The sequence below is a fragment of the Nocardioides hankookensis genome (assembly GCF_042658885.1).
GTDB classification, from domain to species: Bacteria; Actinomycetota; Actinomycetes; order Propionibacteriales; family Nocardioidaceae; genus Nocardioides; species Nocardioides hankookensis.
The window spans coordinates 111,967-167,219 of record NZ_JBHSRJ010000008.1; the positions used below are offsets into that span (position 1 = coordinate 111,967).

Consider the following 55,253-nt stretch of genomic DNA (forward strand, 5'->3'; position numbering starts at 1 on the left):
GCCGACCACGACGTTGTCGAACGACACGTAGTAGTCCGCGCCGCCGCCCAGCGTCAGCCGGTCGTAGTCGATGACCGCGATGCCGGCGTTCTTGGCCTTGTCGATGCACGCCTTGCCCGAGTCGGGGTCAAGGTCGGTCTCGATGAGGACGTTGACGCCCTCGGTGATCATCTGGTCGCAGAGCTGACCGAACGTGTCGGGCGAGCCCTCGGCGTTCTGGATGGTCGACTCGAGACCCGCAGCCTTGAAGGCGGCCTCGAGGTTCGGGCGGTCCTGGGTCTCCCAGCGGACCGACGTCTTCGAGTCGGGGAGGATGACCCCGACCTTGCCGGTCGCCGCGGCGCCGCTGCCGCCGTCGCTCCCGCCATCGCTGCCGCCGTCGCTGTCGCTTCCGCAGGCTGCGAGGGCGCCGAATGCCAGCACTCCCACTGCCGCGAGGGACGCGAGACGCGCACCGTTCTTCCTGACCATTTCCTCGACCTCCATGGTTCGGATCAACCGTGGACCGACGTCATGTGATCGCGGTCACGGCTTATGTTGTCCGGCACAACATACTTACCGACCCCAGGCTCGGCAAGCACCGGGCCACCCCGCGTTTTGTTGCACGTTCAAACCAAGTGTTCGCCCGCCTGAGCGTGACCGAATCGTAATCTGGCGGACTGGTCCGGAACGGCCCGGAAACCCGGTCGGCACGACGTCGACATCCCCTCCGACCCTCCAGAGGGCGCGAGAGGCGGACGGCGAGGTCCAGATCGGGGTGCCCTGTGACCACGATCACCGGGTATGTTGTCGGCGGCAACATACCCGGCTGCTTTCGGGCACCCACGGGCTGTTGATCTCGACTTTGTTGGATGACCAAACGAAATCGCGCTGGAGGCCTGACCACCATGACCACATCCACGACCGGATCCACGAACGACAGCTACGCCCCCACTCGTGAGGACAAGTTCTCCTTCGGTCTGTGGACCGTCGGCTGGCAGGGCGTCGACGTCTTCGGCGGCGCCGTGCGCCCCGAGCTCGCGCCGGCCGAGGCGATCCACCGGCTGAGCGACCTGGGTGCGTACGGCGTCACCTTCCACGACAACGACGTCTTCCCCTTCGACGCCTCCCCCGCCGAGAAGGAGAAGCACCTCGCGCCGTTCCGCAAGGCGCTCGAGGAGACCGGCCTGGTCGTCCCGATGGTGACGACCAACCTCTTCTCGCACCCGGTGTTCCGCGACGGCGGCTTCACCAACAACGACCGCGACGTACGCCGGTTCGCGATCCGCAAGGCAGCCGACCAGGTGGACCTGGCCGCCGAGCTGGGCGCCACGCTGTTCGTCGCCTGGGGTGGTCGCGAGGGTGCCGAGTCCGGCGCCGCCAAGGACGTGAAGACCGCGCTGGACCGCTACGCCGAGGCGTTCAACACGCTCGGTGCCTACGTGCTCGAGCAGGGCTACGACATCCGGTTCGCGATCGAGCCCAAGCCCAACGAGCCCCGCGGCGACATCCTGCTGCCGACCATCGGGCACGCGCTGGCCTTCATCAACGAGCTCGACCACCCCGAGCTGGTCGGCCTCAACCCGGAGACCGGCCACGAGGAGATGGCGTCGCTCAACTACGCCCACGGCCTCGCGCAGGCGCTGTGGCACGGCAAGCTCTTCCACATCGACCTCAACGGCCAGACCGGCCCGCGCTACGACCAGGACCTGCGCTTCGGCGCCGGCAACGCGCGCGGCGCGTTCTGGACCGTCGACATCGTCGAGAACGGCGGCTACGAGGGCCCCCGCCACTTCGACTACAAGCCGCCGCGGACCGAGGACATGGACGGTGTCTGGGCCTCGGCCGAGGGCTGCATGCGCAACTACCTGATCCTGCGGGAGAAGGTGCGCGCCTTCCGGGCCGATCCCGAGGTGCAGCAGGCGCTCAAGGACGCGCGGGTCGACCAGCTCGCCGTCCCGAGCCTGGCGGCCGGCGAGACCGTCGCCGACCTGCGCGCGGAGTCGTTCGACCCGGACGCCGCCGCCCAGCGGGGCATGGCGTTCGAGCAGCTCGACCAGCTCGCGCTCGAGTACCTGTACGGCGTGCGCTGAGCTGGACCCCGACGGACGATCTGGCTGGACACGCCTCGTTCCCCAGCCAGATCGTCCGTTGCTGTGGATACTGACCCCGTGGAGCGCGAGACCGACGAACGGCGACTGCTCCACGCGCTGAGCCTCACCGTGCTCGCGACCGACGGGCTCGGCGTCATCGCGTTCGCCAACGACGCGGCGAGCGAGCTGTTCGGCCGCAGCCCCGAGGAGCTGGTCGGCACCCACGTGCTCGACGTCGTCGCGCTCGGGCCGGGCGAGGCGCCGGCCCTGCCGAACGTGCTCGAGGGCATCCGCTGGCAGGGCGACGTCGTCGTCGGCCGCGCGGACGGCGAGGACCGGGTCGCCGCGGCCACCGTGAACCCGATCCTGGACACCGACGGCGGTGTCGTCGGCGCGATCGCGGTGCTGGAGGACATGACCGAGATCCGGCGTACGGAGGCGGAGGCGGCCGCCAGCGAGCTGCGGCTCCGGCTGGCCCACGCGGCCGCCGAGCTCGGCACCTGGCACTGGAACCTCCTCGACGGCACCAACGTGTGGGACGCCCAGATGCACCACATCTACGGGTTGCAGCCAGGCGGCTTCGACGGCACCTGGGACGCCTGGGTCGGCAGCATCCACCCGGACGACCGCGAGGAGGCGATCGCCGTCGTCCAGCGGGCCATGGAGGAGCGCGCCACCTACGTGCTGCGCAACCGGATCGTGCGCCCGGACGGCAAGCCCCGCTGGATCGAGGCGCACGGCAAGGTCCTCGTCGACGCCGAGGGCAACCCGGCCGGCACCATCGGCTGCGTCCAGGACGTCACCGCCCGGATCCGGCTCGAGCAGCGGCAGGAGGACGCCGCGGCGCGGGCCCTGCTGCTCCAGCAGGTGACTGCCGACTTCTCGCAGGCGCTGACTCCCGACCAGGTCTCGGCCGTGCTGGCCGACAGCCTCGAGCGGGTGCGCGCGCTGATCGGCGATGGCCCCGAGCTCGACGTGGACCGGTCGCTCTCGCAGGAGAACGCCCAGCTGCTCGACACGCTCACCACCCAGCACGCCATCGCCGCCGAGCGCGCCGAGCTCTTCCGGCGTACGACGGCGATCTCCGAGGAGCTCCAGTTCAGCCTGGCGGCGAGCCCGCTGCCGACGTTGGAGCGCTTCGAGATCGCGGCGTTCTACGCCCCGGGCGGCGACGACCTCGAGCACGTGGGCGGGGACTGGTACGACGCTGTCGGCACCTCGAACGGCGGCGTGGTCCTCGTGGTCGGCGACGTGATGGGCCGCGGCGTCCGCGCCGCGACGACGATGATCCACGTCCGGGCCGGCATCCGCGGGCTGCTCACCGTCGAGCCGTCGCCGGCGGCCCTGCTGGAGGCGGCCGACGAGATGATGGTCCGCGACGCGCCCGAGCAGTTCGTCACCGCGACTGCCGTGCTGGTGGACCCGGTGGAGGGCACTCTCGAGCTCTCCAGCGCGGGCCACGTGCCGCTGGTGCTCGTGCGGCCCGACGGCACGGCCGACGTGATCTCGCTGGGCTCGGGGCTGCCGCTGGGCGTCCAGCCCCGGCTGCGACGTACCTCCGAGCAGGTGACGCTCGAGCCGGGCTGCATCGCACTGCTGATCACCGACGGCGTCGTCGAGTCCCGGGGACACGACATCGACGAGGGCGTCGAACGCCTCCGCCGGCGGGCGGCCGAGCTGGTCGACCGCCCGCTCGCCGAGCTGGTGGCCGAGGTCGCGGCCCTGGCCGACGAACGCCTGCACGACGACGTCACGGTGCTGGCGGCGCGCCTCCGCTGAGCAGGGCCACGACCTCGGCGACCGCCGTGGGCACCCCGGCGACGTGCCAGTCCTTGCCTGCGGCGCGCACCGTGGCGACGTGGCCGCCGACACCGCGGATGATCGCGGCACCCGGCAGCTCGTCCCAGGGCGGCACGGAGTGCTGGCACAGCACGTGCAGCCGGCCCTCGGCGACCGCCATCGCGTCCATCGTGCCGGAGCCGAGCATCCGGACCGTGGCGGCTCCGTTGGCCATCCGGCCGAACGCGGCGCCGACCTCGTCGCCGTAGAACGGTGGGTGCAGGTAGGTCGTCAGGCAGGACTCGGCGAGCGGTCGGTCGACGATGGGGGCCAGCGGCACCCCGTCCACGCGTGGCTCCAGGTCCGGCCCGCCGACGAAGGTGCGTCCGGTCGCAGGGTGGTGGACCGCGCCGAGGAGCAGGTCGTCGCCGTCGGTCAGGGCGAGCGCGGAGCACCACCAGTCCAGACCGGCGACGAAGTTGTAGGTGCCGTCGACCGGGTCGATGACCCAGGTGCGGCCACTGGTGCCGTCGCGGGAGGCACCCTCCTCCCCCAGCACGCCGTCGTCGGGGCGCTCGCCGGCGAGGGTGTCGACGACGAGGCGCTCGGCCGCGTGGTCCGCGGCGGTGACGACGTCGGAGATCGACGCCTTCGTGTCGGCGTCGATGCCGTCGCCGCGCATCCGGAGGGCGAGCGTGCCGGCCTCGCGGACCAGGCGCGCCGCCAGGTCGGCGTCGGTCATCGCCACGCCTCGGCGAGCAGGGTCCGGGTGTCGGAGAGCAGCTGCGGCAGCGTCTTGGTGCCCGCGAGCACCGTGATGAAGTTGGCGTCCCCCGACCAGCGCGGCACGACGTGCTGGTGCAGGTGCTGCGAGAGCGACCCGCCCGCGACGCCGCCGAGGTTGAGGCCGACGTTGAAGGCGTGCGGCCCGCTGACCTCGCGCAGCACCTGGACGGCGCGCTGCGTCGTCGTCATCAGCTCCGTGACCTCGTCGGTGCTGAGGTCCTCGAGCTCGGCGACGTGCCGGTGCGGCAGCACCATCAGGTGGCCCGGGTTGTAGGGGTGCAGGTTCAGGACCGCGAAGCAGGTCTCGCCACGGTGGATCACCAGGCTCTCCTCGAGCGGCTGTTCCCCCATCGCGCAGAACGGGCACCCACCGCCGGTGGGCTCCGTCGGCGCGACGTACGCCATCCGGTGCGGGGTCCAGAGGCGGTCGAAGCCCTCGAACCCGTCGCGCTGGGCACCCGCGGGATCGGTCATGGCACAACCCTAGGGTGAGGCCATGATCCGTCCCGCACGACCCGACGACATGCGCGCCGTCGCCGACATCTGGCACCGCGCCTGGCACACCGCGCACCCGGGGCACGTGCCCGAGGGCCTCACCGCCGCCCGGACCCTGGAGGCGTTCCGGAGCCGCACCCCGAGCAGGGTCGCCGACACCACGGTCGCCGAGGTCGACGGCGAGGTCGCCGGCTTCACGATGGTCGCGGACGACGAGGTCGAGCAGGTCTTCGTCGACCCCGAACGGCACGGCTCCGGCATCGCCGCTCCCCTGCTGGCCGCTGCGGAGCAGCAGGTCGCGGCGGCCGGCCACGACGCCGCGTGGCTGGCCGTGGTGGTCGGCAACGCCCGGGCCCGCGCCTTCTACGAGAAGCACGGCTGGCACGACGCGAGCGACCTCCCCTACGAGGTCGTCGCCGACGGTACGACGTACGTCTCGCCCTGCCGGCGCTACGAGAAGGTGGTCAGTACTGGCGGAACCACTGCGACAGGTCGCTCACCCCGGGACAGGTGACGTCCAGGTCGCGGTTGGCCGCGACCCACTGACCGAGGACCGCAGGCCCGCCCTGGACCTGCCAGTCGTCGCCGCAGCGCGCCAGCGCCTCGGCCTGCGAGCTCTGGCCGGCGGCGCGCCACTCGGGCAGCCCGAGGGCGAGGTCGCCGACCACCTCGCTCCAGAGGTACGGCGTGGAGTAGACCCCGACGGCGTACCCGGCGTCGGCGTAGCCACGCGCGGCTCCCTGCACGACGGCACCGTTGGCCTCGACGTCGTCGCTCCAGTCGAAGTCGGGCACCGGCTCCACGTCGACCCAGATGATCGGGCTGTCGAGCCCGGCGGCGCGCATGGTGGCGACGTTCGCGAGCGCCTGCTGGTAGCCGGTGTTGGCGAGCCCGCCGACGTCCGTGGACCCGTCGAAGGGCCCGGTGCCGCCGTGCTCGGCCACCGCGGCGTCGTCCGGCTGGCTGACGACGGCGTACGCCGCGGCGAGGAGGTGTCGCTGCCGGATCCAGTCGACCTGCGAGGCCAGGCACGGGTTGGCGGTGAAGCCGGGGCCGTTGGTGAGCCCGACGACGACGTACTGCGCCTGGGGAAGCGGCATCGGCAGGCCCAGGGTCCGCCGCTCGGGGATGCCCATCCCCTTCGGGCACTGGGGCCAGCTGATGTCGGCGCCGAGCACGGGTCCGTCGGCGGGGAGGGTCGGCAGGGTCGGCGTCGCGCTGGGCAGCGCCGCCGCCTGCTGCTCGGCGAGCTGCGCGAGCGCCTGGAGGCGCGAGGTCTGCGGGTCGGCCGTCGGCGTCACGACGGCGGTCGGGCGCGGCGTCGTCGGCGCCGCCTCGGGCGGACCCGACGACCCTTCACTGGCCGAGCACGCCGTGAGCAGCGCGGCGACGGCTACCAGGGCCGCGCCGCGCCGCAGCACGGTGGCGGTCAGACCTGCTCGCGGGACGCGACAGCGTCGAGCACCCGCTGGATCGCCTCGGCGATGGGCACCCCGTTGTCCTGGCGCCCGTCGCGGTAGCGGAAGGAGACCGCGCCCGCGGCGACGTCGTCGGCCCCGGCGATCATCATGAACGGCACCTTCTGGAGCTGGGCGTTGCGGATCTTCTTCTGCATCCGGTCGTCGGAGTCGTCGACCTCGACCCGCAGGCCCTGCGCCTGCATCTGCTTCGCGACGTCGTACAGGTAGTCGGCGAAGGTGTCGGCGACCGGGATCGCCTGCACCTGCACGGGGGCGAGCCACGGAGGGAAGGCGCCGGCGTAGTGCTCGACCAGCACGCCGATGAACCGCTCGATCGAGCCGAACTTCGCCGAGTGGATCATCACCGGCTGCTGGCGGGTGCCGTCGGAGGCGACGTACTCGAGGTTGAACCGGTCGGTCGAGGGCTGGTTGAAGTCGTACTGGATCGTCGACATCTGCCAGGTGCGACCGATCGCGTCGCGCGCCTGCACGGAGACCTTGGGCCCGTAGTACGCCGCGCCGCCCGGGTCCGGGACCAGCTCGAGCCCCGACTCGATGCAGACGTCCTCGAGCACCTTGGTCGCGATCTCCCAGTCCTCGTCGGAGCCGATGAACTTGTCCGGCTTGGAGTCGTCACGCGTGGACAGCTCGAGGTAGAAGTCGTCGAGGCCGAAGTCGCGGAAGAGCCCGAGGCAGAAGTCGAGCAGGTGCCTGATCTCGTCGGGTGCCTGCTCCTTGGTGACGTAGGAGTGGGAGTCGTCCTGGGCGAAGCCGCGCACCCGGGTCAGGCCGTGGATGACGCCGGACTTCTCGTGGCGGTAGACCGACCCGAACTCGAAGAGCCGCAGCGGGAGCTCGCGGTAGGAGCGCTGGCGTGACCGGAAGATCAGGTTGTGCATCGGGCAGTTCATCGCCTTGAGGCGGTAGTCCATGCCGTCGACGTCGAGCGCCGGGAACATCCCCTCGCCGTAGTAGGGCAGGTGCCCGGAGGTGTAGAACAGCCCCTCCTTGGCGATGTGGGGCGTGCCGACGTACTGGAAGCCCTCCTCGATGTGCCGCCGGCGGACGTAGTCCTCCATCTCGCGCTTGATCACGCCGCCCTTGGGGTGGAAGACCGGCAGGCCGGACCCGATCTCGTCGGGGAAGCTGAAGAGGTCGAGGTCGCGGCCGAGCTTGCGGTGGTCGCGCCGCTCGGCCTCCTCGATCCGGTGCAGGTGCTCCTCGAGCGCCTCCTTGGACTCCCAGGCGGTGCCGTAGATGCGCTGCAGCTGCTTGTTCTTCTCGTCGCCGCGCCAGTACGCCGCCGCCGAGCGCATCAGCTTGAACGCCGGGATCCGCTTGGTGGTCGGCAGGTGCGGGCCGCGGCACAGGTCGCTCCACGCGACCTCGCCCTTGCGGTTGACGTTGTCGTAGATCGTGAGCTCGCCGGCCCCGACCTCGACGCTGGCGCCCTCGGTGCCGTCGGTGCCCGCGCCACCCTTGAGCCCGATCAGCTCGATCTTGTAGGGCTCGTCCTGCAGCTCGTTGATCGCGTCGGCGTCGCTGGTGACCCGGCGCTCGAAGCGCTGGCCCTCCTTGATGATCTTGCGCATCGCGGTCTCGATCTTCGCGAGGTCCTCGGGGACGAACGGGGTCTCGACGTCGAAGTCGTAGTAGAAGCCGTTCTCGATCGGCGGGCCGATGCCGAGCTTGGCGTCCGGGAAGAGCTGCTGCACCGCCTGCGCCATCACGTGCGCGGTCGAGTGCCGCAGGATGTCGTGTCCGTCGGGGCTGTCGATCGCGACGCCCTCGACCTCGTCGCCGTCGGCCAGCACGTAGGCGAGGTCCTTGAGGGCACCGTTGACCCGCGCCGCGATCACCGCGGTGTCGTCGGCGAACAGCTCCCAGGCCTTGGTGCCCGTCGTGACCGACCGGTCCTCACGCGCATCTGCGTGGGCGAGGACGATCTTGAGGTCGGACACGATGTCTCCTTGGGATGAGGAACGGGACGCTCGATCGTATCGACCGTCCCGCCCTGATCGCGAAGCAGTTCCGACTCAGGGGGCGGTGTACGCCCAGGTGCCGCTGAACCACATGTCTTCCCCTGCCGTGGTCGTCGCGGGGGTCCACTGGATGCTCACCGCGTTCCGCAGGAGCGTCTGCGTCGTCACCAGGTCCTTCACGTTCTCCCCCAACGGCGTGTAGACGCAGAACTGGCCCGGAGGCGCTGTCGGCGCGGCAGCGTTGCCCGTGCAGTCCAGGTCGACGTCGCCGGACTTCACGTTGGCCGACGAGGCGCCGAAGCCCATCGTTGCGTTCGCCAGCGCGACGGGCAGCTGCCCCGGGATCTGCAGCACGATGGCGTCGTCGGTCGAAGCGCCGGTCGTCGACCCGTCGAAGATGACGACACCGGTCACGGTGGTGCCGCTCGGGATGGTGTCCCACGCCGACAAGCCGCGCGGACCCGCGTCTCCCGGTGTCCCTGCCGGGCCAGCCGGACCCGCCACCGGCCGCGCGGCCGGCGCGAGGTCGGTGACCCCCACCGACTTGTTCTTGATGTCGGCACCGGTGATCGTGCCGTCCTTGATCTTCTTGCCGGTGATCAGGCCACCGGCGACGGCGCCGCCGGTGGTCGTGAGAAACATCAGGAGGGCCACGCCGATGACCACGGCGTACGACGGTCGCGGGAGCATCTTCATGCCGAGAGGCTAGGCGTCCGGGGCCGGCTCGGAGCCGGAATCGGCAGGTCAGTCCTTCTCGAGCCTGACCTTCCCGATCGCGCCGATCGGCGACGCGCAGGCATCGCCCCAGGTCGCGACGACGGCGCCGTTGCAGGCGCGGTAGCCCACCTCGTAGCCCTTGGCCGCGCCGCTGACCTTGAGGTAGCAGTCGTCCTCGCACTCCAGGCCGGTGATGCTGAAGACCCCGGCGCGGTTGGTGGTGTCGGTGCCCTCGGTCTGCCAGGTGTCGTTCATGCTCCGGGCGGCCACCTTGATGCCGCGCAGCGGCTTCTTCGTCTTCGCGTCGACGACGACGCCGCGGATGAACGCGGGGTTGGCCCGGATGGTGCCCAGGGCCGCGTGCGCGCCGTACGTCATGGCGTAGCCGACGCTGGGCTGGACGTACTTCGGCGCGCCGCCGACGAAGCCGCCCTGGAAGCGGCCGGGGGCGACCTGCACGTAGTACTCGTCGTCGGGCGACGGTCCGGCGTGGAGGGCGAACGTGCCTGCAGCGTCGGTGACGTCCGTGTCGACGACCACACCCGGGCCGCCCTCGGTGACCGTGCGGAGGCGAACCGTCTGGCCCGCGACGGGGCCGGAGCCCATGGCGTCGACGAGGCGGCCGGTGAGCGGGTCGGCGGCGTGAGCGGGCGCGGTGACCGCTCCGAGCGTGACGACAACCATCGTGAGGACCGAGGCGAGAGACGTGGCACGGCGCATGCCTCAGGCTACGTCTACTCTCGCGCCGTGGAGGTGAGTCCGGACGACCCGCGTCGCGACGACGTCGTCGCGCTGCTGACCGAGCACCTCGCCGACATGCGGGCGACCTCACCGCCGGAGAGCATCCACGCGCTCGACGTCGACGCTCTCGTCTCCCCCGCGATCACCTTCGTGACCGCGCGCGAGGACGGCGTGCTGCTCGGCTGCGGTGCGCTCAAGGTCCTCTCCGACGACCACGGCGAGGTGAAGTCGATGCGCACGACGTACGCCGCCCGCGGACGCGGCGTGGCGGCCGCGGTCCTCGGGTGGGTGGTCGACGAGGCCCGCGCCCGCGGTCTCCAGCGGCTCAGTCTCGAGACCGGCACCCAGGAGTACTTCGGAGCCGCGCACCGGCTCTACCTGCGCCACGGGTTCGTCGACTGCGGGCCGTTCAGCGACTACGTGCTCGACCCGCACAGCCGCTTCCTGACGCTCGCCCTGAAATGACAGCGGGGCCACACGCATCGCGTGTGGCCCCGATCTGTGTGGGCGATACTGGGTTCGAACCAGTGACCTCTTCGGTGTGAACGAAGCGCGCTACCACTGCGCCAATCGCCCCTCTGTAGCGGTCGCAGACTCTAGCCTACCGACGCGCCGGTCCAGAATTCGGGGGACGCCGGGTGCGTCACGACTCTCGTCCTCGCGCGTCTCCTCTCCGTGAACCAGCAGCCGACCTCGCGGACCCTCTCCCAGCCCGTCGCACTCCAGTGCCTCGATGCCCGGGGCCGCAGCATCGACCTCCCCGCCGTCCTCGGCTACGACCCCGCCGACCCGTGGGCCGTCGAGGTGGTCTTCGGGAAGCCGACCGAGACCGTGCGCTGGCTGATCGGGCGCGACCTGCTGCTCCAGGGCATGACCGAGCCCGCCGGCGAGGGCGACGTGCAGCTCTCCCCGAGCATCGACGAGTACGGCCGCGCCTGCGTCGTGCTCGAGCTCTGCTCGCCGCACGGCCGGCTGGTCACCCAGCTGGCCACCCGCGACCTGGGCGCCTTCCTCGGCCGCACGCTCGCCGTGGTGCCGGAGGGGACCGAGTCGGTCGACCTCGACCGGCTGGTCCAGTCGCTGACCTCAGAGGCCTAGGAGCTCCGGCTCCCGCTCGGCCCAGGTGGCGGCGGCCTCCCGGGTGATCGGCCCCGGCGCCGGCAGGTCCCGGCCGTCCCAGCTCGACACGGCCTGCACGTCGCGGGTCGTGGAGGCCAGGAACACCTCGCTCGCCCGCTCGACGACCTCGATCGGCTCGTCGACCTCGCGGCCGCCGTACCACTCCAGGATCAGCGCGCGGGTCACGCCCGCGAGGCAGCCGCTCGCCAGCGTCGGAGTCCGCAGCTCCCCGTCGACGACGTAGAAGACGTTGGAGCCGGTGCCTTCGCAGAGGTGACCGGCGAGGTTGGCGAAGATCGCCTCGCTCGCACCCTGCCGCTGCGCGGCGGCCAGGGCGACGACGTTCTCGGCGTACGACGTGGTCTTGAGGCCGGCCAGGGCGCCGCGCTCGTTGCGTGGCCACGGCACGGTGGCCACCGCCGTCGTCGCGGGCCACGCCTTCATCGCGTCCGCCACGACGACGACGGTCGGGGCAGCGTCGCCACGCCCCGACCCCATCGGCGCCGGGCCGCCGGTCACGGTGATCCGCAGCCGGCCCAGCGGCAGGTCGAAGCCGTCCAGCACGGCCGTGATCCCGTGCCGTACGGCCGCCTCGTCGACTCCCTCGAGACCCAGCCCCGCCGCCGAGCGGTGCAGGCGCTCCAGGTGCAGGTCGAGGGCGAAGGGCAGCCCGCCGACGACCTTGATCGCCTCGAACACCCCGTCCCCGACCGTCAGCCCGTGGTCCGCCACGGTGACGGCCGGGGCACTCGCATCGGGCAGGAGGTCACCGTTGATCCAGGCACGCATGCGGCAACCCTAGGAGCCTGGAGACCCCGCAAACGGCGTGCAACGCGCCGGGGTGGACCCGATTTTGCATGGTCTGGGGCTTGGGCTACTGTTCTCACGCACCCAGACCGGGAGACCGGTCGAGGCGCAGGCGGACATAGCTCAGTTGGTAGAGCGCAACCTTGCCAAGGTTGAGGTCGCGAGTTCGAGTCTCGTTGTCCGCTCGGAGAGGTCCCTCTCTGGTTTGGCCTCTATGGTGGGTTGGCCGAGAGGCGAGGCAACGGACTGCAAATCCGTGTACACGGGTTCAAATCCCGTACCCACCTCCATGCAGTCCTCTCAACAATTCAAGACCCGGGCGATTGGCGCAGCGGTAGCGCGCTTCCTTGACACGGAAGAGGTCACTGGTTCAAACCCAGTATCGCCCACCAGCAAGAACCCCTGACCGGCACGACCGGCAGGGGTTCTTCCCATGTCCGCCGCATCGGTGGGCCGGCCGACGGGTAGTGGATGGACATGACTCGCTTCTCCGCGACCACGCAGGCCGAGGCCGTCGTCAGCGCCCCGCGCTCCGAGATCTGGGACGTGCTCGTCGACCCGGCGCTGGTCGCCGAGCTCACGCCGTTCGTACGACGCATCGCTGCGGACGGCGACCACTGGCACTGGGAGCTCAGCGGCCTGAAGGTCCTGGGCGTCGGGGTGGCGCCCTCGTTCACCGAGCTGATGGTGCTCGACGAGCCCGAGCGCATCGAGTTCCGCCACGACCCGCCGGACGGTGGGTCCGAGCGGTCCGGGGTGGAGGGCTGGTACGCCCTGTCCGAGGTCGAGGGCGGCACCCGTCTGGTGACGTCGCTGGAGATCACGCTCGACCTGCCGCTCCCCCGCGCCTCGGGCCGGGCGGTCCGGGCAGCCATGGGCGGGGTGATCGACCAGATGGGCGAGCGGTTCTCGAAGAACCTGCTCGCCCACCTGGACGCCACGAAAGTGGCCTAGGGACTACTTCTTCGGCACGACCTTGACCCGGACCGTCGCGCTGTCGCCACTGACGAAGCCGTCACCGGCGTAGCTCACGCTCAGCGTCTTGACGCCCGCGGTCCTGAAGGCCGGGAGCCTCACGACGGCCTTGCCGCCCCGGAGGGTGACCGTCTGCCTGGGCAGGCCGCCACCGCTGATGGTGACCTTGCCGGTCGGGGTGACGCCGGTGGCGCCGACCCTGACCGTGAGGACCGCACGGGTCTTCTTGACGACCACCCTGGCCGGGGCGACGGTGGGCTTGGAGAGCGAGCTCTTCGCCCTGGTCACCGCCAGCGTGGCCGTGGTGGAGCCGGCGGCCGTGGTGTCGTCGCCGGCGTACTCGACGGTCACGGTCGTCCGGCCGGGCTCCAGCGCCCTCGCCGGGACCGACACGTCGGCCGCGCCCCCGGACAGGGTCGCGGTGCCGAGGACCGTCGAGCCGGCCTTCACCGTGACCGTGCCGGTCGGGGTCGCGCCGTCGGTGCCGACCTGGACCGGGATGGTGGCCGCCTTCCCGTAGACGACCGAGTCGTCGCCGGCCGAGACCGACGCCGCGGCCTTGGTGACGGTGACCTCGAGCGTGTCCGACGCGGGACCGACCAGGCTGTCGCCGGCGTACGCCACCGTGAGGCTGTGCGAGCCGACGGCGAGCGCGCCCGCCGGGACCGAGACGGTGGCCGCGCCCCCGGACAGGGTCCCGATGCCGACGATGCTGGCGCCGGCGGACACCGTCACCGACCCGGTCGGCGTGACGCCACTGGCGCTGGAGCCGACCTGGACCGGCAGCGACAGGGCCTTCCCGAAGGCGGCCGACGCGTCGTCAGCGGTCACCGAGCCCGTCGACTTGGTGACGGTCAGGACGACGGTGCCGGATGCGGGTGCGACCTTGCTGTCGCCGTCGTACCGGATCGCGAGGGAGCGTGCCCCGGGGGCGAGCGTCTTGGCCGGGACCGAGACCGACGCCGCACCGGCCGTCAGCTCCGCCGAGCCGAGCACCGTGGCACCGTCGAGCAGGGAGACCGTGCCGGTCGCGGTGGCACCGGTGGCGGTGACCTGGACCGGGACCGACGCGGGCTGTCCGTAGGCGACCGAGCCGGGCGTCCCGGAGGCCGACGCCAGGGAGTGGCACGGGAAGGTGCCCGACCGCAGCGAGTGGGTGTCCGTGTCGCCGTCGTCGGACCAGACGACCTCCTTCTTGCCGGCCACGCAGGTGGACTGCGGGGCGAGCGCGAAGCCCTCGTTGTTGAGGTTCGGCATCCCGGCCGGGCGGTCGTAGGCGTGGTCGACGACGAACACGCCGTCGTCGAGCTTCATCTGCACGGTGGTGCCGTTGCAGCTGTCGTCGCAGACCGCCCAGAGGCGACCCAGCTCGGGGTCGTAGGAGACGTCCATGACGCCCGCCGGCCCGGCGTTCGTCAGCAGCCGCGGGTCGACGGTCGCGACCAGGTGGGCCGTCTCCTGCACGGCCGCGGTCTGGTCGAGCGCCAGGACGTAGAGCAGCCCGGTGCCCTCGACGGCGACGACGTACAGGCCGGTGCCGTGGGCGGGGTAGTGCGAGGGCTGGTACGCCGCGTCGGTGCTGTCGTCGACGAAGCCGCCCGCGACCAGGAAGCTGTCGGGGACCCAGGTGATGCCCTCGAGCCCGAGGTTCGCACCGAGGGTCGGCAGGAGCGGGTTGATGTCCCACTCGTCGGTGGCGTTCACCGTCGAGCCCGTCGCCGCGTTCGCGTCGTACCGGAGCACCCGGTTCTTGCTCGCGCCGCTGTTGGAGTTGTCGCGCTCGGTGGCGAGGTAGACGGCTCCGTCGGGGCCGACCGTGATGCCCTCGCTGTCGGGAGCGCCCGAGCCGTCGTTGTACTTCGGGGTCTTGCTCCAGCCGGAGGCCGGCACCCAGGTGCTGCCGCTCTTGGTCATCTTCCAGAGCGTGCCGAGCTTGTTCTGGGCGACCCAGAGGGTGTTGGCCTCGGTCCGGTCGAAGGCGAGTCCGCTCGCGTCCTGAGCGAAGGTCGCCGCGTCGTCCGACACGGTGACGGTCGGCGACCCGGGCCAGGCCTCGGTCACGACGCCGGGGCACTGGTTGGCCGCACCGACGGTGGCGGCCTCCGTCACCTTGAACGCGCCCACGCCGTCGGCGCAGCGACCGAGGCTGGGGGTCGGGTCGCTGGTCCAGGTCGCCGAGTCGATCAGCGCGCTGGTGTTGTCGAAGAGGCGCACCGAGTCGGCCGCGTCGAGGGTGGCGCTGGTCGGGACGACGAGGTAGCCGTTCGCCGGGACGACGCTCGGCGAGGGCAGCGTGGTCGGACTGACGTCGGTGCCGTCCTTGACCACCCAGCCCGCGATGTCGACCGGCGAGGAGGACAGGTTGACGATCTCGACCTGGTCGGGAGCGCCGGACGTCACGACCTCGTTGACCCGGATCGGGCTGCACGCGTTGGCGGCGCCGCGGGTGGCGACGGTCGTCACCCTGAACTCGCCGGTGCCGTCGGGGCAGCGACCGTACGTCGTCGCCGCGTGCCCGCCGCTCCACGAGTAGGAGTCCACGGCGGTGGTGTCGCGGTAGAGCGTCACGGTGTCGTCCACGCCCAGCCCGAAGCCGGGTCCGGGGATCTCGGTGTAGATCGCGTAGAACGCGCCGGGCGCGATCGTGGTGCCGTTCGGGATGGTGACGGCGGGGTTGTCCCCGGCGTCCTCCAGGGTCCAGCCCGACACGTCGACCGCGGAGTCGCCGATGTTGGTGAGCTCGACCCAGTCGCCGACGACGTCGCCGTTGGACTCGACCTCGTTGATCTTGATCGTCTCGGCCGGCGGCTCCGGCGGCGACTGCTGGGTGCCGAAGTTGCTGACGCCGGGCGAACCGTAGAGGGCGAGGGTCGCGTGCTTCCACGAGCCCTCGGCGTCGCCCAGCGACGACTTCGTCCAGCCGCTCGCGCGGTTCGCACCGAGCGCCGGGGCCGACACCCACGCGCTCGAGTCGTTGTTCCGCGGCCCCTTGACGTCGCCCGTGCCGGCGTCGTTGTACGTCAGCCGGTCCACCAGGGCGTCGTCGGCGTCGTAGATGTTGATCTCGTCGCTGCGGCCGAGGTTGACCCCGTTGCCGCCGATCACCTTCACCGAGGCGTCCAGGCCCCAGGCCGTCCGGAAGTCGGGAGCCGAGACGTCGGCGACGACCACGGACTCACCCGCGGCGACGGTGCCGAAGCCGGACAGGTCCAGGGAAGCCGTCGCAGGTGCAGGCGTGCGCGTGCTGTCGGAGTAGGACCACCCGGTCATGTCCTGCGGCACCGAGCCGACGTTGGTCAGCTCGAAGTACTCCGAGCCGTCGTACTCCCACTCCGTGATGCGCATCAGCCCGTCGGGCGAGTTGTTCAGCGCGGCGTCGTAGCCGCCGAGGGTGCTCGTGCCCGGCGAGCCGAAGAATCCGGCGGTCGTGCTCTCCCACGAGCCCTCGGCGTCAGCCGCCGTCGACTTCACCCAGGCGCTGGCAGTGTTGGTTCCCAGCTCTGCCTGCGGGACCCACGCACTGGAGTCGCTGGTGGTGGGGCTGCCCGTCGCGCCGCCGTACGTCAGTCGGTCGACCAGCACCCCGTCCTCGTCGTACACGTTGACCTCGTCGCTGCCGCCCAGGTTGACGGAGTTCCCGCCGATCACCTTCACCGCGTCGGAGAGACCCCACGCGGCGCGGAAGGCGGGAGCCGGCAGCTCCGACACGATCACCGACTCGCCCGGCGCCACCCGGCCGAAGGCCGAGAGGTCCAGGGCCGTGGCGGACGGCGCCGCCGTGCGGTGGTTGTCGGAGTAGGACCAGCCCGTCAGGTCCTCGGCCCCACGGCCGACGTTGGTGAGCTCGAAGAACTCGATCCCGTTGTAGGCCCACTCGGTGATCCTGATGTCACCCGGGGCAGCGGCCGCACCGGCCGGGGCCGGCGCGGCGAGCACAGCGACGAGCGGGAGCGAGACGGCGACGACGGACGTGCACAGGGTGGCGGCTAGGCCACGAAGAGACGAACGCAAGAGAGTTCCTCGACGAAGTCAGGTGCGGGCCCGAGCCGGCAGACGGGGTGGTCACGCGAACGCTGCTCACGCTGTCGACGTCCGGCGAACTGTCGGTGAACTCGCTGCCAATGTCGCGGCAACGGCCAGGAGCCAGATGGCGCTGAGGTGTCAGCGGCGACCTGTGGGGGTATGTCACTCGCATGGACGCCCAATACCTGAGCTGCGAGGTCACCCGTTGTCCCGCCTGTGGGCGGCGCTCGATGGTCGTGACCTACGAGGGTCTCGCCGACCCTGCCGGACCCGACGAGGTCGTGCTGTGGCTGCCGACGCACGGACAGTGCGAGCACGGCTGCGACACCCACGACCACCTGCTGCCGGGCCTCGCGCAGGAAGCCGCCTGACCCGCGCCGACGACCCGATGACGAGCATCCGCCGGCCCCCGGGCGGCGGGCACTTCCTCTTCGGACTGACCCACGCGCAGACGTGGGTGATCGTGCTCGGCCTGGTCGTGATCGTGCTCGCGGTCTACCTGACCCGGCGACGCTAGGTAGCGGTCACGCCTCTGCGGCGGCGTCCCACCGCCGGCGGGTGGCGATCTCGTCGTTGACCAGCGCCACGAACTCGGTGGCCTCGTCGGCCATGTTGCGCTTGAGCTTCACCGCGTGCGGGTCGTGCTTCCCGGCCAGGCCGGCCGGGGCGGTGACGACCCGGACGAGCACGAGCGGCTTCCCGGTGCTGGTCGAGCCCACGGAGGCTCCGTCGATCTGGGCCCAGCCGACGTCGTGGAGGCGCTGGACGCCGCGCGCCTCCGCCTCGGACTTGGTGCGGCGGAAGGTCAGCCCGTCCAGGGTGAAGTCGATGCGGCCGTTGGTGCCGACCAGCTGAGTGCGTGCCACGCCGGAAGTTGACCACACCAAGATGAACAGGCCCGCTGACGGCCACCCGGCGTTCAGCGGTCGCGCCTATCCTTCGCCCCATGTTGCGCGACGTCCGGGAGTACATCGACCGGCTCCAGATCGAGGGCCACACCATCGGCGAGGACCACGACGACGACCCGGTGCTCATCGACGCCGAGGGCCGGGCCGTGGACACCTGGCGGGAGGGCTATCCGTACGACGACCGCATGACGCGCGAGGAGTACGACGAGTCGAAGTACCTGCTCCAGGTCGAGCTGCTCAAGTTCCAGAACTGGGCGGCCGACACCGGCAGCAAGCACGTGCTCCTCTTCGAGGGCCGCGACGCCGCCGGCAAGGGCGGCACCATCAAGCGGTTCATGGAGCACCTCAACCCGCGCTACGCCCGGACGGTCGCGCTGACCAAGCCCAGCGACCGCGAGCAGAGCCAGTGGTACTTCCAGCGCTACGTCAAGCACCTGCCGTCGGCCGGCGAGATGGTCCTCTTCGACCGGTCCTGGTACAACCGCGCCGGCGTGGAGCGGGTGATGGGCTTCGCGTCGCAGCCGGACTACGAGCAGTTCATGGCGCAGGCGCCGCTCTTCGAGCGGATGCTCGTCGACAGCGGCATCTCGCTCACCAAGTTCTGGTTCTCCGTGAGCCGGTCCGAGCAGCGGACCCGCTTCATCATCCGGCAGGTCGACCCGGTGCGGCAGTGGAAGCTCTCCCCCATCGACCTCGAGTCGCTGGACAAGTGGCAGGACTACACGGCTGCCAAGGAGGCGATGATCCGGCGTACCGACACCGAGTGGGCGCCGTGGACGACCATCCGCAGCAACGACAAGAAGCGCGCCCGGGTCAACGCGATGCGGCACTTCCTCTCCCGCTTCGACTACGACGGCAAGGACGCCGCCGTCGTCGGGCAGCCGGACCCGCGCATCGTGCAGCGCGGCATCGAGGCCATCGATGACTGAGCGACGACTGAGGGAACGACCGGGTGAACGGCTCGCGAACTCGCCGTACGGCGCGTTTTGGCGCCTAGCCCACCGCGCACCGTGAGGGCGTGACTGCCGCAACCCTCATCCTGGTCCTGGTCATCGTCACCGCCTTGGCCTTCGACTTCACGAACGGCTTCCACGACACCGCCAACGCGATGGCCACCTCCATCGCCACCGGTGCCCTGCGTCCCAAGATCGCCGTCGCCCTGTCGGCGGTCCTCAACCTGCTCGGAGCCTTCCTCTCGGTGGAGGTGGCCCTGACCGTGACCAACTCCGTGATCAAGGTCCAGGGCAAGGACGGCGCACCCGATCCGGACCTGGTCGCCGACCAGGGGTACGCCCTGCTGCTGATCATCCTCGGCGGCCTGGTCGGCGGGATCGTCTGGAACCTCGTGACCTGGCTGCTCGGGCTGCCGTCCTCGTCCTCGCACGCACTCTTCGGCGGCCTGATCGGCAGCGCGGTCGCAGCCCTCGGCTTCAGCGGGATCAACTGGAACGGCGACGGCTCGAAGCTCGACGGGGTGATCGGCAAGGTCATCCTGCCGGCGGTCGCGTCGCCGATCATCGCGGGCGTGGTCGCCGGCGTCGGCACCTGGCTGATCTACCGGGTCACCGTCGGGGTCGCCGAGCGGTTCACCGAGACCGGGTTCCGCTGGGGCCAGGTCGGCAGCGCCTCCCTGGTCTCGCTGGCCCACGGCACCAACGACGCCCAGAAGACGATGGGCGTGATCACCCTCGCCCTGATCGCGAGCGGACACTGGTCCGACACCGGCGCCGTGCCGTTCTGGGTCAAGGTGAGCTGCGCGCTCGCGATCTCGCTCGGCACCTACCTGGGCGGCTGGCGGATCATCCGCACCCTCGGCAAGGGTCTCGTCGAGATCCGGTCCCCGCAGGGCATGGCCGCCGAGAGCGCCTCGGCCGCCGTCATCCTCGCGTCGAGCCACCTCGGGTTCGCGCTCTCCACCACCCAGGTCACGACCGGGTCCGTCGTCGGCAGCGGCGTGGGCAAGTCCGGGGCCGAGGTGCGCTGGGGGGTCGCCGGACGGATGGTGGTGGCCTGGCTGCTGACCCTGCCCGCGGCCGCGGTCATGGGCGCCGCCATGTGGTGGCTCGGGGACCTCCTCGGCGGGTACGCCGGCCCGATCGCCATGGTCGTGGTCCTGGTGGCGCTGACCGGCTTCATCTACCTGCGGTCGCGGCTCCAGCCGATCTCGGCCGACAATGTCAACGACGACTGGGACGGCACGCCGTCCGCAGCCCGACGCAGGACGGAGGTGTCGGCATGATCGACAACCTGGGATTCGCATTCGACGGCGCGTGGCGGGTGCTGCTCGTCAGCCTGGTCTTCGGCGCCGGCCTGCCGGTCGTCTACGCGCTCGGCATCCGCTCGCTCGCCTGGAGCGCGGGCGGGGACGCCGAGGTCAGCCACGCCCGGCCGCACCCGCTCGGCAAGGTGGTCGCCGCACTCTGCCTGGCGGTCGTGCTCGCGGGCGTCGTGCTCGGCATCACGATCATCGCGGCGACCGGCTTCGGCAAGGCCGTCTCGTTCGAGCACGGGTACCCCACGATCGTCGCCAAGGAGAGCTGATGAGCGAGAACGCCGTACCGTCACCCGGCCGCCTGCGCGGAGTCCTGGACTGGCTCCGCGAGGGATACCCGGCCGGCATCCCGCCCAAGGACTACATCCCGCTGCTCGCCCTGCTGCGCCGCCGGCTCACCGAGGACGAGGTCCGCGAGGTCGCCCGGGAGATCGCCGACCTCGACGGCGCCGGCACCGAGGACATCGGCGTCCAGATCACGAAGATCACCGACGCGCTGCCCAGCGACGACGACGTCGCCCGGGTGGAGGCCCGGCTGACCGAGCACCACGGCTGGCCCGAGGACGCCTGAGAGCTGGACACCCGGCGGCTCGCAGTCACGATCCGCGTACCCCGAGTACCGGGACCGGTGCGCGCCGCCGGGGGCCTGATCACTATGCGCGGATGCCGACGGCGGCGGCTCACCCGCTGGGATGAGAGCGCGGGTGATCAGGCCTCGAAGGCCGGCAGCGTGAAGCGGAAGACCGAGCCCCGGCCGGCGGGGTTGGGGAGCGCCTCGATGGTGCCACCGTGGCGGTTGACGATGCGTCGCACGATCGAGAGGCCCAGGCCGCTGCCCTCGTACTCGCGGTAGTGGGCGCGGTGGAACTCCTCGAAGACCCGCTCCCGCTCCTCCTCGGGGATGCCGATGCCGTGGTCGGTGACGCCGATGGTCACCAGGCGGGCGTCGCTCCGGCAACCGTGCACCGAGATCTTCGGGTCCTCCCCCGGCTCGACGTACTTGAGGGCGTTGCCGACCAGGTTGTCGAGGACCTGCCGGACCAGCACCGGGTCGGCCAGGACGGGCGGTACGGCGTCGACGCTGACGAAGGCCTGCGCGTTGCGGGCGACGACGATCTCCTCGACCATCGCGGTCACGTCGACCCGGCCCACCTCGAGGTCGCGGGAGCTGCTGGTCGCGTGGGCGAGCAGGTCGCGGATCAGCTCGCGCATCCGGCGCGAGGACGAGCGGACCCGGGAGACGAACTCCCGCGCGAGCTGGGCGTCGAGCGCCCCGTTGTCGAGCTCGTCGGCGATCATCTCGGTCCAGCCGTCGATGGCCGCCAGCGGGTTGCGCAGGTCGTGCGCGACGACTCCGGCGAAGGCCGAGAGCTCCTGGCGGCTGGCGTGCTCGTTGGTGGTGTCGCGCAGCAGCACGAGGGCGCGGGTGCGGCCCTGGCGCTCGTCGCGCGGGAGCGGGATCGCGGACACGGTGAGGACCCGCTCCCCCACCCCGTCGACCTGGACCACCATCAGCTCGTTCTCCACGCGCTCGCCGCGCAGCGCACGCGCCGTCGGCCGCTCGTGCAGCTCCATCTCGACGCCGTCGAGCGTCCAGCTGCTCAGCGAGAAGCGGGTGTCGGTCGACAGCTCGTCGCCGACCCCGAGGACCCGGGCGGCCGCCTCGTTGTGGACCAGCAGGTCGCCGCGCTCGTCGACGACCAGGACACCCTCGGTCATCGAGCCGATCACGGCGGCGCGGACGCTGCCCTCGTACGCCGTGGCCTCCTGCGCCCGTCGGAGGTCGTCGGCCAGCGCCTGCCGCTCGTCCCGGCCGGTGGCGATCGCGAGACCGGTCAGGGCGATGGTCGCGATGTAGAACTGGGCGATCATGAAGCCGACGTCGGGGTCGTCGACCCGCGCGAACGGGCCGACCCCCTGGAGGGTCAGCATCATCGTCGCCAGTCCGACGACGAACGAGTGGGCGGCGCTCAGCAGGGTGGAGAAGCGGGCGGCGTACCAGACGGTGGCTGCGAGCAGCGGGAAAGCCAGCGGCAGGTCGTCGAGGCTGAACGCCAGGCCGTACATGAAGATCGTGAAGAGCGTCGCGACGAGCAGCTCGGACGGCCCACCGTCGACGCCGCGCAGCGGCGGCCACGGGCGCGGCGAGGTGACGCGCTGGAAGATCATGATGCCGAGGGCGACGACGATGAGCGCGCTGCCGAGGTTGCGGCCGAACCAGAGTCCGCTGGCGACCGGGTCGAAGGCGTCACCCGCCCCCGGGAGCAGGACCGCACCCACGCTCGCGAGCGCCGTACCGACCGCCATCGAGACGGCGAGCGCGGCCCCGAAGCGGGCGACGGTGCGCGGGGTGTCGAGCGGCCGGTCGCCGCCGCAGCCCCAGGTCTCCGGGCACCACCGCCGGAGCAGCAGGACGGCGAGCCAGCTCTGCACCAGGTTGGCGACCGCGAAGGCCATCGCGATGGCCGCGTCGGAGCCCGCGATCAGGTTGGCGGCGAACGCCGCGCAGAGCACGAGCACCGAGTCGACGACCGGCCCGCGGCCCTGGCGGAGCAGCAGCCAGAGGACCGGCAGCCCGCCGGCCGGCCACAGCTGCGAGAAGCCCGCCCCGGACAGCTCGATGCGCCGGGTGACCGTCGAGGTGACCACGAAGACCACGGCGAAGAGGACGCTGAAGCCCAGGCCGACCCCCGCGCCGTTGCGCGACGTCGTCTGGACATGCGGCATCGCGCCGCTCTCCGGGCCCCCACCCACGCGTGCAGGCTAGCCGGGTCCGTGCCCTCGAGGGGCGCACCGCGAGAGTTTCGTCCGTAAATCAGCCGAACGGTCACCCGCACACCCGTCCGGGCCACGTCGGAAGGCCTGTGTGGACCAGACCAGCGAGGTCGGTCGTGCCTCAGTCCTCGGTCGCGAGCTCCTCGTCGTGGGTGCCCGGACGGGGCGCCCAGGGCAGCTCGCGCGCGGGTCGTACGACGATGAGGCGGTCGCCCCGGGCGAGCTGGGTGACCACCGGGTCGAAGTAGCGGTAGACCTTCTCGTCGCGGACGACGGCGATCACCTGGTCGGGCAGCTGCTGGGGCTGCTTGCCGACCTCGGAGACGATCAGGTCGCGCTCGGCGACCTCGAGGCCCTCGCCGTACGTCAGCAGGTCCTCCATCACCGAGCCGAGGGTGGGCGAGAGCGAGGACAGGCCGAGCAGCCGGCCGACGGCGTCCGAGGACGTGATCACCGAGTTGGCGCCGGACTGCTTCATCAGCGCGACGTTCTCCTGCTCGCGCACGGCGGCGACGATCCAGACGTCCGGGTTGAGCTGCCGCACCGTGAGGGTGGCGAGCACGTTGGAGTCGTCGCGGTTGGTCGTGATGATGACCTGGTCGGCCTCCGCCACCCCGGCGCGCCGGAGCACGTCGCGCCGGGTCGCGTCACCGGTGACGACGGCGAGGCCGTCGGCGTGCGCCTCCTGGAGGGCCTCGGCCCCCGGGTCGACCACGACGATCGACTCGCGGGTCAGTCCGTTGTTGACGATCGTGTCGACCGCGGCCCGGCCCTTGGTGCCGTAGCCGATCACCACCACGTGGGCTGCCATGCGCTTCCTCCAACGGGCGACGCGGAAAATCTCGCGACCCTGCGAGGCGAGCACCTCGAGGGTGGTCCCGATCAACAGCACCAGGAAGGCGATGCGGAGCGGGGTGATGACGAAGGCGTTGATCAGCCGCGCGTGCGGGGCGACCGGCGCGATGTCGCCGTACCCGGTCGTGCTGAGCGTGACCGTCGTGTAGTAGATCGAGTCGACCAGGTTGACGCCGAAGTACGGCGGGTCGTTGCCATCGCGGTAGGCGTGCCGGTCGACGTAGACGATGAGCACGGTGCCGACCAGGATCGCCAGCGCCAGCAACAGCCGACGGCTCAGCTCCCACCACGGCGAGCGCGCCTGGTCCGGGAGCGAGATCAGGCCCACTCCACGGCCGGTGCCCTGCCCGATCTCGCTGGAGTCATCCGCCACGGCGATGAATCTAGTCGGTCTCCTGCCGCGATCCGATGCGACGCAGCCGGGCGACCAGCTCCGATCTCGCCAGCATCGTCGTCGTCTGCGGGAAGACGGTGTCGAACGCGGCGTTGACCGCGGCCCCGATGAGCACCGCGATCGAGACCAGGTAGAGCCAGAGCAGCACCGCGATCGGAGCGGCCAGCGGGCCGTAGATGGAGCGCGAGTCCGTCGAGGTGGCGGTCAGGAACCAGCGCAGCAGGAAGGAGCCGAAGACCCAGCAGAAGAGCGCGAACGTCGCGCCCGGGAGGTTGAAGCTCCAGTTGGTCCGGACCGGCACCGACACGTGGTAGAGCGTGGCCAGGAAGCAGATGCTGATGAGCACCACGAACGGCCAGTAGAAGTGGATCAGGAAGTCCAGGCGCTGGGGCAGCCAGTCCTGCACCAGGCCCGGTCCGGCGACCACGAGCGGGACCATGAAGACGCCGAGCACCATGGCCAGCACGTAGAGCAGGAACGACAGCGCCCGCGTCTTCACGATCCCCCGGTGACCGCCGAGCCCGTGCATGATCGTGATGGTGTCCACGAAGACGTGCAGGGCACGCGACCCGGACCAGAGCGCGAGCACGAAGCCGAGCGAGATGACGTCGAACCGGCCGCCCGCGAGGACGTCGTCGATGGTCGGCTCGATGATCTTGTGGACCGCGCCCTGCGTGAGCGCCTGCTCCGAGAGGTCGAGCACCGCCTGCCGGACGTCGGCGACCTGGGCGGGGCTGAACTGGTCGGTGACGAAGCCGATCGCACCCGCCATCGCGAAGATCAGCGGCGGCACCGAGAGCACGGCGAAGAACGCCGCCTCGGCGGCCAGGCCCGTGACCCGGTAGCGCATGCAGCTGCCGACGGTCGTGACGACCAGCCGCCAGACCAGGTCGCGGGTACGGCGGAGCCAGTCGGCGAACGCCGAGGCGGTGGTCGCCGCCTGCGGCCGATCCTCCGCACGCTCCGCCCCGGACATGGAACTACCGTAGACACATGAGCTCCGACATCCGGGTAGCCACGAACCAGGCCCCGCCGCTGGTTGGTCACAACATCGTCACGACGGACGCCGCCCTGGTCGAGGCGGTCACCCGGCACGCCTCCGCCGAGGTGGTCGACGACATCGCGTCGATCGGTGCGCTGGCCGGCACGGCCGAGGCCCGCGAGCACGGGATGCTGGCCAACGAGAACCACCCGCAGCTCACGCCGTACGACCGCTACGGGAACCGGATCGACGAGGTCGAGTTCCACCCGTCGTGGCACTGGCTGATGGAGCGGGCCGTCGGGCAGGGCCTGGCCGCGACCCCGTGGGAGTCGGACTCCCCCCACGCGCACGTCCGCCGGGCCGCCGGGTTCATGGCCTGGTCGCACACGGAGCCGGGGCACGGCTGCCCGATCTCGATGACGTACGCCGCCGTACCGGCCCTGCGCGCCGACGACGCCCTCGCGAAGGAGTGGACGCCGCTGCTCGCGTCGCTCTCCTACGACCCCGGCGTCCGCACACCGTCGACCAAGCTCGGCACGCTGGCCGGCATGGGCATGACCGAGAAGCAGGGCGGCTCCGACGTCCGCGCCAACGTCACCGAGGCCCGCCGTACCTCCGTGGAGGGCGAGTACACCCTGCACGGGCACAAGTGGTTCACCTCGGCGCCGATGAACGACGTCTTCCTGGTGCTCGCGCAGGCCGAGGGCGGTGTGACGTGCTTCGTGGTGCCGCGGGTGCTGGCCGACGGGACCCGCAACCGGCTCGACGTGGTGCGGCTCAAGGACAAGCTCGGCAACCGGTCGAACGCGTCGTCGGAGCTCGAGTTCGAGGGCACGGTCGCGCTCCGGCTCGGCGACGAGGGCCGCGGGGTGCGCACCATCATCGAGATGGTCGCCGCGACCAGGCTCGACTGTGTGCTCGGCTCGACCTCCCTCATCCGGCGCGCGGTCAACGAGGCGACCTGGCACACCGCGCACCGCTCGGCGTTCGGCTCGCTGCTGATCGAGAAGCCGCTGATGCAGAACGTGCTGGCCGACCTCGCCGTCGAGGCCGAGGCGGCGACCGCGCTCGCCGTACGACTGGCCGCCGCGGTGGACTCGCTCGCCGACCCGCACGAGGCGGCGCTGCGCCGGATCGCGCTGCCGCTCTCGAAGTTCTGGGTGTGCAAGCGCACCCCGATGGCCGTGGCCGAGGCGCTCGAGTGCCTGGGTGGCAACGGCTACGTCGAGGAGTCCGGCCTGCCGCTCCTCTACCGCGAGGCGCCGCTGAACTCGGTGTGGGAGGGCTCCGGCAACGTGAACGCGCTCGACGTGCTCCGCGCCCTGGGTCGTGAGCCCGAGGTGCTCGACGCCTGGATCACCGAGGTCGGGCGGGCGCAGGGCGGCGACGCCCGCCTCGACCGAGCCATCCAGGACACCCTCTCGTTGCTCGGCTCGCTGATGGGTTCGCCGGACTCCCTCGAGGTCAACGCCCGCCGCCTGGCGACCCGGATGGCGCTGTGCCTCCAGGGCTCCTTGCTGGTGCGCTTCGCGCCGCCCGAGGTCGCCGACGTCTTCTGCGCCTCCCGCCTCGGCACGTCGTACGACGGGGTCTTCGGCACCCTCGACGGCGGTGACCTCAGGTTCATCGTGGAGCGTGCGACGCCGGTCGTCTGACGGCCACCGGCTCTGCGGTTGGTGACCAAACGTGTGGTGGGAGCGCTCCCGATCTGCGGTTGGTGACCAAACCTGCGCGCCGTCGGCGGGCCCGGCGGAATCGCTGCGACGCAGGGGGCGGTGGTTCTACCCTCCCGCCATGCAGCTCTCGCGCGCCCGCTCGGTGGGCCTCGCCGTCGCCGTCCTCGCCCTGATCGCCGCGGGCGCCACCGCCATGGCCGCCGCCCGCGGCTCCGATCCGAAGATCACGGCGTGCGCCAACATCCGGACCGGCGCGCTGCGCCTGGAGACGCCGAAGGCGCCGTGCGTCACCAAGGGCGCGGCGTCGAAGCGCGAGCGCCGGGTCGTGTGGGGCACGGTCGGCGCGGCTGGCCCTGCCGGCCCTGCCGGTGCAGCGGGACCTGCCGGAGCGGCAGGCGCACCGGGTACGTCAGGCGCACCGGGTCCGACCGGTGAGCCGGGTCCGACTGGTGAGCCGGGTCCGAGCGGCCCGACCGGCGCTCCGGGCTCTCCCGGCGCCGCGGGCTCCCCGGGCGCACCGGGCTCCCCCGGGCCTGCGGGCGTGGCCGGCTTCGCCTCGACCAGCGGCGACCCGGTGAGCCTCGTCGCCGGCAACCTGGGCGCGGACGACGTCGTGGCGATCCTCCCGCTGTCGGGCCGGGGGTCGACGACCGGCCACACCGTCGGGACCGCGGACGCCGACACGGTGGCGAGCCTGACGCAGCTCGTGCCCGCCACGATGTCGGCCACCTCGATGAACGGCTCGTTCCGGGTGACGACGCCCCCGACGGAGAACACGGCACTGCTGTTCCGGCTGTTCGTCGGCGCCTCCGGCGGCACGACGTACGCACCCACCGCGGGCAGCTGCCTCGTCCAGCTGGCGCAGAGCGCGCCCGCCGGGACGACCGCGACGTGTGACAGCACGTTCACCGCGCCGCTGACCCGGGGCCAGCGCGCCGTCATCGTCGTGTCCGTCGCCAACGGCAACACGCCGGACGACCCGACCACCGTCAGCGGGTTGGCGTCCGTCAGCCTCGGCGTCTCCTGACCGAGGTCACCTCGCGCCGGCGGGCTCCGGATCGGGTTCGGCGGCCGGTACGTCGTCCATCATCGTCCGCTCGTCGAAGGGCAGCTCACCGGCGAGCACCTTGTCGAGGCGCTCGCGGTCGAGGCCGTCGGTCCAGTTGCCGATCAGCACCGTGGCGACGGAGTTGCCGGCGAAGTTGGTGAGCGCGCGGGCCTCGGACATGAAGCGGTCGATGCCGACGATCAGGCCGACGCCGTCCACGAGCTCGGGCCGGTGCGACTGGAGGCCGCCGGCCAGGGTGGCGAGGCCGGCGCCGGTGACGCCGGCGGCGCCCTTGGACGCGATGATCATGAAGACCAGCAGCGAGATCTGCTCTCCGATGCTCAGCGGGTCGTCCAGCGCCTCGGCGATGAAGAGGGTCGCCATCGTCAGGTAGATCGCCGTGCCGTCGAGATTGAACGAGTAGCCGGTCGGCACCACGATGCCGACGGTCGTCCGGTCCACGCCGGCGTGCTCCATCTTGGCGATCAGCCGCGGCAGCGCGGACTCGGACGACGAGGTGGCCAGGATCAGCAGGAACTCGCGGGCCAGGTAGCGGAAGAGCGAGAAGATGCTGACGCCCGCGAACACCCGGAGCACGGTGCCGAGGACGACGAAGATGAAGAGGATGCACGTCACGTAGAAGCCGCCCATGAGGATCGCGAGGCTCTTGAGCGCATCGGCCCCGGTGGCCCCGACCACGGCCGACATGGCGCCGAACGCGCCGATCGGCGCGGCCCACATGATCATCGCGAGGACCCGGAAGACCAGCTTCTGCGCGTACTCGACCACCGTGAGGATCGGCTTCCCGGCCGGCCCCATCTGCTGGAGCGCGAATCCGATCAGCAGCGCGACGAGGAGCGTCTGCAGGACGTCTCCGGAGGTCAGGGACGAGAACAGCGAGTCGGGGATGATCCCGAGCAGGAAGTCCGTGGTGCTGCCATGGCCCTCCTTGGCCTGCTCGGCGCCGGCGGCGACCGCCGAGTCGTCGAGGTGCAGCCCGTCGCCCGGGTGCAGCAGGTTGCCGACGACGAGCCCGATGGTCAGGGCGAACGTCGACATGACCAGGAAGTAGAGGATCGCCCCGAGACCGACCTTGCCGACCTTGGCGGCGCTCGCGACCGACCCGACGCCGAGGATGATCGTGCAGAAGATCACCGGCTGGATCATCATCGTGATCAGCGCGACGAACCCGTCGCCGAGGGGCTTCAGCTTCACCGCGAAGTCGGGGAAGAGCAGCCCGACCGCGATGCCCAGGCCCACCGCGACGATCACCGCGATGTACAGCCAGTGCGTGCGGTTCTTCGGCGCCTGCTTCGGTGGCGGGGAGGTGGCGACATCGGTGTGTGGCATGGGTCACGCGTACCCGGCTCGCTCGGTGGCAAACGGGCAGGGTGTCCGTGGACCCGGCACCTCCCGTTCACCCCGACCCGCCACAATCCGCGTCGTGACCGGCTCCCCCACGACGATGCTGCCTGCGCTGCTCGCCTCCGACCGCGCGCCGGCGCCCCGCACGCTCGCCGACATCCTGACGGCGACGACCGCCGAGCACCCGACCGCGGTGGCCCTCGACAGCGGCGTCGACCAGCTCACGTACGCCGAGCTGGAGGAGGCCGCCGGCGAGCTGGGCGTCCGGCTCCGCGAGGCCGGCGTACGCCGCGGCGACCGGGTCGGGATCCGGGTGAAGTCGGGCACCACGGACCTGTACGTCGCGATCGTCGCGACGCTCCTCACCGGGGCGGCGTACGTGCCGGTCGACGCGGACGACCCCGACGAACGGGCGCGGACCGTCTTCGGCGAGGCCGACGTCGCGGCGGTCGTCGGCAACGACCTCGCCATCACCAGCCGCCGTACGCCGGTGGCGGTCGAGGAGGGCGACGACCCCGCGGCGCACCTGCCGGACCTGACCGACGACGCCTGGATCATCTTCACCTCCGGCTCGACCGGCACCCCGAAGGGCGTGGCGGTGACGCACCGCAACGCGGCCGCGTTCGTCGACGCCGAGTCGCGCTGGTACCTCCAGGACGCCCCCATCGGGCCGGGCGACCGGGTGATGGCCGGGCTGTCGGTCGCCTTCGACGCGAGCTGCGAGGAGATGTGGCTGGCCTGGGCGTACGGCGCCTGCCTGGTCCCCGCCCCGCGCTCGCTGGTGCGCTCCGGTGTCGACGTCGGGCCGTGGCTGGTCGCCAACGACATCACCGTGGTCTCCACCGTGCCGACCCTGGTCGCCCTGTGGCCGGCCGAGTCGCTCGCGACGGTGCGGCTGCTGATCATGGGCGGCGAGGCGTGCCCCGCCGAGCTGGCCGCCCGTCTCCAGGCGCCGGGCCGCGAGGTCTGGAACACCTACGGACCCACCGAGGCGACCGTGGTCGCCTGCGGGACCATCCTCGACGGCAGCGACCCGGTCCGGATCGGCCTGCCCCTCGACGGCTGGGACCTCGCGGTGGTCGACGCCGAGGGCCACCCGGTCCCCGAGGGTGGGACCGGCGAGCTGATCATCGGCGGCGTCGGGCTGGCCCGCTACCTCGACCCGGCCAAGGACGCCGAGAAGTACGCCCCGATGCCGACCCTCGGCTGGGACCGCGCCTACCGCTCCGGCGACGTCGTCCGCAACGACCCGGCCGGCCTCGTCTTCGGCGGCCGCGCCGACGACCAGATCAAGCTCGGCGGCCGGCGCATCGAGCTGGGCGAGATCGACGGCCAGCTGCTCCGCCTGCCCGGCGTCGTCTCCGCGGCGGCCGCCGTACGGTCCACGAAGTCGGGCAACCAGCTCCTCGTCGGCTACCTGACGGTGGACGAGAGGTACGACGACGCCGCCGCCCTCGAGCTGCTCCGCGAGCGGATGCCGGCGGCGCTGGTGCCGCGCCTGGCCGTCGTCGACAGCCTCCCGACCCGCACGTCGGGCAAGGTCGACCGCGACGCGCTGCCCTGGCCACTGCCCCGCGCCGCGTCCGGCGACGCCGCCGCCGGCCTCTCCGAGACCCAAGCCTGGATCGCCGAGATCTGGGCGGACGTCCTCGGCGCCGAGGTCACGTCGGTGCGCGACGACTTCTTCGACTTCGGCGGAGGCTCGCTGACCGCGGCGCAGGTCGTCGGGCGGCTCCGGGAGCGCTATCCCGAGGTCGCCGTCGGCGACGTCTACGCACACTCCCGGGTCGGGCAGCTGTCGACGGCGCTCGAGGAGCTCGGCGGCACCACCGCGCGCACCGACCGCTCGGTCTTCCCGATCCCCCGCAAGACCCAGGCCGGTCAGCTCGCCGCCCTGGTCGGCCTGCGGGCGCTGGCCGCAGCCCGCTGGCTGAGCTGGCTCGCCCTGGGCTCGACGGTCGCGTCCCACTGGCTCGACTACCTGCCGTCGTACCCGCTCTGGGTGCTGGTCCTCACGACCTGGTTCTTCCTGACCCCTCCGGGCCGGATGGCGCTCGCGGCCGGGCTCGCCCGGCTCGTCCTGCGCGGGGTCCGACCGGGCGCCTACCCGCGCGGCGGCAAGGTGCACCTCCGGGTCTGGCTCGCCGGCCGGATCCAGGAGGAGCTCGCCGCGGCCGGGGTCGCCGGCGCGCCGTGGTTCACGGCGTACGCCCGGCTGCTCGGCGCGACCGTCGGCAAGGGCAGCGACCTGCACGCCCTGCCGCCGGCGACCGGCTTCCTGCACGTCGGCGCGGGGGCGGCCATCGAGCCGGAGGTCGACCTCACCGGCCACTGGATCGACGGCGACGTCTTCCACCTCGGCGAGATCCACGTCGGCCGCGGCGCACGGGTCGGGGCACGCAGCACCCTCGCTCCCGGCGCTGTCGTGCGCGCCAACGCCGAGGTCGCGCCCGGCTCACTGGTCATCGGCGAGGTGCCCGCCGCCGAGTACTGGTCGGGCTCCCCCGCCGAGCGGCAGTCGGCGCACGCCCGCGGCCCGTGGCACGACCAGGCGCCACCGCCCGGGCGCTCGTGGCTGCTCGGGTACGCCGGCGTCGCGGCGCTCATCGGCGCCCTGCCGGGGCTGAGCATGCTGGCCGGGCTGCTCGTCGTCCTCGGACCGCTCCGGGACGCCGACTCCGTCGGCGGCGCCTTCGCGGCCGCCCTCCCCTGGTTGCCGCTGGCCGCTCTGGTCGGGTACGCCGCGCTCGCGGTCCTCGTCCTCGCGCTGGTCCGCGCGCTGTCCTTCGGCATGACCGCCGGCGTCCACCCGGTCCGCTCCGGCGCCGGCCTGTGCATCTGGGGCACGTTCCGGGTGCTCGACGACGCCCGCACCTGGCTCTTCCCGCTCTACTCCAGCACGCTGACGCCGGCCTGGCTGCGGCTGCTCGGCGCGAAGATCGGCGAGGGCGTGGAGGCGTCGACCGTGCTGCTGCTGCCGAAGTTCGCCAGCGTCAACGACCACGCCTTCCTGGCCGACGACACCCTGATCGGCTGCTACGAGCTCGGCGGCGGCTGGATCCGCGTGGACGACGTGAAGATCGGCAAGCGCGCTTTCGTCGGCAACTCGGGCATGGCCGCCGCGGGCCGCAAGGTGCCGAAGGCGTCGCTGGTCGCCGTGCTCTCGGCAGCCCCGCGCCGGGCCGTCGTCAAGGCCGGGTCGTCGTGGCTGGGCAGCCCGCCGACCAAGCTCCGGCGCGCCGTCGGCCAGGAGGACGACAGCCGCACCTACGACCCGCCACGCCGGCTGCGGACCTACCGCGGCCTGGTCGAGGCCGCCCGCGTCGTACCCCTCGTCCTCGTGGTCCTCCTCGGTGCGACCGTCGCGACCGCACTGCTCGCGCTGCTGGACGCCGAGCCCTGGGTCGCCGTCGTGCTCGGCGGACCGGTGCTGCTCGCCGGCGGCATCGTCGCCGCACTCGTCACGGCAGCGGCGAAGTGGGCGTTCGTCGGGCGGCACAGGCCGTCCGAGCACCCGCTCTGGAGCGGGTTCGTGTGGCGCAACGAGCTCGCCGACACGTTCACCGAGGTGATCGCCGCGCCGTGGTTCGCCTCGGTCACCCAGGGCACCGTCGCGCTCAACGTCTGGATGCGCCTGCTCGGCGCGAGGATCGGCACCGGGGTCTGGTGCGACACCTACTGGCTGCCCGAGACCGACCTGGTCGAGCTCCGCGACGGCAGCACCGTCAACCACGGCTGCGTCGTGCAGACCCACCTCTTCCACGACCGCGTGCTGGCCATGGATACGGTCGTCCTCAAGGCGGGTGCGACCCTGGGACCCAACAGCGTTATCCTTCCCGCCGCGACGATCGGCCGTCACGCGACGGTGGGGCCGGCGTCGTTGGTCATGCGGGGGGAAGGTGTCCCCAGCCGCACGCGGTGGATCGGCAACCCGGTCGGACCGTGGGAGAGGGACGAGGAGGACGCATGACGGGGACCGACCCCTACGTGCCCGGGCACGGAGACGCGTCGTACGCCGTCAGCCACTACGACCTCGACCTCGGCTACCGCCCCGAGGGCAACCGCCTCGACGGTGAGGCGACGCTGAGCTGCGTCGCCGTCGACGACGTCGTCCGGCTGCGCCTCGACCTCCACCACCTGCGGGTCGCGCGGGTCAGCGTCAACGGCAAGCCGCCCGCGCGCTACACGCATCGCGACGGCGCCGTCGGCATCTGGCTGACGACCCCGATCGCCGCGGGCAGCGACTTCGAGGTCAAGGTCAAGTACTCGGGCCAGCCCACCGTCATGAAGAGCAAGACCCTCGGCGACGCCGGCTGGGAGGAGCTCACCGACGGCGTCATCGTCGCCGCGCAGCCGCACGGTGCGCCGACCTGGTTCCCGTGCAACGACCGGCCGGACGACAAGGCCACCTACACGTTCGCCGTCACGGCGCCCGCGGGCTACGAGGTCGCGATGAGCGGCGACCTCGCCGGTACGTCGCGCCGCAGCTCGGCGGTCACCTGGCGCTACGAGCAGCGCTCCCCCATGGCGACGTACCTCGCCACCTGCCAGATCGGTCGCTACACCGTCATCGAGCAGGACGGGCCCGTGCCGATGCGGGTCGTCGCCCCGGAGGACGTCGCCGGCGACGGCTTCGACGCGGCGTTCGGCCCGCAGCCCGACATGATGCGCTTCTTCGTCGACCGGTTCGGCGCCTACCCGTTCGACACCTACACCGCCGTGGTCACCGACGACGACCTCGAGATCCCGCTGGAGTCGCAGTCGCTGTCGACCTTCGGCCGCAACTTCTGCGTCGACTCCTGGGACACCATCCGGCTGGTCGCCCACGAGATGGCGCACCAGTGGTTCGGCAACGCGGTGACCCTGCGCCGGTGGCAGGACATCTGGCTGCACGAGGGCTTCGCCTGCTACGCCGAGTGGCTGTGGTCCGAGGAGTCCGGCGGCGACAGCGCCGACGAGTGGGCCCGCCAGCACCACAAGCGGCTGGCGTCGAAGGACGAGGACCTGGTGCTCGCGGACCCGGGTCCCGACCTGATGTTCGACGACCGCGTCTACAAGCGCGGCGCCCTGACGCTGCACGCCCTGCGGGCCGAGCTCGGCTCCGATGCGTTCTTCGACCTGCTCCGTGAGTGGGTCGGGGCGCACTCGGGCGGCTCGGTCACGACCGAGGACTTCATCGCCCACTGCGAGAGCGAGACCGGCCAGGACCTCACGGACCTCTTCGACGCTTGGCTCTTCCAGGCCGAGCTGCCACCGCTCCCGGCGATCTGACCGGGAGCGGCTGGCTCAGCTCAGGTCAGCTCGAGGCCGGGGTAGAGCGGGTGCTTGTCGAGCATCTCGGCCGAAGCGTCCTTGACCTTGTCGGACACCCCGTCGCCGAGCGTGTACGACGCCTTCGAGGGCCCGCCCGCCTTGGTGGTGCCGGGCTGGGTGTTCTGGAGGACGTGCACGATCAGCTCGGCGACGTTGTCGAACTCGTCGTGGCCGAAGCCGCGGGTCGTCAGCGCCGGCGTACCGAGGCGGACTCCGGAGGTGTACCAGGCGCCGTTCGGGTCGGCTGGCACCGAGTTGCGGTTGGTGACCACGCCGGCGTCGAGGAGCGCCGACTCCGCCTGGCGGCCGGTGAGGCCGAACGACGAGACGTCGAGCAGCACGATGTGGTTGTCGGTGCCGCCGGTGACCAGCGTGGCGCCCCGGCTCGTGAATCCCTCGGCGAGCGACTGGGCGTTGTCGGCGACCTGCTGGGCGTAGGTCCGGAACGCCGGCTGGCGGGCCTCGGCGAGCGCGACGGCCTTGGCCGCCATCACGTGCGACAGCGGGCCGCCGAGCACCATCGGGCAGCCGCGGTCGACGCTCGGGGCGTACTCCTCCGTCGCCAGCACCATGCCGCCGCGCGGTCCGCGCAGCGACTTGTGGGTGGTGGTCGTGACGACGTGGGCGTGCGGCACCGGGTCCTCGTCGCCGGTGAAGACCTTGCCCGCGACCAGGCCCGCGAAGTGCGCCATGTCGACCATCAGCGTGGCGCCGACCTCGTCCGCGATCTCGCGCATCTTGGCGAAGTTCACGCGGCGCGGGTACGCCGAGTAGCCGGCGACCAGCACCAGCGGCTTGAACTCCTTCGCCTTGGCACGCACGACGTCGTAGTCGAGCAGACCGGTCTCCGGGTCGGTGCCGTACTGCTGCTGGTGGAACATCTTGCCGCTGATGTTGGGCCGGAAGCCGTGCGTGAGGTGGCCGCCGGCGTCGAGCGCCATGCCGAGCAGGCGCTGGTTGCCGAGCTCGTGGCGCAGCGTCTCCCAGTCCTCGGCGGTGAGGTCGTTGACGTTCTTGGCGCCGTACTTCTCGAGCCAGGGACCCTCCACGCGGTGGGCGAGGATCGACCAGAAGGCGACCAGGTTGGCGTCGATGCCGGAGTGCGGCTGCGCGTACGCGTACTCGGCGCCGAACAGCTCGCGGGCGTGCTCGGCGGCGAGCGACTCGACGGTGTCGACGTTCTGGCAGCCGGCGTAGAAGCGGTGGCCGACCGTGCCCTCGGCGTACTTGTCGCTGAACCAGGTGCCCATCGTCAGCAGCACGGCGGGCGACGCGTAGTTCTCGCTGGCGATCAGCTTGAGCGAACCTCGCTGGTCGGCGAGCTCCTGACGGGTGGCCTCCGCGATCCGCGGCTCGACCGAGGCGATCACCTCGAGGGCCTGCTGGTAGGCGCTGCTGGTCAGGGCGGAGATCTGCGCGTCGCTCATGCGCAGAATCGTAGTGTGTGACGTGGGCCGCACGCTGCCCGCGTCCGCGCCTCAGGCGCTCGGTCCCGCGTCTCACATCATGGATCCATGTCTCATTCCATGAGATTCGAGTTTGTCGGATGGGCGTCCGACCCGTGAGACTCCTTGACATGATCACTGCTGTCACGACGTACCTCGTGGTTCGACGCCACGTGGACTTCGGTCGTACGCGCAGCATGATGTGTTGGCATTCCTGACCAGCAGCAGCAGCCCAGCTTCTGCCAGCTGACCTCCCGGCAACGTCGCCGGTCGAGGTCGCCGGCTCCGCCTCGTCAAGGAATCGACAGACATGTCTGACCTCCGCTTCACCGCCAAGCGCGCCGAGCGCACCGAGATCCCGCGCCCGAAGCGCGGTGAGGGCCAGTGGGCGCTCGGCTACACCGAGCCGCTGAACAAGAACGAGCAGTCCAAGAAGGACGACAGCCCGCTCAACGTGCGCGACCGGATCCTCTACACCTACTCCAAGCGCGGCTTCGCCTCGATCGACCCGGCCGACCTGCGCGGCCGGTTCCGCTGGATGGGCCTCTACACGCAGCGCGCCCCGGGCTTCGACGGCGGCAAGACCGCGATGCTCGAGGAGGAGGAGCTCGATGACGAGTTCTTCATGATGCGGGTCCGCTCCGACGGCGCGCTGCTCACCCACGAGGCGGTCCGCGCGCTCGGCACCATCGGTGTCGACTTCGCCCGCGACACCGCGGACGTCACCGACCGCGAGAACATCCAGTACCACTGGATCCGGATCGAGGACGTGCCCGCGATCTGGGAGCGGCTCGAGGCGGCCGGCCTGGACACGATGGAGGCCTGCGGCGACTCGCCGCGCCCCTTCCTCGGCTCCCCGGTCGCCGGCGTGGCCCAGGACGAGATCATCGACGGCACCGCCGCGCTCGAGGAGATCAAGCGCCGCTACATCGGCAACCCCGACTTCGCGAACTTCCCGCGCAAGTTCAAGACCGCACTCACCGGGCACCCGAGCCACGACGTGGCCCCCGAGGTCAACGACATCGCGTTCGTCGGCACCGTCCACCCCGAGCACGGGCCCGGCTTCGACCTCTGGGTCGGTGGCGGTCTGTCGACCAACCCGATGCTCGCCCAGAAGATGGGCGTCTGGATCCCGCTCGACGAGGTCGCGGACGCCTGGGAGGGCGTCGCGTCGATCTTCCGCGACTACGGCTACCGCCGGCTCCGCTCGCGGGCCCGGCTCAAGTTCCTGGTCGCCGACTGGGGCATCGAGAAGTTCCGCGAGGTCCTGGAGAACGAGTACCTCGGCCGCCAGCTCGTCACCTGCGAGTCGCCGGCCTCCCCGACCGGTCACCGCGACCACATCGGTGTGCACGAGCAGAAGGACGGCAAGCTCTACGTCGGTATCGCGCCGACTGCCGGCCGGATCTCCGGCACCCTGCTGGTGCAGCTCGCCGACCTGATCGAGGAGTACGCCGTCGCGGGCGCCCGCCTCACGCCGTACCAGAAGATCGTGCTGGTCGGCGTCGAGCCGAGCGTCGTCGAGGCCCTGGTCGAGCGGCTCGACGCGATCGGGCTGTCGGCGCGACCGTCGAACTGGCGCCGCAACACGATGGCCTGCACCGGCATCGAGTTCTGCAAGCTCGCGATCGTCGACACCAAGGAGCGTGCTCGCGCCCTGGTCACGGAGCTCGAGAAGCGGTTCCCCGAGCTGGACAGCACGATCACGGTCAACGTCAACGGCTGCCCCAACGCCTGCGCCCGCACCCAGCTCGCCGACATCGGCCTCAAGGGCCAGCTCGTCATGCACGAGGGCGAGCAGGTCGAGGGCTTCCAGGTGCACCTCGGCGGGGCCACCGGCCTGCAGGCGAACTTCGGCCGCAAGCTCCGGGCCCACAAGGTCACCAGCGCCGGCCTCGACGACTACGTGAGCAGCCTGGTCGTGAACTACCTGGCCGACCGCGAGGACGGCGAGTCCTTCACGACCTGGGTCGCGCGCGCCGACGAGGAGCTGCTGCGCGGCGACAAGACACTCGAGGCGGTGAGCCAGGCATGAGCGAGCGCGCCGTCCCCTTCCACTGCCCCTTCTGCGGGGAGGAGGACCTGCGCCCGCACGAGGTCGTCTCAGAGTCTGGAGAGGTCAGCTCGCCGCACGGCACCTGGGAATGCCGAGGGTGCCTGCGCGCCTTCAGCCTGAAGATGCTCGGTCTGATCCGACCCTCAGGAGCTGGTTCCGCATGACTGCTGCCACGACCACCACCGCCCGCAACAACCGCGGGACGGACACCACCGGCCGCTCGCCGGAGGAGCTGCGCGAGCTCGTGTCCCACTGGGGCGCCGAGCTCGAGCTCGCCCCGGCCGAGGTGATCGTCGAGTGGGCCGCGGCGACGTTCGGTGAGCGCTTCTGCGTGACGTCCTCGATGGGCGATGCCGTGCTCACCGATGTCGTCTCCAAGGTCGTGCCCGGTATCGACGTGCTGTTCCTCGACACCGGCTACCACTTCGTCGAGACCATCGGCACCCGGGACGCCGTCGAGGCGACCATGCCGGTCAACCTGATCTCGATCACCCCGGTGCAGAGCGTCGCCGAGCAGGACGCGACGTACGGCAAGGACCTCTACAAGACCGACCCCGACCTGTGCTGCAAGCTGCGCAAGGTCGAGCCCCTCGCGGAGCGGCTCGCGAACTACGACGCCTGGGCGACCGGCCTGCGTCGTGCCGAGACCAAGAACCGCGTCATCGCGCCGGTCATCGGCTGGGACGCGAGGAAGGGCAAGGTCAAGATCTCTCCGCTCGCTCGGTGGTCCGACGAGCAGGTCGAGAAGTACATGGCGGACAACGGCGTCCTCGTCAACCCACTGGTCTACGACGGCTACCCGTCGATCGGCTGCTGGCCCTGCACCCGGCGCGTGGCGCCCGGTGACGACCCGCGCAGCGGTCGCTGGGCCGGCACCAACAAGACCGAGTGCGGGATCCACTCATGACGACCCTCATGACGAACACTGAACGGAGGTAGGCCTGATGGCTGCACCTGCACTGGTGGCCCTGGCTCACGGAAGCCGTGACCCGCGGTCCGCCGCCACGATCAAGGCCCTCGTCGCCGAGGTCAAGACGATGCGCCCCGACCTCAAGGTCGAGGCCGCGTTCCTCGAGCTGTCCAAGCCCTCCTTCCAGACGGTCGTCGACCGGCTGGTCAAGGCCGGTCACGACGAGATCGTCGTCGTCCCGCTGCTGCTCACCGAGGCCTACCACGCCAAGGTCGACGTCCCGAGCGCCATCACGGAGGCGACGACCCGGCACCCGGGCGTCCAGATCCGCGCCACCTCGATCCTGGGCCTGGAGGCGCACTTCCTCGAGGTGCTCGACATCCGGATGCGTGAGGCGCTGAAGAGCTCGCGGGTGCGTGAGCTCGACGCGCTCGTGCTCGCCGCCGCCGGCTCCAGCGACCCGCTCGCCAACCAGGCCGTTGCCCGACTGGCCCGCGTCTGGGGCGCGCGCCACAAGCTGCCCGTGACCGCGGCGTTCGCCTCGGCGTCCCCGCCGGCGACCGGTGAGGCCGTGCGGGCGTTCCGGGCCGAGGGTCGGCGCCACATCGCGGTCGCCTCGCTGTTCCTGGCGCCCGGGTTCCTGCCGGACCGGGCCGCCGAGCTCGCGCTCGAGGCGGGTGCCATCGCGGTCTCCGAGCCGCTGGGTGCGCACCCGGAGCTGGCCCGGACCATCCTGGCGCGGTACGCCGTCGGCGCGGTGGAGCTCGTCCCGGTCTGAGCCGACGCGGCACTTGGGGACAGTCACCCTGTACTTGAGGTGGAGGCGGGTGGTGTCCCCGGCTTCCTAGCGTCGGGGCATGACGATCCTGCTGTCGGACGAGCGCGTCCGTGCCGTGCCCGTGGTCGAGTCGGGCGAGCCGCTGGTGCGGCTGCCCCGCAGCCTCTCCCCCGCCGGCGCGCTGGTGCGCGCCGGCCTCGCGGACCGGCTGATGGCCGCCGACATCCAGCTGCCGCCGGGCATCCGCTTGCGCGTCGTCGAGGGCTACCGCCCGGTCGAGGAGCAGCGCGCGATCATCGCGTCGTACGCCGCGCAGGTGCGCGCCCACCACCCCGGCGTCGATGACGTCGAGCTGGCGCGGCTGACCAGCCGCTTCGTCTCGCCGGTGGACGTCGCGCCGCACGTGGCCGCGGCCGCGGTCGACCTGACGCTCGTCGACGTGTGCGGCGAGGAGCTCGATCTCGGCACGGCGATCGACGCGACCCCGGAGGACAGCGACGGCCGCTGCTACTTCTCCGCGGCCGGCATCGGCGCCGACGCCCACGCCCACCGCGACCTGCTGGCCAGCGTGCTGACCCGGCAGGGCCTGGTGAACTACCCCACCGAGTGGTGGCACTGGAGCTTCGGCGACCGCTACTGGGCGCTGATGACCGGCGCGCGGCACGCGCTCTACGGCCCGGTGGCCGCGGCGGTGGCGGCATGACCAACCTGGCCGTCAGCGACCGGACCGCGACGGCCTCCGGTCCGCGGCTGGACATCGACCTCGACGCCGTCGCCCGCAACACCCGGCTGCTCGCCGACCGGGCCGCCGGCGAGCTGATGGCCGTCGTGAAGGCGGACGGCTTCGGGCACGGCGCCGTCGACGTCGCACGCACCGCACTCGCCCACGGGGCCACCCGGCTCGGCGTGACATCGCTGGACGAGGCCTGGACGCTGCGCGACGCGGGGCTCGGCGTACCTCTGCTGAGCTGGCTGAACCCGGTGGACGCCGACTTCGCACTGGCCGCTGAGCGGGACGTCGACGTCGCCGTCCCGAGCGCCCAGCACCTGAGCGCGGTCGCGGTCGCTCCTGGACGCAGCCGCGTGCACCTGCACCTCGATGCCGGGATGGCCCGCGACGGCGCCGACCCCGCCGCCTGGGGAACGCTGTGCCGTGCCGCCCGGCGGGCCGAGCAGCGCGGCGAGGTCGAGGTCGTCGGCGTGATGGGCCACCTCGGCTGCGCCGACGACCCGGACGACGAGTGCAACACCCTCGGGCGCACCCGCTTCGCCTGGGCACTCGAGACCGCCCGCGCCGCCGGGCTGCGGCCGCGCGACCGGCACCTCGCCGCCACCGCGGCGACCCTGACCGACCCGCGCAGCCACCACACCATGAGCCGCGTCGGTGCCGGCCTGGTCGGCATCGACCCCTCCCGCTCGACCCGGCTGCACCCGGCCATGACGCTGACGGCACCGGTGGTGCAGGTGCGCCGGGTCCGCGGCGGCACGCCGGTCGGCTACGGGCACAGCCACCGGACGGCGGTGGCGACGCACCTCGGCCTGGTGCCGCTCGGGTACGCCGACGGCCTGCCCCGCCTCGCGTCCGGTCGCGCCGAGGTCCTGGTCCGCGGCGTCCGGCGTCCGGTCGTCGGCCGGATCTCCATGGACCAGCTGGTCGTCGACCTCGGCGAGCGCGGCGTCGACCCGGGCGAGACCGTCACCGTCTTCGGGCCGGGCACCCACGGCGAGCCGACGGTCGCCGAGTGGGCGACCTGGGCCGACACGATCGAGCACGAGCTCGTCACCGGCATCGGTGCCCGGGTCGAGCGGCGCACCCTCGCGGTGCCACACCTCCGGAGCCTGTCGTGAGGACCCGGGTCGCCGTGATCGGTGGCGGGCAGAGCTGCGAGCACGACGTCTCACTGGCATCGGCGGCCTCGGTCGCCGCCGCGCTCGACCCCACGTCGTACGACGTCGTACCCCTCACCATCGGTCGCGACGGCACCTGGCGCGACCGCGGCCTCCGGCCGATCGGCCTGTGCGGCGCCGCGCAGGTGCTGCGCGGCTGCGACGTGGTCCTCCCCGTGGTCCACGGACCGCGCGGCGAGGACGGCACGCTGGCCGCCCTCTGCGAGCTCGCCGGCCTGCCGTACGTCGGCTCCGGCGTCCGGCCGGGCGCGATCGCGATGGACAAGTGGGCCACCAAGCTGGTCGCCGCGGCCGTCGGCATCGCCACCACGCCGGGCCACCTGGTCACCGCCGCGACCGCGGACCACGAGCGGTGGACGCATCCCGTCGTCGTCAAGCCGGTCGCCGCCGGCTCGAGCCTGGGCGTCAGCCTGGTCGCCGAGCCCGGTGCCCTGCGCCCGGCCCTCGACGCCGCACTCGCGCTCGACAGCCGGGTGCTGGTCGAGGACGTCGTCACCGCGCGCGAGATCGACGTCGCCGTGCTGCGCCGCGCGGACGGGACGCTGATGGTGCCGCCGGCCCTCGAGATCGTCGCCGACGGACTCTTCGACCACGAGCTGAAGTACGGCGGGCACGCGGACTTCCGCGTCCCCGCGCCGCTGACCGAGGTCGACGCCAAGGCGCTCGAGGACGCGGCGGTCGCGACGTACGAGGCGCTCGGCTGCTCGGGGGTCGCGCGGGTGGACTTCTTCCTCACCGACGACGGCCCGGTGCTCAACGAGGTCAACACCGTGCCGGGCATGACCGAGCACTCCCAGGTGCCGCGGATGTTCGCGGCCGCCGGGATGTCGTACGCCGAGCTGCTCGACGAGCTCGTCCGCGGCGCCCACCGGTGAGCGGGCGGATCGACGGTCTCGACCTGCTGCGTGGGATCGCCGTCGGGCTGGTGATGCTCCGGCACGCGCTGCCCGACGTCTTCCCGGGCGCGGGCGTGGTCGGCGTGGTGATGTTCTTCGCGCTGTCGGGCTACCTGATCACCGGCGTGCTGGAGAAGCGGCCCCGCCTCGGCAACTTCTACGCCCGCCGCGCCTGGCGGCTGGTGCCCGCGCTGCTGGTGCTGGTTGTCGGGGTCGCGCTGGTGACCCTGGTGCTCGACCCGCTCGGCGACCGCGACCGGCTCGTCAAGACCGTCGTGGTGGCGCTCACCTGGACGGCGGACCTGCCCTTCGGGCACGCGAGCGACGCGACGTACCACCTCTGGACGCTGGCCCTCGAGGAGCAGTTCTACCTGCTCTGGCCGGTCACCCTGCTGGTCCTCGGCCCTCGCCGCGGGCTCGTCCTGGCCGCGCTCGCGACCGGGCTGGCCTGCCTGCTGACCACGTGGTGGCTCGCCGAGGACCCCGACCTCGCCTACTCGCTGCCGACCAGCTGGGCCCTCTGCTTCGTCGTCGGCGCGGCCGCGCGCGTGCACCGCGACCGGATCCGGCCACCCGGCTGGCTGGCACCCGTGGCGCTGTCGGCGCTGGCCGTGCTCAGCATGGTTCCATTGCGGGGTCACACCCTCACCTACCTGGCAGGAGGACCGGCCATCGCTGTGCTCACCGCGGCCCTGGTCCTCTCCTGGCGCACCTGGACCACCGTCACCCAGCCGGCGCTCCGCGCGCTGGTGTGGCTCGGCACGGTCTCCTACGCGGCGTACCTCTGGAACTACCCGCTCACCCTCTGGCTGCGCCCGCACGCCGGGCTCGCCGTCGTGCTGACCCTGGTCGCCGCAGCCCTGTCCTGGCGGTACGTCGAGGCGCCGCTCCAGCGCCGTCGAGTGGCGGTCGCGGCATGAGGTGGCAGCGGTGGGCTCCGGACGTCGCCCTCGGCGCGGTGGTCACGTTCTTCGGGCTGGTCGAGGTCTTCGGCACCCGGTTCTACGACCTGACCGGCGAGCGACAGGCGCTCTTCCTCGTCGCGGTCGGCATGGGCGTCGCGGCGGCCTGCGCGCGGCACGCCCCGGCGGTCGCCCTGGGGGTGGTCTGGGCGGTCTGCGCGCTGCAGGTCGCCAACGGCACGACCGTGATGCTCACCCAGATCAGCGTCGCGATCGTCGGCTTCGGCACCGCCCGGTGGGGCCGGCCCGCCACGGTGGTCGCCAGCGGCCTGTCGATCCCGCTCGCCGCGGTGGCGGCCGTGTGGTTCCTCGACCAGGGCTACTCCATCCGAGCGCTCGAGCTCGGCGAAATCTCGCGGATGATCGACGACGCCTACCAGTACGGCGACACCTGGCAGATCGGTGCCGGCCTGGTCGGGTTCGCGATCCTCGCGATCCCGTGGCTGGCCGGGCTGGCCTTCCGCTACTCCGACCGGGCCCGGCAGTCGCAGGTCTCGCAGGTCGAGGCCGAGGCCGAGCGCGACCAGGCGGAGGAGATCGCCCGGCTGCGCGAGGACCAGGCCCGCCTGGCCCGCGACGTGCACGACGTCGTCGGCCACTCTCTCGCCGTGATCCTGGCGCAGGCCGAGTCCGCGCAGTACCTCGACGAGGTCGACACCCAGGGCCTGAAACGGACCATGAACAACATCGCCACCTCCGCCCGCACCTCGCTCGACGACGTGCGACAGGTGCTCGCGTCGACGAGCGGCACGGCGGCGCCGCGCGCCGGCAAGGTCGACCTCGACGGCCTCGTGGAGGGCGTCCGGGCGAGCGGGCACGAGGTGGTGTCGACCGAGGTGGGTGTGCCCCAGCCGATGCCGCCGGAGCTCGAGGTGGTCGCCTTCCGGGTGCTCCAGGAGATGCTCACCAACGCGATCAAGCACGGACCACGCGACCGTCCGGTGCGGGTCGAGCGGCACTGGGAGGGCGACCTGCGGATCGAGGTCCAGAACGCGCTCGACTCGGTCAGCGACGAGACGCAGCCGCTGGCGGTGGTCGTCGACCCTGCCCATTCCGGCGAGCCCAGCCCGGGTGGTCAGGGCATCGACGGCATGCGTCGTCGCCTCGACTCCGTCGGCGGGCGCCTCGACGTACGCCGGCGGCTCGACCCGCCGACCTTCACCGCGACCGCGTGGGTCCCGGTGCGCGCCCGATGACCATCCAGGTCCTGCTGGTGGACGACCAGGAGCTGTTCCGCGAGGGCGTGCGGGTGATCGTCGACGCCCAGGAGGGCATGGAGGTCGTCGGCACCGCGGCGGACGGGCTCGAGGCGGTGAGCCTCGTCGACGAGCTCTCCCCCGACGTCGTGCTGATGGACATCCGGATGCCGGAGATGGACGGCGTCGAGGCGACCCGCCAGATCTTCCTGCCCGAGCGCAGCTCCCGGCGTGCGAAGCCGGTGCGGGTGGTCGTGCTGACCACCTTCAACCTCGACGACCGGGCCGCGACCGCGATCCGCTACGGCGCCAGCGGGTTCCTCCTCAAGGGCACCACGCCGGTGATGCTGGCCGACGCGATCCGCACCGTGCACTCCGGCAACGCGGTGCTCGCGCCGACGGACCTCTCGACCCTGCTGGAGGGGCAGTTCCGCGGCCAGGCGCCCACCCCGCCGGCGTACCTCGGGCTGACCGACAAGGAGCGCGAGGTCTTCGCGGCCGTCGCGAAGGGGCGGTCAAACACCGAGATCGCCGGCCAGATCTTCGCCAGCGAGTCGACCGTGAAGACCCATGTCGGAGCCATCCTGCGCAAGCTCGGCCTGCGCGACCGCGTGCAGATCGTGGTCTTCGCCCACGAGCACGGCCTCGTCTGAGACGCCGAGTCGCGACTTCTGGTCACCCGAGTCGTGAGTTCTGGTCACCTCGAGGTGACCAGAAGTCCGGAATGGAGTGACCAGAAGTCACGACTCGGCCGTTCTCAGGAGACGAGCTTCTCCAGCAGGTGCTCGAGCTGGCGGGCCGGGTCGGTGGTGGTGCCGCCGTGCACCGGGCCGGGCTGGAGGACGGTGCTGCGCGGCGCCTTGACGAAGCCGAAGCGCTGGCTGATCGGCGCCGTCGCGGCCGCTCCCCCGCGCTCGTCGCCCGCACAGACCCCCTCGACGAAGGCGAGCGCCTCGCAGACCTGGTCGAGGTCGAGCGTCGGGTCGAACGCAGCCAGCCGGTCCCGGTCGACGTGCCAGGCGACGTCGAGGAAGTCGGTGGCGTGGCAGTAGACGACGACGCCCACGTTGACGAACTCCTCGCGGTCCACGCGCGGGACGCAGCGGAGCACGACGTACTGGTAGGCGAGCCTGCTCGATCCGGTCATCAGGCGACCGCCTCGGCGCCGGGGAGCCACTGGCGGGTGCCGAGGCGGGCGAGCAGGAACGAGACGTACGCCGCCCGGACGGCGTCCGGCGTCTCCGCCCCGGGCACCGGCTCGAGCCACTCGTCGGGCACCTCGGCGAGCACCTCGGTGAAGACGCGCTCGTCGAGCAGCGCGCTGATCTCGGCGTCCGCCGCGGGCAGCCCGGGCGCGGCCGAGCGGAGCACGTGGTCGTCGATGCTCCACGGCTGGGCGGCGAAGCGCGCGGGGGCCCCCTCCTTCAGCAGAGCGCCGCCGCTCCACGCGTGGTGGAAGTAGAGCGACGCACCGTGGTCGATCACCCAGAGGTCGCGGTGCCAGACCAGCAGGTTGGGGTTGCGCCAGGAGCGGTCCACGTTGGCGGTGAACGCGTCCAGCCAGAGCACGCGGGCGGCGACACCGTCGCTGGCCGGCAGCTCCCCGTCGTACCCGAACGAGCCCGGCAGGAAGTCGATCCCGAGGTTGAGCCCCGCGCTGGCGTTGAGCAGGTCCTGGACCTCCTCGTCGGCCTCGTAGCGGGCGATCGCCGGGTCCAGGTCGAGCGCCACCAGGCGCGGGGTGCGCAGCCCGATCCGGCGCGCCAGCTCACCGACGACCACCTCGGCGACCAGCACCCGCAGACCCTGCCCGGCGCCGCGGAACTTGCAGACGTAGGTGCCGAGGTCGTCGCCCTCGACGATGCCCGGAAGGCTCCCGCCCTCGCGCAGCGGGGTGACGTAACGGGTCACGGCGACGGTGGGGATCACGAGGAAACCCTAGGGGACGGGATTTCGGACGAGGGTGCGCGGTTTACCTCTACCCCGGAGGGGTAGTCGGAGCCTGGGCATCCGGTGGGGGTGCCCCATCCCGGGAGGACATCCAATATGCGCGTACGCCGACACCTCGGCTCCCTGCTCATCGCCGCCCTGGCGACGACGACACTCAGCGTCGTCGGCACGGCGGGTGCGGCCTCGGCCGCGACCGTCGCCCCGACCAGGGTCGTGATGAAGCTCAGCCAGAACACCGCCGAGGCCAACGACAAGATCTCGGTCACCGGCGAGGTCCAGGGCCAGGCGTCCGACGGCAGCTGGGGGACGCTCCCCTACGGCACCGGCAGCGCCACGCTCCAGTTCCTGCCGAAGGGCAGCTCGACCTGGCGCACGATCGAGACGGACGACCAGGGCTACTCGTTCTACTTCTACTCGGTCCGGGTGACCGGTCCCGGCACGTTCCGCGTGGCCTACGGCGGCGGCACCTACGACTCGAACTACGACGGCACGCCGGAGTACCAGTTCACGGCCTCGTCGAGTGACAAGACCCCGCGGGTGACGCGAAAGCTGAGCTACAAGGAGGTGCCCGGCCGCAAGACGGGCATCCAGGGCAAGATCGCCCCGAAGGCGAAGGTGAAGATCGTCGTCCTCAAGAAGGTCGGCAAGAAGTACAAGCACTTCCGCACGCTGCACAGCGCGCGCAACGGCGCCTTCAAGGTCGTGCTGCCGGCGCCGCGTCGCGGCAAGTGGTTCTGGCGGATCAACTTCATGGGCTCGAAGGGGTTCGCGACGAGCGTCGTCTCGGGCCACACCTACAGCTACTGAGCAGGCTGGCACGCCCGACGGGTCAGGCGCTCGCGTCCTCCGCGAGCAGCCTGGCCCGTTCGGCGTCCACGTCGAAGTCCGCCGGCGGCCAGCCCAGGTCCATCCCGCGGAGCGCCGCGAGCAGCAGCTGCCCGACCGCGAGGTTGCGGAACCACTTCCGGTCGCTCGGCACGACGTGCCACGGCGCGTGCTCGGTGTGGGTGCGCTCGAGTGCCACGGCGTACGCCGCGCGGTAGTCGTCCCATCGTGCTCGCGAGTCGAGGTCGCCGGGCTCGTACTTCCAGTACTTCTCCGGGTTGTCCAGCCGGGCGAGCAGCCGCTCGCGCTGCGTGTCCTTGCTGATGTGCAGCATGCACTTGAGGACGACCGTGCCGTCCTCCACGAGCTCACGCTCGAACTCGTTGATGGCGTCGTAGCGCCGCTCGATCTCCTCAGGAGCGGCCAGCTCGTTGACCCGGGCGATCAGCACGTCCTCGTAGTGGGAGCGGTCGAAGACGCCGACGTACCCCGCCTGTGGGAGTGCCTTGCGGATGCGCCACAGGAAGTCGTGGGCCAGCTCCTCCTTCGTCGGCGCCTTGAAGGAGCTGATCCGCACGCCCTGGGGGTCGACCAGGCCGACGGTGTGCTTGAGGGTGCCGCCCTTGCCGGAGGTGTCCATGCCCTGGAGCACCAGCAGCACCCTGCGGTGGGACCCGGTGGCCCGGCCCTCGGCGAAGAGCCGCTCCTGGAGGTCGGCGAGCTCGGGGCCGAGCGCGAAGAGCTGCGCCTTGCCGTCGGACTTCTTCCCGGAGAAGCCGGGGGTCGCGTCGGTGGGGATGGCGTCGAGGTCGACGGTCCCGGACGGCAGGTGCAGCGGGTGTGCGGTCACCGGCCGATCATCCCAGCACCTGGGCCACGTCGAGGGAACAACCGACCACCGTGTCGACGGTGCCGTCCTCCTGGGGCTCGTCGAACCAGATCCCGGCGGTGAACCCGGCCTTGGCCAGCATCCGCAGCGACGCGGCGTTGCGGTGGTCGGGAGCGGCGAAGTAGGTGGTCGCGCCCGGCAGGCGGTGCCGGGTGCGCAGCATCCACGCCCACAGCACCCGCGGCCCGAGCCCACGCCCGCTCCACTCCTCGGCGAGCGCGTAGTCGACGCCGATCGCGTCGGGGTCGGGGCCGAGCAGCGCGTAGTCGGGGTAGTCGGAGATCCGGTAGTCCTGGAGGAACCCCACCGAGCGGCCGTTGACCTCGGCGACCCACATCCGGGTCGGGCTCATGCCGTCGATGCGGGGACCGTACCGGGCCTCGATCGCCTCCTCGGTCGGCTCCCCCTCGGACGCCCACCACCGACGGACGTGGTCGCTGCGCCGCCAGCGCAACAGGTCGGACAGGTCCCCGCGGGTCATCGCCCGCACCGTCACGCGTTCGTCGTGGTCGACGACGAACTCCTTCACCTCGCCCGACAGGTCCCGCGGCGCCGGCTCGGCGTGCACGCTCGCGCAGGTACGGCGGGCCGCCGCTGCCCAGGCCTCCCCCGGGCGGACGACTCCGGACAGGTCACGACCCCGGTCGTGGACGACGACGCGGACCTGGTCGTCGGTCACGGACCCGGCTTCGCCCGCTGCACCAGGGGCGGCTCCGCCGACCAGGGGAAGTCGATCCAGGCCTCGGTGTGCCTCCAGACGTACTCCGGCTTGATCACCGTCCACGGCTTCTCGTAGATCACCGCCGTACGTGCCTCGGCCACCTGGTCGGCGACGAAGTCGCGGACCACCTCGAGCGTCTTGCCGGTGTCGGCCACGTCGTCGGCGATCAGGATCCGCAGACCCGCCAGGTCGACCGCAGCCGGCGTCGGCGGCAGCATGATCGGCACGTCGAGCCGCTGGTCGACACCGGTGTAGAACTCGACGTTGACCGCCGACAGGTTCTTCACGTCGAGCGCGTAGCCGAGCCCCATCCCCAGGCCGAGACCGCCGCGGGCGATCGAGAGGACCAGGTCGGGCTCGTAGCCCGAGTCGACGACCTGCTGGGCCAGGTCCCGCACCGCGGTGCCGAACATCTCGTACGTCAGGATCTCGCGCTCCGCCACAGGAGCATTCTGTCGGGTCGGACCCGCTAGTCGTCCAGCCCCTCGCGACCCGCGTTGGACAGCTCGTCGCGGACGACGGCGAACGCCAGGCCCGAGCCGTAGCCCTTGCGGGCGAGCATCCCGACCAGGCGACGGGTCGCGACCGTGTCGTCGAAGCGCTCCAGCGAGCGCAGCTTGCGGCGCACCAGCGCGCGGGCCGCGGCCTCCTCGTCGTCGGGATCGATCTCGGCGAGCGCCTCCCGGGCGATCTCGTCGTCGACGCCCTTGCGGCGCAGCTCCTGGGCGAGCGCCCGGGTGGCCAGCCCCTTGCCCGGCTGCCGACTGGCGATCCACGCACGCGCGAACGCCTCGTCGTCGACCAGCCCGACCTCCTCGAACCGGTCGAGCAGCCGGGTCGCGATCTCGGTCGGGACGTTCTTGGCCGCAAGCTTGTCCGCGAGCTCCTTGCGGGTGCGTGCCTGGCCGGTCAGCTGGTCGAGCAGGATCTTGCGCGCGACCGCCTCCGGATCGGCGTCCGGGACCTGGGCCTTGGTGTCCTCGGGCGGCGGCGCGGCCGGGGTGGCGCCCGGACCCGACGTACGTCGTGTCCACGCGTCCACCCCGACCGAGACGTCGCCGGCCCAGTCGGGGGGCGGCCGATTCTCCTCGAAAGTCATCGGTCGGCTTCCCTTCACGGGTCTGAGGGGTCTCGATACGCCACTCGCGGCTTCGTTCCTCAGCCGCGCGGCGACTCGACCTGGCTCCCGGTCTCCGGCCCGCGCGAGCGCGGGCCGGAGGGAGCTCAGAACGAGTCGACGCCGATCGGCTCGTCGGAGAGCGGGGCCTCCTGGTCGACCTGCGGGCCGACGCCGAGCTTCTCGAGGATCTTCTTCTCCAGCTCGTTGGCCAGGTCGGGGTTGTCCTTGAGGAACTTGCGGGAGTTCTCCTTGCCCTGGCCGAGCTGGTCGCCCTCGTAGGTGTACCAGGCGCCCGCCTTGCGGACGAGGCCCGCCTCGACCCCGACGTCGATCAGGCCGCCCTCGCGGCTGATCCCCTTGCCGTACATGATGTCGAACTCCGCCTGCTTGAACGGCGGGGCGACCTTGTTCTTGACGACCTTGACCCGGGTCCGGTTGCCGACCATGTCGGTGCCGTCCTTGAGCGTCTCGATGCGGCGCACGTCGAGGCGGACCGAGGAGTAGAACTTCAGCGCGCGACCACCGGTCGTGGTCTCGGGCGAGCCGAACATCACGCCGATCTTCTCGCGCAGCTGGTTGATGAAGATCGCGGTGGTGCCGGAGTTGTTGAGGGCACCGGTCATCTTGCGCAGCGCCTGGCTCATCAGGCGGGCCTGGAGGCCGACGTGACTGTCACCCATCTCGCCCTCGATCTCCGCGCGCGGCACCAGGGCCGCCACCGAGTCGATGACGATCAGGTCGAGGGCACCGGAGCGGACCAGCATGTCCGCGATCTCCAGCGCCTGCTCACCCGAGTCGGGCTGGGAGACCAGCAGGGCGTCGGTGTCGACGCCGAGGGCCTTCGCGTACTCGGGGTCCAGGGCGTGCTCGGCGTCGATGAACGCCACGATGCCGCCGGCCGCCTGGGCGTTGGCCACCGCGTGCAGGGCGACCGTCGTCTTGCCGGAGGACTCCGGGCCGTAGATCTCGACCACCCGGCCGCGAGGCAGGCCGCCGAGGCCCAGCGCGACGTCGAGCGCGATGGATCCGGTCGGGATGATCTCCAGCGGGGCGCGGGTCTCGTCGCCGAGGCGCATCACCGAGCCCTTGCCGAACTGACGCTCGATGTTGGCGAGTGCGGCGTCCAGCGCCTTGTCGCGGTCTCCACCAGCCATGGTGTGTGTCCTTGTCTCTCGTCGGGTGTCAGGCACGTCTGCGACGCTAGAGCGAGCCACCGACAGCGCCTGATCAGCGCTGACACCGCTGTGGAGAACCTCGTCCGCGTCGTGCCTGTGGACACAACCTAGCCCGAACACCTGTTCGACAGGCATACGTCGACCGGCGTGTCGCGTCAGGCCGGCAGGCGCACCAGGAACCGGCAGCCGGCGGGCACCGGCTCGCCGACGTTCTCGACCCGCACGATGCCCTGGTGGGCCTCGACGATCCCCTTGACGATCGCCAGCCCGAGGCCGGCGCCGCGCGCGCCGAGCGCCCCGAGGGCGGGCTCCGGCGTGCGCGCCGACTCCCCGCGCCAGGCCAGGTCGAAGACCCGCACCATGTCCTCCTCGGAGAGGCCGCCGCACTCGTCGCTGACGCTCAGCTCGACGCCGTCGGGCAGCGCGCGGCCGCGGATCTCGACGACGCCGTCGGCGGGCGTGTGCCGGATCGCGTTCATGATCAGGTTGGTCATCACCCGCGACATCCCGGCCGCGTCGGCGGTGAGGACGATGCCGTCCTCGACGCTGCCGCCGAGCCGCACGCTGCGGGCCCGGGCCACCGGGTCGGCACCGGCGATCGCCTCGCTCACCAGGTCGCGCAGCATCACGGGCTCCGGGGTGATCCGCAGGACGCCGGCGTGGATGCGGGAGAGCTCGAAGAGGTCGTCGACCATCCGGACCATCCGGTCCACCTCGGCCCGGATCTGCCGGTGGTAGCGCTCCGGGTCGACCGCCATCCCGTCCTCGAGCGCCTCGGTCATCGCGAGCATCCCGGCCAGAGGGGTGCGCAGGTCGTGGGAGACCCACGAGATCAGCTCGCGGCGCGCCTCCTCGAGACGCGCCTCGCGCAGCCGCGACTCCTCGAGCCGCTCGCTGGTGCGGGCCAGCTCCTCCGAGAGCGCCTGCAGCTCGCTCGGCCCGCGGCTGACCGCGACATACGACCCGTGCGCGTCGAGCCGTCGCGCGTCCTCGCGCAGCGCCTCGGACCAGCGCGAGATCGCGACGCCGACGGCGATCGCCACCATGAGGGACACGAAGCCCGCGACGCCCGCGACGAGGGCGATCACGCGCCAGTCGTGGGCGGAGATGAACATCAGCCGCGCCGCGGCGACCACGCCGAGCAGCACGGAGCCGATCGAGACGACGACGATCAGGCCGAGCTGCCAGCGGATCGACAGGTGCCGCAGCAGCCAGGCCCCGACGAGCCCGACGAGGCCCACGCCCATCGCGCACAGCGCGGCGACCGCCACGACCTGTGCCTGGTCGCTCGTCATGAGGCAGCCTCCCACCGGTAGCCGACGCCCCAGACCGTCTGGAGCCGTTCGGGGCGCGTCGGATCGCGCTCGACCTTCTCGCGGAGCCGTCGTACGTGCACCGTCACCGTGGAGTGGTCGCCGATGGACCAGCCCCACACGTGGTGGAGCAGCTCCTCGCGCGAGAAGGCGGTACCCGGGTGTGCGAGCAGGAAACGGAGCAGGTCGTACTCCCGCACGGTCAGCGCCAGAGCCGCGCCGCTGCGAGTGGCGACGTGCGCGGCCTCGTCGACCACCAGGTCGCCGTCGACCAACCGCCGAGGTGCCGGGGCGGAGCCAGTACGCCGCAGCACGGAGTCGACGCGCAGGGCCAGCTCACGAGGGCTGAACGGCTTGGTGACGTAGTCGTCGGCACCGGTCTCGAGGCCCACCACCCGGTCGGTCTCCTCCCCCAGCGCGGTCAGCATGATCACGGGTACGTCGGTGGTCGTGCGCAGCTGTCGGCACACCTCCAGCCCGTCGATGCCGGGCAGCATCAGGTCGAGGACGACGAGGTCGCAGGGCGCGTCCCGCATCGTGGCCAGCGCGGTCTCCCCGTCGGCGGCCTCCACCACGTCGTGGTCGTGGGCGCGCAGGTAGGAGACCACCACCTCACGCACGGTGTGGTCGTCGTCGACCACCAGGACCCGCGCCATCGACACCTCCCTCGTCGCCGTCACCTCTGCGAGAGCGTAGGACCGAGGCCACGACCACGGCCACGAGGACCACCGCGGCGAGCACCAGCCAGCCAGCCGTGTAGTGGCGGTCGAGCAGGGTCGCGTTGTCGGGCCGGGCTCCGAACCGTCCGAGCACCGGTACGGCGAGCAGGGTCACCGAGCCGAGCACGACCAGGCCGACCACCGCCGGACCGCGCACCGCGCGCGGCAGCAGCGGCACCAGCACGGCCCCGAGCACCAGCGTGAACAGCGCGAGCACGCCGTCGTGCAGCACGACCCCGGCAACCAGCCAGACGGCCGCGTTGGTCAGCTGGTCGAGGTCCTGGCGGCTGAGCAGCAGCCACGCGCCGAAGACACCGACGACGACACCGATCACTCCCAGCAGGATCCGCACGATCCTCATGTCGTCACCTCCAGCCGGGCGACCCACTTGGTCTGGAGCACGCCGGGCCGGTTGGGCGCGATCAGCCGCGCCGGGTAGCCGTGGTCGAGCGCCAGCGGCTCGCCGTTCAGCGCGAGCGCCAGCAGGGTGCGGTCGTCGTCGGCGAAGTTCCCCTGGAGCACCGTGTGCTTGTAGGGGCCGGACTCCTGGAGCGACAGCACCTGCACCTCGCTGCCCTTCGGGGCGTCGACGAGGTCGAGCAGGGTGCGCACCCGGACCCCGGTCCAGTCGCCGCTGGCGCTCCAGCCCTCGACGCACGCGATCGGCAGGGTCTCGGTCGTCTGTTCCATCGCGAGCAGCTCGTCGCGGGTCATCGAGACCTCCTGCTCGCCGTACGCCACGGTGAAGCGGTACGCCGCGCTGGTGGCCGCCGGCGCGACCTTGGCGGCGGCTGCGGACTTGTTGATCGGGACGTCCTGCGGGCCGTCGCCGGAGCGCACGCCGAGGACGGAGACCTTGCGCAGCAGCGGCACCGTGCTGCCGGCGGTGACCAGGACGGCGACGCCCGCCGCCAGCCAGGTCGTGCGCAGCAGGCCGCGCCGCGAGATCGGACCCGGCTCGGTGGCGCTCGGCCGGTCGTACGTCGTGTCCTCGACGTCGCTGGTCAGGGCGCCGCGGATGATCGGCAGCTTCACCGCGATGTGCACGACCAGCGCGCCGATGGTGATCCAGGCGATCGCGTAGTGGGTGCTGCGGAAGGAGAAGCTCCAGGGATACCACTGGGCGGAGTTCGCGAGCCCGGACGCCAGCTGGAAGATCGCGCCGGCGACGAGGACGGCGATCGAGCCGCGCTCGAGCACCTCGAGGAGGAGCTTGCGCACGTCGCGCGGCGGCCGGATGAAGAGCCGCGGGTAGACCGACCAGAGCTTGACCAGGAGCAGCGGGACCGCCGCCGTACCGGTGATGACGTGGAGCCCCTGGGTGACCCGGTAGCCCCACGACGGGCTGGTGGGGAACGGGATCGGCTGCGAGACGTTCTGGGAGTAGTGGCTGATCAGCCCCGTGGCGAAGCAGATGCCGAAGCAGATGCCGAGCCACGTGCCGACCCGGGCGGTGACCGCGGCGCTGCGCAGCCGCGAGCGGAAGTCCGAGTCCTCCGGGATCTTGACCGGCGGGGTCTTCATGCCGCTTCCTCGAGCACGGCGCACCAGCGCTCTCCGCACTGCAGGCGCTCGACGACGACGAGACCCGCCTGCGCGGCGATCTCGTCGATGTCCTCGATGCCGACGACCGACCAGCGGATGACCTGCTGCTCGACCCCGCACTCCAGGCGGGCCCAGCCGTCGGTGTGCGGCGTCCCGGGCGCCGCCAGCTCGGCGACCACCCGGCCACGGGGGTCGAGGACCTCGCGCAGCCGTTGCAGGAGGGCGACCGGGTCGCCCCCGATCCCGACGTTGCCGTCGGCGAGCAGGGCGGTCTCCCATCGCCCCTCGCCCGGCAGCGTGT

The 55,253-nt window shown here is 71.8% G+C and carries 53 protein-coding genes and 4 tRNA genes (2 of these 57 only partly in view); 29 read left to right on the top strand and 28 right to left on the bottom strand.

From position 1 onward, the window contains the following. On the bottom strand, positions 1-429 hold the start of the coding sequence (locus ACFPYL_RS17975; RefSeq protein WP_379157358.1) for a sugar ABC transporter substrate-binding protein. 645 nt of this gene lie to the left of the window's left edge; 429 of the gene's 1,074 nt are visible here — the first part of the coding sequence; its start codon is at positions 427-429; its stop codon lies off the left edge, out of view. A gap of 458 nt (positions 430-887) precedes the next feature. On the opposite strand from ACFPYL_RS17975, the gene xylA reads away from it, so the two are divergent. Together xylA and ACFPYL_RS17985 are read left to right on the top strand one after the other, a co-directional pair. After that, entirely contained in the window at positions 888-2,072 is a 1,185-nt protein-coding gene (gene xylA, locus ACFPYL_RS17980; protein WP_379157361.1) for a xylose isomerase, read from the top strand. A gap of 78 nt (positions 2,073-2,150) precedes the next feature. Then, positions 2,151-3,851: a SpoIIE family protein phosphatase gene (locus tag ACFPYL_RS17985; protein ID WP_379157364.1), complete on the top strand. Its 1,701-nt coding sequence runs from the start codon at positions 2,151-2,153 to the stop codon at positions 3,849-3,851. Here the strand turns inward: ACFPYL_RS17985 and ACFPYL_RS17990 are convergent. Further along, on the bottom strand, positions 3,823-4,593 hold the full coding sequence (locus ACFPYL_RS17990) for an inositol monophosphatase family protein (RefSeq protein ID WP_379157367.1): 771 nt from the start codon (positions 4,591-4,593) through the stop codon (positions 3,823-3,825). The two genes, ACFPYL_RS17985 and ACFPYL_RS17990, sit on opposite strands and share 29 nt — an antisense overlap. After that, complete coding sequence (locus ACFPYL_RS17995) at positions 4,590-5,111, bottom strand: HIT family protein (protein ID WP_379157370.1); 522 nt, start codon at positions 5,109-5,111, stop codon at positions 4,590-4,592. The genes ACFPYL_RS17990 and ACFPYL_RS17995 overlap by 4 nt, the downstream gene beginning before the upstream one ends. Before the next feature lie 22 nt (positions 5,112-5,133). Here ACFPYL_RS17995 and ACFPYL_RS18000 point away from each other — a divergent pair, with 22 nt between their 5' ends. After that, complete coding sequence (locus ACFPYL_RS18000; RefSeq protein WP_379157372.1) at positions 5,134-5,646, top strand: GNAT family N-acetyltransferase; 513 nt, start codon at positions 5,134-5,136, stop codon at positions 5,644-5,646. Here the strand turns inward: ACFPYL_RS18000 and ACFPYL_RS18005 are convergent. The 4 genes from ACFPYL_RS18005 to ACFPYL_RS18020 all read right to left on the bottom strand — a co-directional run bounded on the left by ACFPYL_RS18005 (position 5,597) and on the right by ACFPYL_RS18020 (position 10,011). Next, positions 5,597-6,553 (bottom strand): hypothetical protein, encoded by a 957-nt coding sequence (locus ACFPYL_RS18005; RefSeq protein WP_379157375.1) that lies wholly within the window; start codon positions 6,551-6,553, stop codon positions 5,597-5,599. The genes ACFPYL_RS18000 and ACFPYL_RS18005 overlap by 50 nt on opposite strands. An 8-nt stretch (positions 6,554-6,561) precedes the next feature. After that, the gene (gene thrS / locus ACFPYL_RS18010; protein ID WP_379157378.1) at positions 6,562-8,553 is read right to left on the bottom strand and encodes a threonine--tRNA ligase; all 1,992 of its coding nucleotides are present in this window, start codon (positions 8,551-8,553) and stop codon (positions 6,562-6,564) included. Positions 8,554-8,628: 75 nt separating this feature from the next. Next, complete coding sequence (locus ACFPYL_RS18015; protein WP_379157381.1) at positions 8,629-9,270, bottom strand: hypothetical protein; 642 nt, start codon at positions 9,268-9,270, stop codon at positions 8,629-8,631. 48 nt (positions 9,271-9,318) lie between these two features. Then, complete coding sequence (locus ACFPYL_RS18020) at positions 9,319-10,011, bottom strand: hypothetical protein (RefSeq protein ID WP_379157383.1); 693 nt, start codon at positions 10,009-10,011, stop codon at positions 9,319-9,321. 27 nt (positions 10,012-10,038) lie between these two features. On the opposite strand from ACFPYL_RS18020, the gene ACFPYL_RS18025 reads away from it, so the two are divergent. Beyond that, positions 10,039-10,497, top strand: a complete 459-nt coding sequence (locus ACFPYL_RS18025) for a GNAT family N-acetyltransferase (RefSeq protein WP_379157388.1) — start codon at positions 10,039-10,041, stop codon at positions 10,495-10,497. Between the two features lie 39 nt (positions 10,498-10,536). Here the strand turns inward: ACFPYL_RS18025 and ACFPYL_RS18030 are convergent. After that, a tRNA-Val gene (locus ACFPYL_RS18030) sits at positions 10,537-10,608 on the bottom strand. Positions 10,609-10,707: 99 nt separating this feature from the next. On the opposite strand from ACFPYL_RS18030, the gene ACFPYL_RS18035 reads away from it, so the two are divergent. Then, a complete protein-coding gene (locus ACFPYL_RS18035; RefSeq protein WP_379157391.1) occupies positions 10,708-11,130 on the top strand; it encodes an SsgA family sporulation/cell division regulator in 423 nt (140 codons plus the stop codon). Here the strand turns inward: ACFPYL_RS18035 and ACFPYL_RS18040 are convergent. Further along, on the bottom strand, positions 11,119-11,940 hold the full coding sequence (locus ACFPYL_RS18040; RefSeq protein ID WP_379157394.1) for an aminotransferase class IV: 822 nt from the start codon (positions 11,938-11,940) through the stop codon (positions 11,119-11,121). The genes ACFPYL_RS18035 and ACFPYL_RS18040 overlap by 12 nt on opposite strands. A gap of 130 nt (positions 11,941-12,070) precedes the next feature. On the opposite strand from ACFPYL_RS18040, the gene ACFPYL_RS18045 reads away from it, so the two are divergent. From ACFPYL_RS18045 to ACFPYL_RS18060, 4 genes are all read left to right on the top strand, one after another. Then, positions 12,071-12,143, top strand: a tRNA-Gly gene (locus tag ACFPYL_RS18045). A 31-nt stretch (positions 12,144-12,174) separates the two neighbouring features. Continuing rightward, positions 12,175-12,248: transfer RNA gene (locus ACFPYL_RS18050), tRNA-Cys, on the top strand. Between the two features lie 27 nt (positions 12,249-12,275). Beyond that, positions 12,276-12,350 (top strand) — tRNA-Val (locus tag ACFPYL_RS18055). 85 nt (positions 12,351-12,435) lie between these two features. After that, positions 12,436-12,912 carry an SRPBCC family protein gene (locus ACFPYL_RS18060; RefSeq protein WP_379157397.1) on the top strand — a complete coding sequence of 159 codons (477 nt, stop codon included), beginning with the start codon at positions 12,436-12,438 and terminating at the stop codon, positions 12,910-12,912. A gap of 3 nt (positions 12,913-12,915) precedes the next feature. On the opposite strand, the gene ACFPYL_RS18065 is transcribed toward ACFPYL_RS18060, so the two are convergent. Then, complete coding sequence (locus tag ACFPYL_RS18065) at positions 12,916-16,944, bottom strand: lamin tail domain-containing protein (RefSeq protein WP_379157400.1); 4,029 nt, start codon at positions 16,942-16,944, stop codon at positions 12,916-12,918. Between the two features lie 182 nt (positions 16,945-17,126). Here ACFPYL_RS18065 and ACFPYL_RS18070 point away from each other — a divergent pair, with 182 nt between their 5' ends. Next, positions 17,127-17,327 carry a hypothetical protein gene (locus tag ACFPYL_RS18070; protein WP_156391271.1) on the top strand — a complete coding sequence of 67 codons (201 nt, stop codon included), beginning with the start codon at positions 17,127-17,129 and terminating at the stop codon, positions 17,325-17,327. Between the two features lie 17 nt (positions 17,328-17,344). After that, positions 17,345-17,473, top strand: coding sequence for a hypothetical protein (locus tag ACFPYL_RS18075; RefSeq protein ID WP_379157404.1), 129 nt, complete (start codon positions 17,345-17,347; stop codon positions 17,471-17,473). Positions 17,474-17,480: 7 nt separating this feature from the next. On the opposite strand, the gene ACFPYL_RS18080 is transcribed toward ACFPYL_RS18075, so the two are convergent. After that, on the bottom strand, positions 17,481-17,822 hold the full coding sequence (locus ACFPYL_RS18080; protein WP_379157407.1) for a hypothetical protein: 342 nt from the start codon (positions 17,820-17,822) through the stop codon (positions 17,481-17,483). Between the two features lie 80 nt (positions 17,823-17,902). On the opposite strand from ACFPYL_RS18080, the gene ppk2 reads away from it, so the two are divergent. From ppk2 to ACFPYL_RS18100, 4 genes are all read left to right on the top strand, one after another. Beyond that, positions 17,903-18,793 carry a polyphosphate kinase 2 gene (ppk2, locus tag ACFPYL_RS18085; RefSeq protein ID WP_379157410.1) on the top strand — a complete coding sequence of 297 codons (891 nt, stop codon included), beginning with the start codon at positions 17,903-17,905 and terminating at the stop codon, positions 18,791-18,793. 89 nt (positions 18,794-18,882) lie between these two features. Beyond that, complete coding sequence (locus ACFPYL_RS18090) at positions 18,883-20,103, top strand: inorganic phosphate transporter (RefSeq protein WP_379157413.1); 1,221 nt, start codon at positions 18,883-18,885, stop codon at positions 20,101-20,103. After that, positions 20,100-20,405, top strand: coding sequence for a hypothetical protein (locus ACFPYL_RS18095; protein WP_379157416.1), 306 nt, complete (start codon positions 20,100-20,102; stop codon positions 20,403-20,405). The genes ACFPYL_RS18090 and ACFPYL_RS18095 overlap by 4 nt, the downstream gene beginning before the upstream one ends. Further along, positions 20,405-20,707 (top strand): DUF3349 domain-containing protein, encoded by a 303-nt coding sequence (locus tag ACFPYL_RS18100; RefSeq protein WP_379157418.1) that lies wholly within the window; start codon positions 20,405-20,407, stop codon positions 20,705-20,707. The genes ACFPYL_RS18095 and ACFPYL_RS18100 overlap by 1 nt, the downstream gene beginning before the upstream one ends. A gap of 137 nt (positions 20,708-20,844) precedes the next feature. Here ACFPYL_RS18100 and ACFPYL_RS18105 read toward each other — a convergent pair whose 3' ends face one another. The 3 genes from ACFPYL_RS18105 to ACFPYL_RS18115 all read right to left on the bottom strand — a co-directional run bounded on the left by ACFPYL_RS18105 (position 20,845) and on the right by ACFPYL_RS18115 (position 25,136). After that, on the bottom strand, positions 20,845-22,890 hold the full coding sequence (locus ACFPYL_RS18105) for an ATP-binding protein (protein WP_379157421.1): 2,046 nt from the start codon (positions 22,888-22,890) through the stop codon (positions 20,845-20,847). Between the two features lie 142 nt (positions 22,891-23,032). Then, positions 23,033-24,139 carry a potassium channel family protein gene (locus ACFPYL_RS18110; RefSeq protein WP_379157424.1) on the bottom strand — a complete coding sequence of 369 codons (1,107 nt, stop codon included), beginning with the start codon at positions 24,137-24,139 and terminating at the stop codon, positions 23,033-23,035. 10 nt (positions 24,140-24,149) lie between these two features. Beyond that, positions 24,150-25,136: a YihY/virulence factor BrkB family protein gene (locus ACFPYL_RS18115; RefSeq protein WP_379157426.1), complete on the bottom strand. Its 987-nt coding sequence runs from the start codon at positions 25,134-25,136 to the stop codon at positions 24,150-24,152. A 17-nt stretch (positions 25,137-25,153) separates the two neighbouring features. Here ACFPYL_RS18115 and ACFPYL_RS18120 point away from each other — a divergent pair, with 17 nt between their 5' ends. Beyond that, positions 25,154-26,797 carry an acyl-CoA dehydrogenase family protein gene (locus tag ACFPYL_RS18120; protein ID WP_379157429.1) on the top strand — a complete coding sequence of 548 codons (1,644 nt, stop codon included), beginning with the start codon at positions 25,154-25,156 and terminating at the stop codon, positions 26,795-26,797. A gap of 139 nt (positions 26,798-26,936) precedes the next feature. Then, positions 26,937-27,845, top strand: coding sequence for a collagen-like triple helix repeat-containing protein (locus ACFPYL_RS18125; RefSeq protein WP_379157432.1), 909 nt, complete (start codon positions 26,937-26,939; stop codon positions 27,843-27,845). 6 nt (positions 27,846-27,851) lie between these two features. Here ACFPYL_RS18125 and ACFPYL_RS18130 read toward each other — a convergent pair whose 3' ends face one another. Further along, a complete protein-coding gene (locus ACFPYL_RS18130; protein ID WP_379157435.1) occupies positions 27,852-29,216 on the bottom strand; it encodes a cation:dicarboxylate symporter family transporter in 1,365 nt (454 codons plus the stop codon). A 94-nt stretch (positions 29,217-29,310) separates the two neighbouring features. On the opposite strand from ACFPYL_RS18130, the gene ACFPYL_RS18135 reads away from it, so the two are divergent. Next, positions 29,311-33,201: a Pls/PosA family non-ribosomal peptide synthetase gene (locus tag ACFPYL_RS18135; protein WP_379157438.1), complete on the top strand. Its 3,891-nt coding sequence runs from the start codon at positions 29,311-29,313 to the stop codon at positions 33,199-33,201. Beyond that, a complete protein-coding gene (locus ACFPYL_RS18140; protein ID WP_379157441.1) occupies positions 33,198-34,502 on the top strand; it encodes a M1 family metallopeptidase in 1,305 nt (434 codons plus the stop codon). Before ACFPYL_RS18135 ends, ACFPYL_RS18140 begins: the two co-directional genes overlap by 4 nt. A gap of 20 nt (positions 34,503-34,522) precedes the next feature. Here ACFPYL_RS18140 and ACFPYL_RS18145 read toward each other — a convergent pair whose 3' ends face one another. Further along, entirely contained in the window at positions 34,523-35,980 is a 1,458-nt protein-coding gene (locus ACFPYL_RS18145; RefSeq protein ID WP_379158146.1) for a glycine hydroxymethyltransferase, read from the bottom strand. Between the two features lie 319 nt (positions 35,981-36,299). Here ACFPYL_RS18145 and ACFPYL_RS18150 point away from each other — a divergent pair, with 319 nt between their 5' ends. The 9 genes from ACFPYL_RS18150 to ACFPYL_RS18190 all read left to right on the top strand — a co-directional run bounded on the left by ACFPYL_RS18150 (position 36,300) and on the right by ACFPYL_RS18190 (position 45,348). Then, positions 36,300-38,024: a nitrite/sulfite reductase gene (locus ACFPYL_RS18150; RefSeq protein ID WP_379157444.1), complete on the top strand. Its 1,725-nt coding sequence runs from the start codon at positions 36,300-36,302 to the stop codon at positions 38,022-38,024. Between the two features lie 181 nt (positions 38,025-38,205). After that, the gene (locus ACFPYL_RS18155; protein WP_379157447.1) at positions 38,206-38,952 is read left to right on the top strand and encodes a phosphoadenylyl-sulfate reductase; all 747 of its coding nucleotides are present in this window, start codon (positions 38,206-38,208) and stop codon (positions 38,950-38,952) included. Between the two features lie 37 nt (positions 38,953-38,989). Then, positions 38,990-39,733, top strand: a complete 744-nt coding sequence (locus tag ACFPYL_RS18160) for a sirohydrochlorin chelatase (RefSeq protein WP_379157450.1) — start codon at positions 38,990-38,992, stop codon at positions 39,731-39,733. Positions 39,734-39,812: 79 nt separating this feature from the next. Beyond that, complete coding sequence (locus ACFPYL_RS18165; protein ID WP_379157453.1) at positions 39,813-40,436, top strand: M15 family metallopeptidase; 624 nt, start codon at positions 39,813-39,815, stop codon at positions 40,434-40,436. Then, positions 40,433-41,581 (top strand): alanine racemase, encoded by a 1,149-nt coding sequence (alr, locus tag ACFPYL_RS18170; protein WP_379157456.1) that lies wholly within the window; start codon positions 40,433-40,435, stop codon positions 41,579-41,581. Before ACFPYL_RS18165 ends, alr begins: the two co-directional genes overlap by 4 nt. After that, positions 41,578-42,516, top strand: a complete 939-nt coding sequence (locus ACFPYL_RS18175) for a D-alanine--D-alanine ligase family protein (protein WP_379157459.1) — start codon at positions 41,578-41,580, stop codon at positions 42,514-42,516. The genes alr and ACFPYL_RS18175 overlap by 4 nt, the downstream gene beginning before the upstream one ends. Next, a complete protein-coding gene (locus tag ACFPYL_RS18180; protein WP_379157462.1) occupies positions 42,513-43,457 on the top strand; it encodes an acyltransferase family protein in 945 nt (314 codons plus the stop codon). The genes ACFPYL_RS18175 and ACFPYL_RS18180 overlap by 4 nt, the downstream gene beginning before the upstream one ends. After that, positions 43,454-44,695, top strand: coding sequence for a sensor histidine kinase (locus tag ACFPYL_RS18185; protein WP_379157465.1), 1,242 nt, complete (start codon positions 43,454-43,456; stop codon positions 44,693-44,695). The genes ACFPYL_RS18180 and ACFPYL_RS18185 overlap by 4 nt, the downstream gene beginning before the upstream one ends. Beyond that, positions 44,692-45,348 (top strand): response regulator, encoded by a 657-nt coding sequence (locus ACFPYL_RS18190; RefSeq protein WP_379157468.1) that lies wholly within the window; start codon positions 44,692-44,694, stop codon positions 45,346-45,348. The genes ACFPYL_RS18185 and ACFPYL_RS18190 overlap by 4 nt, the downstream gene beginning before the upstream one ends. A 104-nt stretch (positions 45,349-45,452) precedes the next feature. Here ACFPYL_RS18190 and ACFPYL_RS18195 read toward each other — a convergent pair whose 3' ends face one another. Both ACFPYL_RS18195 and ACFPYL_RS18200 read right to left on the bottom strand, forming a co-directional pair. Beyond that, entirely contained in the window at positions 45,453-45,842 is a 390-nt protein-coding gene (locus ACFPYL_RS18195) for a DUF3037 domain-containing protein (RefSeq protein WP_379157471.1), read from the bottom strand. After that, the gene (locus ACFPYL_RS18200) at positions 45,842-46,624 is read right to left on the bottom strand and encodes a HipA family kinase (RefSeq protein ID WP_379157474.1); all 783 of its coding nucleotides are present in this window, start codon (positions 46,622-46,624) and stop codon (positions 45,842-45,844) included. The genes ACFPYL_RS18195 and ACFPYL_RS18200 overlap by 1 nt, the downstream gene beginning before the upstream one ends. 117 nt (positions 46,625-46,741) lie before the next feature. On the opposite strand from ACFPYL_RS18200, the gene ACFPYL_RS18205 reads away from it, so the two are divergent. Continuing rightward, positions 46,742-47,452, top strand: a complete 711-nt coding sequence (locus ACFPYL_RS18205) for a hypothetical protein (RefSeq protein ID WP_379157477.1) — start codon at positions 46,742-46,744, stop codon at positions 47,450-47,452. A 22-nt stretch (positions 47,453-47,474) separates the two neighbouring features. Here ACFPYL_RS18205 and ACFPYL_RS18210 read toward each other — a convergent pair whose 3' ends face one another. The 10 genes from ACFPYL_RS18210 to ACFPYL_RS18255 all read right to left on the bottom strand — a co-directional run. After that, positions 47,475-48,320: a polyphosphate kinase 2 family protein gene (locus ACFPYL_RS18210; RefSeq protein ID WP_379157478.1), complete on the bottom strand. Its 846-nt coding sequence runs from the start codon at positions 48,318-48,320 to the stop codon at positions 47,475-47,477. Positions 48,321-48,327: 7 nt separating this feature from the next. Beyond that, positions 48,328-49,038, bottom strand: a complete 711-nt coding sequence (locus ACFPYL_RS18215) for a GNAT family N-acetyltransferase (RefSeq protein ID WP_379157481.1) — start codon at positions 49,036-49,038, stop codon at positions 48,328-48,330. After that, complete coding sequence (locus tag ACFPYL_RS18220) at positions 49,035-49,523, bottom strand: phosphoribosyltransferase (RefSeq protein ID WP_449289720.1); 489 nt, start codon at positions 49,521-49,523, stop codon at positions 49,035-49,037. Before ACFPYL_RS18220 ends, ACFPYL_RS18215 begins: the two co-directional genes overlap by 4 nt. Positions 49,524-49,549: 26 nt before the next feature. After that, positions 49,550-50,179: a regulatory protein RecX gene (locus tag ACFPYL_RS18225; protein ID WP_379157484.1), complete on the bottom strand. Its 630-nt coding sequence runs from the start codon at positions 50,177-50,179 to the stop codon at positions 49,550-49,552. A 125-nt stretch (positions 50,180-50,304) separates the two neighbouring features. Further along, complete coding sequence (recA, locus tag ACFPYL_RS18230) at positions 50,305-51,354, bottom strand: recombinase RecA (RefSeq protein WP_056159259.1); 1,050 nt, start codon at positions 51,352-51,354, stop codon at positions 50,305-50,307. 176 nt (positions 51,355-51,530) lie between these two features. Next, positions 51,531-52,670, bottom strand: coding sequence for a sensor histidine kinase (locus ACFPYL_RS18235; RefSeq protein ID WP_379157487.1), 1,140 nt, complete (start codon positions 52,668-52,670; stop codon positions 51,531-51,533). Continuing rightward, a complete protein-coding gene (locus ACFPYL_RS18240) occupies positions 52,667-53,344 on the bottom strand; it encodes a response regulator transcription factor (RefSeq protein WP_379157490.1) in 678 nt (225 codons plus the stop codon). The genes ACFPYL_RS18235 and ACFPYL_RS18240 overlap by 4 nt, the downstream gene beginning before the upstream one ends. Then, positions 53,301-53,768: a hypothetical protein gene (locus tag ACFPYL_RS18245; protein WP_379157493.1), complete on the bottom strand. Its 468-nt coding sequence runs from the start codon at positions 53,766-53,768 to the stop codon at positions 53,301-53,303. The genes ACFPYL_RS18240 and ACFPYL_RS18245 overlap by 44 nt, the downstream gene beginning before the upstream one ends. Next, positions 53,765-54,931, bottom strand: a complete 1,167-nt coding sequence (locus ACFPYL_RS18250) for a molybdopterin-dependent oxidoreductase (protein ID WP_379157496.1) — start codon at positions 54,929-54,931, stop codon at positions 53,765-53,767. Before ACFPYL_RS18250 ends, ACFPYL_RS18245 begins: the two co-directional genes overlap by 4 nt. Beyond that, on the bottom strand, positions 54,928-55,253 hold the 3' portion of the coding sequence (locus ACFPYL_RS18255) for a methyltransferase domain-containing protein (RefSeq protein WP_379157499.1). Its footprint extends 244 nt past the window's final position; the window shows 326 of its 570 coding nt (coding positions 245-570); the start codon falls outside the window, past its right edge — the gene reads right to left on this strand; the stop codon is at positions 54,928-54,930. The genes ACFPYL_RS18250 and ACFPYL_RS18255 overlap by 4 nt, the downstream gene beginning before the upstream one ends.

Excerpts from the sequence above, each read along its gene's own strand:
- ACFPYL_RS18205 (WP_379157477.1), top strand. The coding sequence starts at position 46,742 with ATGCGCGTACGCCGACACCTCGGCTCCCTGCTCATCGCCGCCCTGGCG.
- ACFPYL_RS18165 (WP_379157453.1), top strand. The coding sequence starts at position 39,813 with ATGACGATCCTGCTGTCGGACGAGCGCGTCCGTGCCGTGCCCGTGGTC.
- ACFPYL_RS18235 (WP_379157487.1), bottom strand. The coding sequence starts at position 52,670 with ATGACGAGCGACCAGGCACAGGTCGTGGCGGTCGCCGCGCTGTGCGCG.
- ACFPYL_RS18245 (WP_379157493.1), bottom strand. The coding sequence starts at position 53,768 with ATGAGGATCGTGCGGATCCTGCTGGGAGTGATCGGTGTCGTCGTCGGT.
- ACFPYL_RS18015 (WP_379157381.1), bottom strand. The coding sequence starts at position 9,270 with ATGAAGATGCTCCCGCGACCGTCGTACGCCGTGGTCATCGGCGTGGCC.
- xylA (WP_379157361.1), top strand. The coding sequence starts at position 888 with ATGACCACATCCACGACCGGATCCACGAACGACAGCTACGCCCCCACT.
- ACFPYL_RS18155 (WP_379157447.1), top strand. The coding sequence starts at position 38,206 with ATGACTGCTGCCACGACCACCACCGCCCGCAACAACCGCGGGACGGAC.
- ACFPYL_RS18130 (WP_379157435.1), bottom strand. The coding sequence starts at position 29,216 with ATGCCACACACCGATGTCGCCACCTCCCCGCCACCGAAGCAGGCGCCG.
- ACFPYL_RS18070 (WP_156391271.1), top strand. The coding sequence starts at position 17,127 with ATGGACGCCCAATACCTGAGCTGCGAGGTCACCCGTTGTCCCGCCTGT.
- alr (WP_379157456.1), top strand. The coding sequence starts at position 40,433 with ATGACCAACCTGGCCGTCAGCGACCGGACCGCGACGGCCTCCGGTCCG.
- ACFPYL_RS18075 (WP_379157404.1), top strand. The coding sequence starts at position 17,345 with ATGACGAGCATCCGCCGGCCCCCGGGCGGCGGGCACTTCCTCTTCGGA.
- ACFPYL_RS17990 (WP_379157367.1), bottom strand. The coding sequence starts at position 4,593 with ATGACCGACGCCGACCTGGCGGCGCGCCTGGTCCGCGAGGCCGGCACG.
- ACFPYL_RS18100 (WP_379157418.1), top strand. The coding sequence starts at position 20,405 with ATGAGCGAGAACGCCGTACCGTCACCCGGCCGCCTGCGCGGAGTCCTG.
- ACFPYL_RS18150 (WP_379157444.1), top strand. The coding sequence starts at position 36,300 with ATGTCTGACCTCCGCTTCACCGCCAAGCGCGCCGAGCGCACCGAGATC.
- ACFPYL_RS18120 (WP_379157429.1), top strand. The coding sequence starts at position 25,154 with ATGAGCTCCGACATCCGGGTAGCCACGAACCAGGCCCCGCCGCTGGTT.
- ACFPYL_RS18125 (WP_379157432.1), top strand. The coding sequence starts at position 26,937 with ATGCAGCTCTCGCGCGCCCGCTCGGTGGGCCTCGCCGTCGCCGTCCTC.
- ACFPYL_RS18240 (WP_379157490.1), bottom strand. The coding sequence starts at position 53,344 with ATGGCGCGGGTCCTGGTGGTCGACGACGACCACACCGTGCGTGAGGTG.
- ACFPYL_RS18195 (WP_379157471.1), bottom strand. The coding sequence starts at position 45,842 with ATGACCGGATCGAGCAGGCTCGCCTACCAGTACGTCGTGCTCCGCTGC.
- recA (WP_056159259.1), bottom strand. The coding sequence starts at position 51,354 with ATGGCTGGTGGAGACCGCGACAAGGCGCTGGACGCCGCACTCGCCAAC.
- ACFPYL_RS18095 (WP_379157416.1), top strand. The coding sequence starts at position 20,100 with ATGATCGACAACCTGGGATTCGCATTCGACGGCGCGTGGCGGGTGCTG.
- ACFPYL_RS18140 (WP_379157441.1), top strand. The coding sequence starts at position 33,198 with ATGACGGGGACCGACCCCTACGTGCCCGGGCACGGAGACGCGTCGTAC.
- ACFPYL_RS18040 (WP_379157394.1), bottom strand. The coding sequence starts at position 11,940 with ATGCGTGCCTGGATCAACGGTGACCTCCTGCCCGATGCGAGTGCCCCG.
- ACFPYL_RS18020 (WP_379157383.1), bottom strand. The coding sequence starts at position 10,011 with ATGCGCCGTGCCACGTCTCTCGCCTCGGTCCTCACGATGGTTGTCGTC.
- ACFPYL_RS18160 (WP_379157450.1), top strand. The coding sequence starts at position 38,990 with ATGGCTGCACCTGCACTGGTGGCCCTGGCTCACGGAAGCCGTGACCCG.
- ACFPYL_RS18000 (WP_379157372.1), top strand. The coding sequence starts at position 5,134 with ATGATCCGTCCCGCACGACCCGACGACATGCGCGCCGTCGCCGACATC.
- ACFPYL_RS18250 (WP_379157496.1), bottom strand. The coding sequence starts at position 54,931 with ATGAAGACCCCGCCGGTCAAGATCCCGGAGGACTCGGACTTCCGCTCG.
- ACFPYL_RS18190 (WP_379157468.1), top strand. The coding sequence starts at position 44,692 with ATGACCATCCAGGTCCTGCTGGTGGACGACCAGGAGCTGTTCCGCGAG.
- ACFPYL_RS18225 (WP_379157484.1), bottom strand. The coding sequence starts at position 50,179 with ATGACTTTCGAGGAGAATCGGCCGCCCCCCGACTGGGCCGGCGACGTC.
- ACFPYL_RS17995 (WP_379157370.1), bottom strand. The coding sequence starts at position 5,111 with ATGACCGATCCCGCGGGTGCCCAGCGCGACGGGTTCGAGGGCTTCGAC.
- ppk2 (WP_379157410.1), top strand. The coding sequence starts at position 17,903 with ATGTTGCGCGACGTCCGGGAGTACATCGACCGGCTCCAGATCGAGGGC.
- ACFPYL_RS18115 (WP_379157426.1), bottom strand. The coding sequence starts at position 25,136 with ATGTCCGGGGCGGAGCGTGCGGAGGATCGGCCGCAGGCGGCGACCACC.
- ACFPYL_RS18185 (WP_379157465.1), top strand. The coding sequence starts at position 43,454 with ATGAGGTGGCAGCGGTGGGCTCCGGACGTCGCCCTCGGCGCGGTGGTC.
- ACFPYL_RS18060 (WP_379157397.1), top strand. The coding sequence starts at position 12,436 with ATGACTCGCTTCTCCGCGACCACGCAGGCCGAGGCCGTCGTCAGCGCC.